Here is a 55,879-nt window from a genome sequence, read left to right on the forward strand (position 1 = left end):
ACGCCACGTCACCGGGCCATGCTGTGTTTTCGCAGGTCAAACCCTATTTCCAGCGACTATGCCGCTACCTCTGCTGCGGAACTCCGGCAGACCAACCCCATCGCTTGAACGAAAGCCCACGCCTTGCCTCGCTCCCACTCAAGGTCGTCGCTGCCCAGGTGATCGCGGAGCACCTGCCGCGGCCCAGCCTCGAGCAAATGCCACGCGCTCACGAGATCCAGCGAAGGGTCAGCCGGCCCGAAGCCGCCAACGTCGAGAATCCCCGCAAGCCGACCAGCGGACACGAGCACGTTGCCAGGAATCAGATCGCAATGGGCCATGGCGTCCTCAGCTGCACCTCGCGGCAGCTCACGCAAAGTTGCCCAGATGCGGCGAAGCCGAGGGACATCCAGGAGTTGCTCACTGTGTCTGAAACAGGTCTCCATCCACGCGTCATGGGACTGCAGGTCGCCTCCTCGCCCTGTGCCGGCGAACGTGCGGCCATGCGTGTCGATCGCGCGTAGGTCGCCGATGAGATCGGCCAAGTCGCGGGCAAACGCAGACGATTCGCCTGGGTCCTCGTTGGCCGCCACGACGCCGGGCAACCACGTCTGTACCGACCACGGAAGTGGGTAGCCTGCCCCGGGTTCACCAAGCGCGACCGGCTCGGGTGTGGGGAAACGAGTGTGACCTACCAGCTCGCGCGCCGCTTCCATTTCGGACTCCAGCCAGCGCCGCGTCGACTCGATGTCTGCGGACTCAAGAGGGAAGCGGGCTGCGAACCGATCGCCAATGCGGAAGATGGCGTTGACCGTACCCTGCGCAGCGATGCTCCTGACTGGCAGGCTCCGCCACTCAGGAAACTGGTGATCTACCAACGTGCGCACCGTCTCAGGTGACACCGTCAGCTGGTTGGCGTGCATCTTCACGGTGGAAGCATCCGCATCACGAGCTTCAACGGCAACCCGTTTTTTCGTCGCGCAACCTTGCCTGCTGGTAGTCCGGCACGTGGTGGACTGCCCCTGAGTGAGTGGGCTACAACTTCGGCTCGGGACCCGACTGGTCGGACATCATCGACTCCGGCTTCCCCGGTGACGGCTACCAGCGCACCGACATGGACGGTTACACGCAGTTCTACTGCACGGGCAACGCGGAGGACGCTACCCCGTTCTTCCCCGTGGATGACCGGCTGAAGTTTGACTGCGACATGGGCCACGGCGCCTCGGGCGGCCCGATGTCCACCCCGGAGGGTCAGATCGTCGGCGCCAACTCGCACGGCGAGGACGACGGAGCGGGCAACCTCACCGCACCGATCTTGTACAGCTCGGCACACGCAGACAACGCGATCGACGTCATCAACAGGATCGGCACGCTCAACTAGCAGCACGACATAAGGAGGCGGGCACCAGCCGAACATGGGCTGGTGCCCGCCTCCTTGGCGTCAGTTGTCTGGGTTCTTGAAACCAGGGTCGAGCGCCGGGCCCGTCGGCGGCGGACCTGCGTTGGCCAGTTCCTGGCTCACGTACTCAGTCCGAATCTGGTTCGTCGACATCTTCTCCCAACCCTCGGGAAGCTTCAGGCCGGCATCAGCAAGCGACCTCTCCCACTGCGCGACCAAAGCCTGCCGCGTGCGAGGGATCTCATCAGCCGGCGGCCTGCGGCTGACCGTCACCCCCGACGATGGTTCGACCAGCTCGAATACCGTCACCGCGGTCCCCACACCTAGCAGGAAGACTGCCGCTATGGACAACCACGTCTTACCCCCCATCCCACTTCCCTCCTGCGTACCAATCTGGCTGTGACGAAGGAGCGTACCGGCATCGGTCAGCTGGCTTCCGAGCACGTCAGCGTCGCGAGGAAGTCGGCGACCGACCCCGCGCACGCGTGCCGGTGTGGCACCCGGACGGTCCTGCGATGAGCCGCACCTCTTCGCCGCGGCCCGGCATGGGAGGTCGTCGCCGCCCTGGTGGTCGCCGCTGTCGGCCTCATAGCCGTCTTGGTCGTGGCGGCCCGTTGAAGACTCAGCTCCGCCTTCACGTCCGTCACACCACCTCCAGATACTCGGAGAGTCGTCACCTGCTCGGTCCGGCCGCCGGGCCCGGTCGAGACCGACGCCGACTTCACCATCCACGTCGAGCACGGGCCGGAGGCGCTGGACCGCGACACGGTGATCATCCCGGCGTCGTACGAATTGGGCCCGGTCTACGAGCAGGGTGTGCTGCCCGACGAACTGTCCGCCGCGCTCGCGCGTGTCCGGCCCGGCGCGCGGCTCGCCTCCATCTGCACCGGGTGTACCTCCTGGCCGTCGCCGGCCACCTCGACGGGCGGCCGGCCACCACGCACTGGGCCGACTCCGAGCGGCTCCAGCGAATGTTTCCGCAGGTCAAGGTCGGCCCGGATGTGCTGTTCGTCGATGACGGTGACGTGCTGACCTCCGCGGGTGTCGCCGCCGGGATCGACCTGTGCCCGCACATGGTGCGCCGTGATCATGGCACCGCGGTCGCCAACGACGTGGCCCGCCAGAGGGTCGTACCGCCGTACCGGGACGGCGGACAGGCACAGTACATCGAGCGGCCGGTGCCCGATCCGCAGCAGGCGTCGACGACCACCGCGCGCGCGTGGGCACTGGGGCGGTTGCACGAGCCGATTCAGCTGCGGGACATGGCGGCGCAGGAGGCGATGTCCGTGCGGACGTTCACGCGCCGGTTCCGTGAGGAGGCGGGGGTCAGTCCGGGGCAGTGGCTGACGCAGCAGCGGGTGGAGCGGGCGCGGCATCTGCTGGAGTCGACGGATCTGTCGGTGGATCAGGTGGCGCGGGATGCGGGTTTCGGTACGGCGCAGTCGATGTCGGCACTGGGGGAGGCACGACTGCCGCAGCTATGTGAGCTGCAGCCGCTGCCGGGTGGGGCACCGCCCTGCGGCATGCATGCCCGCGGCTTGCGACAACCTGCGTGTCAGAACGTGAGTACCGCGCGCGCCACCCTTCCCGCCTCCGCGTCCTGTGCCGCCTTGTCGAAGTCCTCCACCGGATAGGTCCCGGTGACCAGTTCGTCGAGGAGCAGGCGGCCCTCCCGGTACAGGTCCGCGTACAGGGCGATCTCGTGCTGAGGGCGGGAGGAGCCGTAGCGGCAACCGAGGATGGACTTGTCGAGGTACATGGACGAGACGCGGAAGGATGCTTCCGCCATGGCGGGGGGCACGCCGAGGAGGATCGCCTGGCCGTGGCGGTCGAGGAGGTCGACGGCCTGGCGGATCAGATCGACGCGGCCGACGCACTCGAAGGCGTGGTCCGCGCCCGTGGGGAGGATCTTCGGCACGCCCTCGGTGGAGGTCAGGAAGTGGGTCGCGCCGAACTGCCGTGCCACCGCCTCCTTCGCCGGGTTGGCGTCCACGGCGACGATCGTCAGGGCGCCCGCGAGCCGCGCCCCCTGGAGGACGTTGAGACCGATGCCGCCCGTGCCGATCACCAGTACGCTGTCACCCCGCTCCACGCGCGCGCGGTTCAGCACGGCGCCCACTCCGGTGAGCACCCCGCACCCGATGAGAGCCGCCGACGGCAGCGGGATGTCGTCCGGGATCCGCACCGCCTGGACGGCCTGGACGACGGTCCGCTCGGCGAACGCCGAGTTGCACGCGAACTGGTGGACCGGCTCCCGCGCGCGCGTGAAGGGCTGTCCCGGCCGTCCGATCGCCCGCCGGCACATCGTGGGCCGCCCCCGCCCGCACTCCGCGCACGTCCCGCAGTTGGCGAGCGTGGACAGGGACACGTGGTCCCCGGGCGCGACGTGGACGACGCCCGCGCCAACCGACTCGACCACGCCCGCGCCCTCGTGCCCGAGCACCACGGGCACCGGGAACGGAATCGTGCCGTCCACCACCGACAGGTCGCTGTGGCACAGCCCGGCCGCCGAGATCGCCACCCGCACCTCGCCCGGCCCCGGCTCCCGTACCTCCAGGTCGTCCACGACCCGGACCTGCTCACCGTCGTAGATCACGCCTCGCATCACACGGCCCCCTTGGGCTGCCTGGGCAGGCCGAGCACACGCTCGGCGATGATCGTGCGCTGGATCTGGTCCGAGCCGCCGTAGATCGTGTCGGCCCGGGAGAACAGGAACAGGTGCTGCGCCGCGTCGAGTCCGTACGGCGCCGCGGGCGACCAGTCCGCGGGCCCCACGGTCCCCGCCGCGCCCCGCACCAGCATCGCCAGCTCCCCGAGCCGCTGATGCCACCCGGCCCACAGCAGCTTGGCCGCACTCGCCGCGCCCGCGTCGCCGGAACCGCCCAGCGTCCGCAGCGCGTTCCAGCGCATGGTGCGCAGCTCGGCCCACTGCCGCACCAGACGCGCGCGTACGTCGGGATCGTCCGCCGCGCCGGTCCGTACGGCCGTCCGTACGACGTTGGCCAGCTCCTCGGCGAACCCGATCTGCTGGGCCAGCGTGGACACGCCGCGTTCGAAGCCGAGCAGGCTCATCGCGACGCGCCAGCCGTCGCCCTCGGCGCCGACGACGTGCTCCACGCGCGCGTGTGCCCCGTCGAAGAACACCTCGTTGAAGTCGCTCGTGCCGGTCATCTGCCGGATGGGCCGGACCTCGATGCGGCCCGGCTGGTCCATGGGGACGAGCAGGAAGGTCAGTCCGTGGTGGCGGCGGGAGCCGGGCTCGGTGCGGGCCAGTACGAAGCACCAGTCCGCCTCGTGCGCGAGCGAGGTCCAGATCTTCTGGCCCGTGACGCGGTAGTGCGGCCCGTGCGGCTCGCGTACGGCCGTGGTGCGTACGCCGGCCAGGTCCGAGCCGGCGCCGGGCTCGCTGTAGCCCTGGCACCAGAGTTCGTCGCCGGCGGCGACCGGGGGGAGGAAGCGGTGCTTCTGCTCCTCGGTGCCGTGGGCGATGAGGGTGGGGGCGAGGAGGTTCTCGCCGATGTGGCCGGAGCGCGGGGGTGCTGGTGAGCGGGCGTACTCCTCGGCCCAGGCGACCTGTTGGGTGAGGGTGGCGGTGCGGTTGCCGTAGCCGGTCGCCGGCCAGCCGAGGCCGATCCAGCCCGCCTTGCCGAGGGTGCGTTCCCAGGTGCGGCGGTCGGAAGCGCCGGGGGCGTGGGCCGCGAGCCAGGTGCGGGCCTCGGTGCGGAACGTTTCGTCTTCGTGCAGGAATCCGAACTCCACGGACGCCTCCTCAATACCGGCCAGGTGCACGCCCCTCAGGGGCGCGGGACTGTATCCCGATATGCGGCTCCGCCGCGTGGGCGCGACCAGCCACAAACAACCCGCAGCCGCCAGACCAGAAGATCCCCCGAGCTACTAGGCGTTCGGCCGCGCTCCCTCCGCCGCGGCCCTTGCCATCTCCTCCAGGCGTTCAAACATCGGCATCGGGTCCGTGCCCACCGTCCCCGGCAGGAAGTCCGCGATCCGTTCCGGCGTCCAGGAACCCTCGGTGTAGGCGGCGCGGAGTTCCCTCGGCTGGGACCAGACCGCGATCTTGGGGCCGGCGATCGTGTAGACCTGACCGGTGATGCGGTGCTCGCGGGCGCGGTCCGACAGGAGGTAGGTCACCAGGGCGGCGACGTCCTCCGGTTCGCCGATCTCGGTGAGTTCCATGGGGACGTTGGCCGACATGCGGGTGCGGGCCACCGGGGCGACGGCGTTGGCGGTCACGCCGTACTTGTGCAGGCCGAGCGCGGCGCTGCGCACCAGGGAGATGATCCCGCCCTTCGCCGCGCTGTAGTTGGCCTGCGAGACGGAGCCCTGGTGGTTGCCGCTGGTGAAGCCGATCAGCGTGCCGGAGCGTTGCCCCCGCATCACCGCCGAGGCCGCCCGGAATACCGTGAACGTGCCCTTGAGGTGGGTGGCGACCACCGGGTCCCACTCCTCCTCGGTCATGTTGAACAGCATCCGCTCCCGCAGGATCCCGGCCACGCACACCACACCGTCGATGCGCCCGTACGACGACAGCGCCGCGTCGACGACCCGTCGGCCGCCGGCCATGGTGGAGATGTCGTCGGCCACCGCGACCGCGTCCCCGCCCGCCGCCGCGATCTCCTTGACCACGGCCTCGGCGACCTCGCTGGCGGGGGCGGCGCCGTCGACGGCGACCCCGTGGTCGTTGACGACGACCTTCGCGCCCTCGGCCGCCGCCGCGAGCGCGACCGCGCGGCCGATGCCCCGCCCGGCGCCCGTCACGGCGACCACCTTGTCTGCCAAGAAACTCCCCACGCCCGGCCCCTTCCCGCGCAATCTGACGGTCCGTTAGATTTTATGACCCGCCGGACGGGCGGGCACAAGCCCCGGGGAGGACCGGATGTCATTGCCGGACGCGTTCCACGACATCGCCAAGCGCGTGAACAACTGGGGCCGTTGGGGAGCCGACGACGAGATCGGCACCCTGAACCTGATCACCGACGAGGTGGTGCACGAGGCGGCGGCGACCGTCCGCACCGGCCGGCGCATCCCGCTCGCCCTGCCGCTACGGCAGGACGGCGTGCAGACCGGGGCGATTCCGGGGCGGGTCAACCCGCTGCACGTCATGGTGCAGATCAACCAGGAGATCTTCGGTCCCGGCACGGTCGCGTGCAGCGACGACGCCGTCACCATGGGGCTCCAGGCGGGCACCCACTGGGACGCGCTGACGCACGTCTCGCACTCGGGGCGGCTCTACAACGACCGCCCGGCCGACACGATCACCGCGCACGGCGGCGCCGCGTTCTCCGGCATCGACAAGGCGCGGCACATCGTCTCGCGCGGGGTGCTGCTCGACGTGGCACGCGCGCGCGGGGCGGACCGGCTGGACGGCGCTCACTCGGTCACGCCGGAGGACCTTCAGGCCGCCGAGGAACTCGCCGGGACGCGCGTGCGGGCCGGCGACATCGTGCTCGTACGGACCGGGCAGGTGCAGGTGTATCTCGCCGGGGACCGGCACGCGTACGCGCACCCGTCGCCAGGGCTGTCGATCCGGACGCCGGAGTGGTTCCACGCGCGCGATGTGGCGGCCGTCGCGAACGACACGCTCACGTTTGAGATCTGTCCGCCCGAGGTGAATGATCTGTGGCTCCCCGTGCACGCCCTCGACCTCGTGGAGATGGGCATGCCGCAGGGCCAGAACTGGAACCTCGAAGAGTTGTCCACAGCCTGTGGAGAAACGGGCCGCTACGCGTTCCTGCTGTCAGCCATGCCCGAACCGTTCACCGGCGCCACGGGCACGCCGGTGGCACCGGTGGCCGTTCTCTGACACCGGTTCTGCCGGTTGGCGGCGCGGCGCTACCCGCCCCGAGTACGGCATCACACGCCGCCAACCGACTCGGCGTTTTCTCCCCCGCTCCCGGCTTCGCTCGAGCGGGGGCCCCATAGGTTCCCGTGACCCTGAGGAACCCGACGCCGAATCGCGACCCACACTCGACGAGGGCTCCCGTCGCCAGACCCTCGTCGTCCCCTCACGGTGAATCGCTGACCCAAGCGTGATCAACCCATCACGTGGCGTCAACACCCGATCGACGGAACACCCCTTAAAGCCTCTTTTGTCGGGACCGCGCACGGAAGCACGTCCCGGCGCACCGCCACACACCCCGGCACACGGGGCGGGGGTCATGCGCACCCGTCGCCTGGGTCCGCCCCGTACGGCCGGCCTGCCCTGTGCGGCTAGACCGCCTCGTACGCCAGCCCGTCGTACGCCGCCGTGCCTCCGCCGCACTCGGCCGAGCCGCCGCGCCCCACACGGCCGCCGCAGGCCGCCGAGGCGGACCGGGACGGGGAGCAGCGGTCCAGTTCGCACCAGATGCGCTTGCCGGCACCCTCGGCGGTCCAGCCCCATCGGTCGGCGAGTCCGTCGACGAGGGCGAGGCCGCGTCCGCCGGCCGACTCGCCGTCCACGCACCGGGGCAAGGGCGCCCGGTCACTGCGGTCGGCGACCTCGAGCCGGACGGTGGCGGACTCGGCCGCCGTACTGCCGGGCAGGGACAGCCTCAGCACGGCGGGGCAGCCGGTGTGCACGACGGCGTTGGTGACCAGTTCGGAGACGAGCAGGATCAGCGTCTCGGCGAGCGGCTCGTCGTCCTCTATGCCGGACCCGGCCAGCCGCGAGCGGGCCCATCTGCGGGCCCGCCCGACCTCCGCGGGGTCGGGCCGGATCTCCAGCTGCACTTGAAGCACCTGCACCGCTCACACCATCCGAACCGGCGGACTCTTAGGCTCGCGCCTCACGGGGGCCACGATCGTAGCCATTTCCTGCATGGCCAGATCAACGGCCGGGACAAGGGTCACGGAACGTGAATCCCTTGCCTGACAGCATGGTTGACGTACAGTCACGCGAACAAGCGCTTCGGGCATATTCCAACGCGAAGGAGTACGCGTACGGCATACTGTGCGACGCTCGCCGCGGGGAGTCGAACAGGCAGCGGCGCCAGGCCGTGCTGCACTGCGAACAGCGCAGCGCAGCGCGGGTTCCGGTCTCACCCCAGGGGCAACACCGGCACAGCGCGGGCTCACAACCACTCGCATCTCACACAAGGTACCGGAGCGGTACGCCGACTCCGGGCGGTGACGAGTCGCGCGACGGACACAACCCGGTACCAACTCTCCGTAATTCCGGTATGCCACGATCCGTGACGTCGACGCGGGCGGGCTCGGCGCCGCCGCCTCGACACCGCAGCCCAGCGGCCCGTTCAGCCGGCTCTGGCCAACAGATCGACGGCGAGCAACTCCTCACTCTCCGTCACACTTCCCGCACGCTGGGTCCGGACCCACGCCCGCTTGAGATGCAGATGAACCTCCGCCTCCCAGGTGAAGCCCATGCCGCCGTGTACCTGGAGGCAGTCGCGGGCGCCGCGTACGGCAGCCTCGTCGGCGAGCAGCCGGGCGGCGGCGATGTCGGCCGGGTCGGCGGTGACGGCGGCGGCGTACACGGCGGCGCGGGCCGTCTCCGTGCACACCAGCATCCCCGCGCACAGGTGGGCCACCGCCTGGAAGGCCCCGATCGGCCGTCCGAACTGCTCGCGGGCCCGGGCGTGTTGCGCCGCCAGGTCGCACGTGCGTCCAGCCGAGCCCAGTTGTTCGGCGGCGGTGAGGAGGACGGCGACGGGGTCGGGGGCGCTCCGCGCGCGCGTGCGGTGCAGCGGCGTCATCGGGTCGACCGATCGCAGCGGTACGGCACCGGAGGCGTCCCCGAGCACCGTGTCGGCCTCGCTCAGCCACTCCACCAGCGTGCCACCGGCGGCCGCCACGACCGCCTCTCCCGTGGCCGCGCCCGGCACGGTTCCGGCGGCCAGGTGGGTGGCGATGAGCGGGCCCGGCAGCAGGACCCGTCCGGCCTCCTCGAACGCCAACACGGCCTCGGGCAGGCCGAGCCCCACCCCGCCGTCGGCCTCCGGCAGCCGCAGCGCGAAGAACCCGGCCTCGCCGAGCGCCCGCCACAGCGCGCGGTCGAGGCCGGGAGCGTCCACGGCCGCCCGCAGCGCCTCGCCGTCGAACCGGCGCGCGAGCAGCTGTCGTACGCCGTCCTGCAAGGCCCGCTGGTCCTCGGTGAGTTGGAAGCGCATGCTCACCGCCCCTTCGGCAGGCCGAGGATGCGTTCGGCGACGATGTTGTGCTGGATCTGCGAGGTGCCGGCGGCGATGGTGTACGAGAGGGAGGAGAGGCGGTCGAGACTCCAGGGGCGGTCGAGGTCGAGGCTGTCGGGGCCCAGGACGTCGGCGGCGGCGTCGTACAGCTCCTGACGCGCGTGTGAGTACGTCAGTTTGAAAACCGAACCCCCTACGCCGGGGACTGTGCCGGTCCGTTCCGCCTCGCTGACGTTCCATTGCGTGAGCCGCCACAGGGCCCGGAACTCGGCGTTCAGCCTGCCCAGCCGGCGGCGCAGCGCCGGGTCGTCCCAGCGGCCGTTGCGGCGGGCCTCGGCGGCGAGTTCACCCAGGACGCGGCGGCAGGCCACGACCTCGCCGACGAAGGCCGTGCCGCGCTCGAAGGACAGGGTCACCATGGTGACCCGCCAGCCGTCGTTCTCCGCCCCCACCCGGCCCGCGACCGGCACCGGCACCTCGTCGAGGAACACCTCGGCGAACTCGTACGACCCGGCGAGGGTCTTCAGCGGCCGTACGGTGATGCCCGGCGCGTCCATGGGCATCGCGAGCCAGGTGATGCCCCGGTGCCTGGGCGCCTCGGGGTCGGTGCGCACCAACAGCTCGCACCAGTCGGCGACTTCGGCGTGCGAGGTCCAGATCTTGGACCCGTTCACCACATACACATCGCCCTCTCTACGCGCGCGCGTGCGCAGGGCCGCGAGGTCGGATCCGGCGTCCGGTTCGCTGAAGCCCTGGCACCAGACCTCCTCGCCGCGCAGGATCGGCGGCAGCCAGCGCTCCCGCTGCTCGTCCGTCCCCTCGGCGGCGATGGTCGGCCCGGCGTGCAGCAGTCCGACGAAGTTCGCGCCCACATAAGGGGCGCCCGCCTTCTCCGTCTCCTCCAGGAAGACCATCCGGACGGTCGGGGAGACGTCCCAGTGGACGTCGCCGTACCCGGCGTCGTACAGCATCCGCTGCCAGCCGAGGTCGTAGGCGCGGCGCGCGGGCCAGTCGGCGGGGGACGGTGTGGCCGGCAGGGTGGGCAGCACCTTGGCCAGCCATTCCCGCAGCCGCGCGCGGAACTCCTCCTCTTCGGGGGTGCACGAGAGGTCCATCAGAGGTCGAGGTCCAGCATGCGGATCGCGTTGCCCCGCATCAGCTTGTACACGGTCTCGTCGTCGAGGCCCTTCACATGGTCGAGGGCGACCTCCTTGGTGTGCGGGAAGGTCGAGTCGACGTGCGGGTAGTCGGTCTCGAAGGTGGCGTTGTCCCGGCCGACCACGTCCAGCGAGGCGACGCCGTGCTTGTCGCGGAAGAAGCAGCAGAAGATCTGCCGGTAGTAGTACGCCGACGGCGGCTCGGGGATCGTCTCCCGGACCCCGCCCCAGGCGCGGTGCTCCTCCCAGACGTCGTCGGCGCGCTCCAGGGCGTACGGGATCCAGCCCATCTGGCCCTCGGAGTAGGCGAGTTTGAGCCGCGGGAAGCGCACCAGCACGCCGCTGAAGAGGTAGTCCATCATCGACGCCATCGCGTTGTTGAAGGACAGCGAGGCCTGGACGGCGGGCGGGGCGTCCGGCGAGGCGGCGGGCATCTGGGACGACGACCCGATGTGCATGTTGACGACCGTCCCGGTGTCCTGGCAGGCCGCGAAGAAGGGGTCCCAGTAGCCGGAGTGGATGGACGGCAGCCCGAGGTGGGTGGGGATCTCGGAGAAGGTCACCGCCCTCACCCCGCGCGCGGCGTTGCGCCGGATCTCCGCGACGGCCAGCTCGATGTCCCACAGCGGGATCAGGCACAGCGGGATCAGCCGCCCGCCGCTGCCCCCGCACCACTCCTCCACCATCCAGTCGTTGTAGGCGCGCACGCACGCGAGGGCGACCTCCTTGTCGTGCGCCTCGGCGAAGGTCTGCCCGCAGAACCTCGGGAAGCTGGGGAAGCACAGGGAGGCCTCGACGTGGTTGAGGTCCATGTCCTTCAGGCGTTCCTTGGGGTCCCAGCAGCCGGGCCGCATCTGCGCGCGCGTGATGCCCTCCAGCGTCATCTCGTCGCGGTCGAAGCCGACGGCGGCGATGTTGCGCTTGTACGGGAACTTCAGGTCCTCGTAGATCCACCAGTCGGTGGGCGGGCCGTCGGGGTCCATCGTGATCTGGTACTTGCCGCCGACGTAGGCGAGTTCCCCGATGCCGGCGGTCAGGGCCTGAGGGCCGCGGTCCCGGTACTTCTTCGGCAGCCAGGTCTCGAAGAGGTGCGCGGGCTCGATCACATGGTCGTCGACGCTGATGATGCGGGGCAGTTCCGTCGTCATGGGTCCCCTCCGCCGGACAGGTACTGATCTGATGGTGTGTCAGATAGCATCGTATCTGACGAGCCGTCAGCCAAGCAGGGGGCACACATGAACGAGACCCCGCACTCCCTGAGTTCCGCCCGCACACTGTGGGACCTGCTCGACCGGCGCGCCGCGCTCACACCCGAGCGCCCGCTCTTTCTCCAGGACGACCGCACGCTGACTTTCGGGGCTCTGCGCGCGCGTGCCGAGCGGGTCGCGGCGGGGCTGTACGGCATGGGCGTACGCGCCGGCACGGTCGTCGCCTGGCAGTTGCCCACCCGTATCGAGACGGCCGTGCTGTCCTTCGCGCTGGCCCGCCTGGGCGCCGTGCAGACGCCGGTCATCCCCTTCCACCGGGACCGCGAGGTCGGCTTCGCGCTGCGCGAGTCCAAGGCCGAGTTCTTCGCCGTACCCGGGGTGTGGCGGGGCTTCGACCACACCGAGATGGCGCGGCGGCTCGGCGCGAAGGGGGTCTTCGAGGCGTACGACGAGCTGCCCGAGGGCGACCCGCGCGCGCTGCCCGCCCCGCCCGCTGACGGCACAGCCGTCCGCTGGATCTACTGGACCTCGGGCACCACCTCCGACCCCAAGGGCGTACTGCACACGGACCGCTCACTGATCGCGGGCGGCTCGTGCCTCGCGCACGCCCTGCGGCCCTCGGCGTCCGACGTCGGCTCGATCGCCTTCCCGTACGCGCACATCGGTGGGCCCGACTACACGGTGATGCTGCTGCTGTACGGCTTCCCGGCCGTGCTGTTCGAGCAGTTCGCGCTGCCGGACGCGCTGGAGGGGTACCGCGGGCACGGGGTGACGATGGCGGGCGGGTCGACCGCGTTCTACTCACTGTTCCTCGCCGAGCAGCGCAAGCAACCGGGAATCCCGGTCGTCCGGTCCTTGCGGCTGCTGGCGGGGGGCGGGGCGCCCAAGCCGCCGGAACTCTATTACACCGTCATACGGGAGATGGGGGTGCGGCTCACGCACGGGTACGGCATGACCGAGGTGCCGATGATCACCATGGGGGCGCCGGAGGACGGTGACGAGTTGCTGGCGACGACCGAGGGCCGGCCGCCGGAGGGCATGGAGATCCGGATCGTGGACGGGGAGGTGCGGCTGCGCGGGGAGGCGGTGTGCCAGGGGTACCTGGATCCGGCGCAGACCGCCGAGGCCTTCGACGAGGAGGGGTTCCTGCGCACCGGTGACCTCGGGTATCTGACCGGCAGCGGGCACCTGGTGCTCACCGGGCGGCGCAAGGACGTGATCATCCGCAAGGCCGAGAACATCTCGGCGAAGGAGATCGAGGACCTGCTGCACCGGCATCCGGCGGTCGGAGACGTGGCGGTGATCGGACTGCCGGATCCCGCGCGCGGGGAGCTGGTGTGCGCGGTGGTCGAACAGCCGCCGGGCGCCGACGCCTTGACGCTGGATGCGGTGACGGCGTATCTGCGCGCGGAAGGACTGTCGGTGCACAAGCTGCCGGAGCGGCTGGAGGTGGTGGACGCCCTTCCGCGGGGCGAGACCCTGCGGAAGGTGCTCAAGTTCAAGCTGCGGGAGCGTTATTCGGGTACGACAGCTTGAGCACTACTCGGGGACGGTGAAGTAACGGGCGAAGGCGGGCACGATCTCCGCCTCGCTCACCTTTCCGTCGCCGTCCGTGTCGAGTGCCGCGGCGGCTGCCCGGGCGATGTTCTCGGGGACGCCGAGTACCTGGAGCACGCGCGCGGCGTCCGTGACGGTGGCCGCGCCGTCACCGTCGGTGTCGGCGACGTCGAGGGCCGCGTGCAGGAAAGGGCGGGCGATCTCGGCGAACCGGTCCGGGTTGTCGCGCAGCCGCTTGACCGCGCCGGTCACGAACTCCTCGCGCGTGATGCGCTGGTCGCCGTCGCGGTCCGCGATCCCCGCCATGCCCTGCCAGAACGCCTCCGCGCCGCCGTACAGGGCCTGTCCCTTGTCGGACCGGGCCGTGGTGCCGAACTCCGCGAGCAGCGCCTTGGCTGCTCCGCTGAAGTCCTCCCGGTCGATGTAGCCGTTGCCGTCCTGGTCGAAGGTGGCGAACCGGGCGGCGATCCTGCGCTCGTACTCGCTGCTGACCATGTCTGTTCCGGGCCGCCTTACGTCGGTGGGTGCGTCTCGCACGGAGCGTACGACGACGGGGGCCGTCCGGGAGGGGGAAAACGGCGTTTGTGCCAGGACCGGGGGAATTCTGGAACAACGATGTGGCAGAAACGAGATCCGCACCGTGTCCCTGGGGCCGGACTTGGGTGACCGAAGTCACGCCGAGAGGGGGTCGGCTTCCTCGCTGACGGCGGAGCTCACGTCCGGGTGGACGTCGAAGAGCCGGCGCACGCCCAGCGCGGCCAGCACCCTGTTGACGTGCGAACCCTCGGCGGCTCCGCGGGCCGGCAGGACCAGGCGCAGCCGACCCTGGCAGGAACGGATCAGCCGACGGGCGGCGATGAGGACGCCGACCCCGCTGGAATCGCAGAACAGAACCTCGGAGAGGTCGAGGACGAGACTGTGGCGGCCGTCGGCCACCGCGTCGTGCACCCGCTGACGCAGCACCGGCGACGTCACCAGATCCAGCTCGCCCGACACCCGGAGCACGGCCCATCCGCCCTGCTCGTCGCCGGTCACATTGAACGCCACCACCATGCCCTTCGTTCGCTGAAACGGAAGCCGCTCCTTCGCTTCCTTGCAGCGCGGCTGCCCAGCGGCCGTTCCCTGAAACACCGGGCGAGAAACGGATTCCTGTCAGGAAGGGCTTGTTTTAGTCGACTTCGATCCTGTTCGATCAGGTCTGATCGTGCGGGTGTCGGGTAGACGCGGCGCAGGGCTCGCACGCGTGGGTCTGCCGGGCCTGTACGCGCGCGTGCGGGGCCCACTACCACCTGCGGCTCTTCAGGGGGCGCACATTGCGTCAAGGGGGCGTGCCCTGTCAGTGGTGCCGACTACATTCGAGGAGACGGTGAGCACAGGCTGGACGCCGGAAGCCGGGAGAGGGGGCCGCATGGCGCCGAAGGACGTTCCGCCGCGGTGGGACCGCAAGATGCAGCAGCGGCTCGCCCGTGGGGAGGCGGCGGCGCTCGGTGAGCTCTACGACCGGTTCGCCTCCCTCGTGCACGGCCTCGCCCATCGCGTCCTCGGCGACGAGCGCGCCGCCGACGGCATCACCCGCGACGTCTTCGCCCACGTCTGGGAGCATCCCGACAGCTACGACCCCAGGCAGGGCCCGCTGCGTTCGTGGGTGGCCGGGCTGACCCACCGGCTGGCCGTGCAGCGGCTGCGGGCCAACGAGACCGCGGCGCTGGCCCGCGGGGGCGGCGGCTCCGCGGAGGAGCTGGAGCGCCGGGTGCGCCGTGCCTCGGTCGCCGCCCGCGCCGACTACATCGTCACGTCCATGCCGAGGCCGCTGCGAGCCGCCCTGGAGCAGGCCTACTTCCAGCGCCGCGACTACCGCCAGACCGCCGCCGACCTCGGCGTCACGGAGGACGAGGCCCGCCGCCGCCTCCGCCTCGGCCTGCAACTCCTGTCCACCGCCCACAACACCGAGTCCCCGGGCGCCCCGCCGCCCGGATACGGGGGTGCGGCGTGAACGAGGCGGGACGGTTCGAGCCGTACGAGGGCGACGGCGAGGGGGAGCCGCCAGGGGGCGGGCGGGGTGTGCCGGGACCGGCGGGCGGTGTGCCGGGATCCGCGGGTGATCCGGGGGCGGGTGCGCATGGGCCAGGGGGTAGCGGCTCGGGCCGGGCCGGGCCGGCCGGTGAGTCGGGGTTCGGACGCGGTCAGGTGGGAGGCGGTGGCTCGGGCGGGGCGGAGAGCGGTGGCGGGCGGGAGCCGGAGCGGCCGCCCCGTATACCGATGCCGCGTGCTTCCGTCGAGGACAGTGGGCGGCCGTTGCCCTCGCTGGAGGAGTTGGGTGAGCCGGCGCAGCGGCCGGTACCGCTCGTGCTGGAGCACCGGGTGCTGACGTCGCTGCTGGGTGCCTGGGCGCTGGCCGCGTGTTCGCCGGAGGAGACGGCCGCCGTCGAGGAGCACCTCGGCGAGTGCGGCTCCTGCGCGGAGGAGGCGCTGCGGCTGCGCGATGCGGTGGGCCTGCTGCACCCGGCCGAGAGTCTCGACCTGAACCCTGCGCTGCGCGCGCGTGTCCTGGAGGCCTGCCTGGAGCGGCGCCCGCCGCGCATCCCGGTGCCGGAGTGGGCCGCCTCGTACGACGCCGAGACCGCGCGACTGGACGCGCTGCTGCAGGACTTCGGGGACTCCGAGTGGCACGCGCCGGTGCGGCTGCGGTGGTTCGAGGCCGACGAGGAGACGACCCGGCGTACGACCGTCGCCGGGGTCATCGCGCACCTGCTGACGGTCGACGGCCTGGTCGCGGTCGCCCTGGGCCTGGAGGACCCGCTCGGCGACGTGCCGACGGCGGCGCCGACGCCGGGGGCGCGGACGGAGGCGTACTGGCGGGCGTCGTGCTTTCCGCGGACGCGGTCGGTGCGGGCGCCGTGGCGGGAACAGAGCCACAACATCGTGCGGACGGTGGGTTTCACCGGCAGCGGCGCCGGGCGGATGCCGGTGTCGTACGGCGACTTCGAACTGCCGCTGCGTGACGCGATGCTGGACCGGGCCTTCGAGTGCTGGGTGCACGCGGAGGACATCGCCGAGGCGGTGGACTATCCGTACGAGGCGCCGTCGGGGCGTCATCTGCACGGCATCATCGATCTTGCGGCGCGGATGCTGCCGGGGGCGCTGGCCGCGCGGCGGCGGGCCGGGCTGGCGGCGCCGGCGGGACCGCAGCGGCACCTGGTGGCGGCGGGTGAGCCGGGCCGGACCCTGCGGCTGGAGATCGAGGGCTCCGGTTGTGGTGAGTGGCTGATCCCCCTGGACTCCCCGGCGGCGGTCGGCTCCGCGGAGCACGAGGTGGCCCATGTGGCGTTGGACTGCGTGGAGTTCTGCCGGCTGGCGGCGGGCCACGTGTCTCCTGCGGAGGCGGCAGCGGGGCAGGTGGGTGACCGGGAGGCGATCAGAGACGTGCTGTTCGCTGCGGCGGGGTTGAGCCGGATGTAGGGGCGGGTTGCAGGGTGGGACCAGTGGGCCGCCCTCAAAGGGGCGCGGGGAACTGCGCGATCAACCACGTACAACCCGCAGTCGCCCCACAACGGATGAACGCGAACGATCAGGCGAAAACGACCGTCCGCCGCCCGTTCAACAAAATCCTCCGCTCCGCATGCCACTTCACGGCACGGGCCAGAGCCTGGCATTCCACGTCGCGGCCGACGGCGACCAGGCCCTCGGGGGTCACGTCGTGGGCGACCCGCTCGACCTCCTGCTCGATGATGGGGCCCTCGTCCAGGTCGGCGGTCACATAGTGCGCGGTGGCCCCGATCAGCTTCACGCCCCGCGCGTGAGCCTGGTGGTACGGCTTGGCGCCCTTGAAGCTCGGCAGGAACGAGTGGTGGATGTTGATGATCCGCCCGGCGAGCTGCTTGCACAGGTCGTCGGAGAGCACCTGCATGTAGCGGGCCAGGACGACCAGCTCCACGCCCTCCTCACGGACGATCTCCAGCAGCCGGGCCTCGGCCTCCTGCTTTGTGTCCTTCGTCACAGGAATGTGGTGGAAAGGGATGTTGTACGACCTCACCAACTCGGCGAAGTCGCTGTGGTTGGAGACCACGCCCGCGATCTCCACCGGCAGCGCACCGATCCGGGCGCGGAAGAGCAGGTCGTTCAGGCAGTGGCCGAACTTGCTGACCATCAGCAGGATGCGCATCTTCTCGTCGGCCCCGTTGATCTGCCACTCCATCTGGAACGAGTCACCGATCGCCGCGAAGCTGGCCCGCAGCTTCTCCAGGGTCACCGGCGCCTCAGCCGAGAAGTGGACCCGCATGAAGAACAGTCCCGTGTCGTGGTCGCCGAACTGCTGGCTGTCCTCGATGTTGCAGCCGGTCATGAACAGGTAGCTCGACACGGCATGCACAATGCCCTTTTTGTCCGGACAGGACAGGGTGAGGACGTACTGGTCGGCGGGGGCGGCCGCCGCGGCTCGGGGGGACTGCTCGCTCATGCAGGAAAGGGTCGCATACCGGCAGAGCGGCCCCTGACCACCTCCGCTACGCGGTCCTGGTCATGATCTGCAGCACCTCAAGGCTGCGCGGCGGCGCGTCCGGGTCCTCGCCGTCGCTCGCCGCCAGGCGGACATGCGCGTCCCGGGCCGCCCGCACCGCCTCCGGCCACCCCTGGTGGTCGACGTAGGCGCGCACCGGCGCGTCGGGCCCGGCCTGGTGCATGATCCGCAGCACCCGCAGCACGGCGGTGTCGACGAGCGCCGCCTCCTGCGAGTCGCGGAAGATCGTCCCGACGTACTTCTCCGCGGACCAGTGGTCCAGCCAGGTGTCCTCCACCAGCCGGTACACCGCGTCGGTGACGTCGCCGTAGCCGTCCACGCCGGCCAGCCAGACGTCCCGCTGGAACACGGGATCGGAGAGCATGTGCAGCGCCGAGCGCACGTTGCTGCGCCAGCGCCACCACGGCATGTCGTTCACAGGCATGTCACTCATGGTGGATGAGCGACGGCCACCACGGGAAGAGTTCTCCGCACCTTGCACGGTCATCGATCGTACGTTCCCCTCCACGAGCCCCTCATCCGCCCCCGGATTCCTGCCCAGGCGACCCCTGTAATTCACCTCTGCGTCACCACTCGTTGAACTGAGGTCACACGCAGGTTAGCCGTGTGCAGGAATCGTGCGGGTCCATGACCGGCAGGCGAAGCACCCCGCACACCTCCCTCCCCGGCCTCCTCCGCCGCCTCAGGACCCGCCTCCTCCCCGCGGGTGCGCTGGCGGTGTGGGCCTCGCTCGTCGCCGGCTGCGGTGTCGTCCCCGGTACCACGGGGGGTTCCGGGGGCGCGCCGATCACGGTCATGACCTGGGCCCCGCAGGACACCGGCGCGACCAACAAGCCCGGCATGCCCGCCTTCGCCCAGGCGTACGCCCGCTGGATCAACGCGCGAGGCGGCCTCGACGGCCGCCAACTGCGGGTGCTGACCTGCAACGACCACAACAACAGCGTCGGCGCCGCGAAGTGCGCCCGGCGCGCGGTCAACGAGGACGTCGTCGCCGTCGTCGGCTCCTACAGCCAGTACGCCGACTCCTTCTTCCCGGTCCTCGAAGGCGCCGGCATCCCGTACATCGGCGGCTACGGCATCACCAACACCGAGTTCACCAGCCCCCTGTCGTACCCGGTCAACGGCGGCCAGCCCGCCCTGCTGGCCGGCCTCGGCAGCGCCCTCGCCGGCGGCTGCGGGCCCGTCGCCCTGATCCGGCCCGACACCATCGCCGGCGACCAGCTGCCGGCGCTGATCGACTCCGGTCTGAAGGCGGGCGGGCACCGGGACGCCGCCGACCTGCGGGCGGTCGAGGACGCCACCGAGTACGACAGCACCTCCGACCAGGCGCTGAGGCGCACGACCACCGACCCGGCCGAGACGGGATGCGTGGTCCCGGCGCTCGGGGACCGCACCGGCACTTTCATGGACTCCTTCCGGCGCGCCCGCCGGGACTACCCCGACGTGCGCATGGGCACCGTGCTGGGCAGCGTCGACCAGACCACGATCAACGCGAGCGGCGGGGCGTCGGGACCGTACGAGGGGTCGTACGTCACGGGCTGGTACCCGGTGGCGAGCGATCCGCGCTGGGACCCGATGAAGAAGGTGATCAAGAAGGAGGCCTTCAGTGACATCCGTATCGACGCGGCGGACACCGGGGTGCAGACCACCTGGCTCGCCTATACGGTGTTCCGGCAGGTCGTCGAGTCGCTGAACGGCAGCGAGGTGAGCGCCGACTCGGTCACCCGGGCCCTGGACGGCGGGCTGAAGGTCACCACGGGCGGGCTGACGCCGACGCTGCAGTGGAAGTTCCAGGACAAGCTCGCCTCGGTCGGCTTCCCGCGCCTGGTCAACACCGACGTGACCGTGCAGGTCGTCCGGGACGGCCGGCTGGTGTCGGCCCGGAGGGGCATCGTGGACGTGACGAAGACCCTCCAGGCCGCCAACCTGACCTGAGCCCGCCGCCCCGGTCAGAGCTGGACGGGCTGGCGCTGGGTGAGGCCGTACGTCTTCGCGATCGCGTTCCACAGCCGGGCGGCCTCGGCCTTCTCCGTGCTCGCGGTGCCGCTGGCCCGGTTGCCGGCCTGGGTCTGCCCGGTGACGCGGGCCTTGCCCTTCTTGCAGCCCTTCTTCCGCGCGGTCTGGTCGGCCCACGCCGCGTAGTGGTTGTCGGCCGCCGCGGACGCCTGCCACGCCTTGGTGAGGGCGGTGGTCAGGGCGGCGTGGTCGGGCAGCTTGTCCACGGAGAGGCCGGACAGGCGGGTGACCAGCTGGTTGCGCTGTTTGGCCGCCTCGCGCAGGTCCTTGGCCGCCTGCGGGAGGTCACGGCACGCCTTCACGTGGGCGACCGCGTTGATCACCGTCGTACGGCTGTTGCCGCTGTCGGCAAGCAGCTTGTCCAGCTCGACGGCCTGCTCGCGGGCCGGATCGGGGGACGGCGAGGCGGAGGCGCCGTGGGTGGGGGCCGTGGCGGAGACGGGCTTGTTCTCGCTGCCCTTGTCGCCACCGCCGCCGGCCAGCATGGCGCCCGCGCCGACGCCGAGCACGGCGATGACGACACCGACGGCCGCGAGCAGCGGCACCCGCTTGCCGGTACGGCCACCGCGGCGGCCCCGGCCGCCGTCGTGGCCGGGGCCCTGCGGGGCGTAGGCGGGCTGGGCGGCGGCGTACGGGGGCTGCGGCTGGTGGTGCGGCTGCGAGAAGAGGGGCAGCTGCTGGGTGGCGGCGGCCGGGCTCTCGCCGCCCGGCTCGCTGCGGAAGAGGTTGTCGAACTCGGACGGCGGCTGCCGGTCCTCGCCCCCGCCGGGCCGGACACCGTACGGCCCCGCGCCGGCGCCGGGCCCGCCGGCCACGGGCGGTATGTACTGCGTGGCCTGGGCGTCGGGGCCGGCGGCGGGCGGCATGGGCCCGGCACTCCCGCCGGCGGGCGGCAGCGGCCCGGCGCCCGGGGCACCGGCGTCGGGGCGGCGGACCAGGCCCAGGGACCGGGTTCGCTCGGGGTCGTGCCCCGCCGGATCGTGCCCGGCCGCCCCGGCCGGCTGCTCCGGAGGCAGCGCCCCCGGCGTCACCGGCGGTATGTACTGGGTCGCCCCCTCGTCGCCGCCCTGAGCGGGAACGGGCGGCAGATACTGCGTGGCCCCCTCGGGCGTCGTGGCACCCGCGGGGACTACGCCCGGCGGCAGGTACTGGGTGGCACCCTCGGCGGCGGGCGGCAGCGGCGCGCCGCCGGGAGCCTGAGCGCCGTACCCGTCGGCACCGTGCTGCGCCTGCGGCCCGTTCAGTGCCCCGGCGGGCGGCATCGGCGACCCGAACGCGCCGCCCCCGCCGTACGCCTCGGCCCCCGCGGGCGGCAGCGGCGCCGCACCCCCGCCCGCAAGCCCACCGTCGCCGTACGGCGCCTGCGCGCCCGGCATCGGGACGTGCCCGCCCGGCACGGAACCCGGTCCTCCGGGCATCGGGGCGTGGGCGCCCGGCCCGGGATCGTGCGCCCCCTGCGCTCCCTCGGGCGGCAGCGGTCCGGCCCCCGGCTGCGGCGTCCCCCACGCAGCGTGGGCCGGCGGCTGGGACTGCTCCTGCGCTTCCCACGTCTGCTCCGGCGAGGCCGGCCAGTTCTGGCCCGGCTGCGGGGCCGGGGACTCCTGCTGCGGCTGCTGCTGGTCCGGGCCCCACGGCTGACCCCAGGCCTGGCCCCCCGCCGGAGCCTGTCCGGTCGGCTGGGGGGCGGCATGGCGGCCACCGGAACCACCGGGACCACCAGGACCGCCGTGACCGCCGCTCTGGCCGCCGGAACCGCCCGTCCTACCCGGCAGCAGGGGCTCGCCGCCGTCGGAGGGCAGCACGATGCCTTCGCGCGCGGGGCGCGCCGAGGGCTCCTCGCCCTGTCCACTCTGCGTCACCGGGACTCCTACTAATGGGGGACCTTGTGAATCGTCGGGTCACGCTACCGGGTCCCCAGAGTCCCGTGCTACGCAGCTCAGGGCGTCACCTCCTTCCCTGTGACCGCCCTAACAAACGGCCCTGTACGGCCACCCCGAGGCGTCAACCGCCCGTTCCGCTCCGTTCACGCGGCCGGCTGCAACTCCAGCCGGGCCCCGAACTCCCGTACCACGGCCTCCTCCCGGTACGGCTCCAGCCGCTGCTGGAAGTCCTCCAGGTACTCGGCGCCCCGGTTGGAACGGAGCCCGTCGAGCAGCTCGACGGCCTTCAGCCCCGTCGCGCAGGCCTGTTCGATCTCCCGCTGCTGCACCTGCGCGGTGGCCAGCAGCACATAGCCGATGGCCCGCCTGCGCGCCCGCCTCTCGGGATGCCCGGCGAGCGACTCCCGTGCCCGCCGGGCCGCCGCCTCGGCCTGCCCGAGGTCCCGGTGGCAGTGCGCCAACTCATCGGCGAGATACGCCTCGTCGAAGTGTGCGATCCACGCCGGGTCGTCCCCGGAGTCCGGGTCGGTCGCCTCCAGGGCGTGCACCGCGCGCCCGGCCGCCGTCTGTGCGGAGCGCGCGTCGCCCATCAGGGCGTGCCCCCGCGCCTCCGCCGCGTGGAACATCGACTCCGCGCGCGGTGTCACGCGCCCCCGCGCGCCCTCCTGCGCCGCGCGCGCCAACTGCGCGATCTCACGCGGGTTTCCGAGCTGTGCGGCGAGGTGGCTCATGGAGGCCGCGAGGACATACCCGCCGTATCCGCGGTCACCCGCCGCCTGCGCCAGCCTGAGGGCCTGGATGTAGTAGCGCTGGGCCAGCCCCGGCTGGCCGGTGTCGACGGCCATGTACCCGGCGAGTTCGGTCAGCCGGGCCACCGCGGCGAACAGGTCACGCCCCACCGCCTCCCGGTACGACCCTGCCAGCAGCCCGGAGACGACGCTGTTGAGGTAGTGCACGACGACCGGGCGCACATGCCCGCTGCCGTACTGGTGGTCGAGGTCCACCAGCGCCTGCGTCATGGCCCGCACGGCCGCCACGTCGGACTGCCCGACCCGCGGCCCGGCCGAGCGCGCCACCTGTGCGTCCGCTGTGGAGATCAGCCAGTCGCGGCTGGGCTCGACCAGCGCGGACGCGGCGACGGACGAGCCGGACAGGAAGTCCCGCCGCCCCACGTCGCTGCGCCACAGCTCACACACCTGCTCGATGGCCCCCAGTACCGTCGGCGAGAACTGGAGCCCGACTCCCGACGCGAGGTTCTTGCCGTTGGCCATGCCGATCTCGTCGATCGTGACCGTGCGGCCCAGCTTGCGGCCGAGCGCCTCGGCGATGATCGCCGGGGCCCGTCCCCGCGGCTGCTGTCCGCGCAGCCAGCGGGCCACGGACGTCTTGTCGTACCGCAGGTCGAGGCCGTGCTCGGCGCCGCACATGTTGACCCGGCGGGCGAGCCCCGCGTTCGAGCAACCCGCTTCCTGGATGAGCGCCTGCAGCCGTTCGTTCGGCTGCCGCGCGACGAGAGGCCTTGCGGCCATGGCGTACCCCCTGCTTGACGGCTCGGGTGCCTGCCCACGCACCGAGTTGACGTGTCTTCCGCGACCGGGCCCCCCGCATGGAGCGAAAAGAACCGGCCGTGAAGATCAATGCCCCACGGACATGCCGAAAATGCGAGACATGCGAGGATTGCCGGAGTAGCGGCTCGTGCCGCCCCACACCTGGCTACCCACTCCAGCGGCAGATCCTCCTGCGCGCCCCCGCACATGCACCCATGCGCCCCGGCCAGGGATTCGATGCTCCTCCCCCGCGCACGCGGGCGGGCGTAACTCCTGGTGACGCCCAGAGTTGTGTTCATCGTGGAAGAGACGATCGCGGGCACCGACGCCGCTCAGATCCCGAAGCAGCGCGGGGAATCGCTGCTGGAGACCGCCGTTCGCTATGCCGAGGAACGGCACTGGGACGTGTTCCCCGGCACCTGGCTGGAAGCCGTCGACGGGGAGCACCGCTGTTCGTGCGGTGACGCCGTGTGCCCCGCGCCGGGGTCGCACCCGGCGCGTGCGGACTGGGCGACGCAGGCGACGGGCAGTGCGACGGTTGCGCGCCGGATGTGGCAGAAGCAGCCGACGGCGTCGATTCTGCTGCCCACCGGGCGTACGTTCGATGCAATTTCCGTGCCGGAGACGGCCGGGTTTCTGGCGCTCGCGCGGATGGAGCGGATGGAACTCACACTGGGGCCGGTGACGTTGACGCCGGATCGGCGGATGGAGTTCTTCGTGTTGCCCGGGGCTTCGGTGAAGGTGCCGGATCTGGTGCGCAAGTTGGGGTGGTCGGTGGCGTCGTTGGATCTTGCCGTGTTGGGGGAGGGGGCGTATGTGGCTGCGCCGCCTACGCGGTTCGGGTCTCGGGGGGCTGTGCAGTGGGCGTGTCGGCCTACGCCGGCGAATCGGTGGTTGCCGGATGCGGAGGAGTTGATCTCGCCGTTGGCTTATGCGTGCGGCAGGGATCGGTAGCGGTTCGCAAACCCGGTCCGCCCGGTTGGGGTTCGTTGGCGCGTGCGGGTTGTGTGTGGCTTGTCGCGCCCACGCGGCGGAGCCGCATATCGATACAGCCCCGCGCCCGTTTGAGGCGCGAAGCTCCCCCGTAGGGTTCATGGTGACCGGAGGGAGATGTGGTGGGTTCTAGTGCCGTACGCGTTCGGGGGCTCTGGAAGCGGTTCGGGCAGCAGGTGGCTGTTGCCGGGATTGATCTGGAGTTGCCTGCGGGCAAGTTCATCGGGCTTGTGGGGCCCAACGGGGCCGGGAAGACCACCACGTTGTCGATGGTGACCGGGCTGCTCAGGCCGGACGAGGGGTCCGTGGAGGTAGTCGGGCACGACGTGTGGCGCGATCCGGTGGAGGTGAAGGCGCGGATCGGGGTGCTGCCGGAGGGGCTGCGGCTGTTCGAGCGGCTGTCGGGGCGGGAGTTGCTGGGGTACTCGGGGCGGTTGCGGGGGCTGCCCGGTGCCGAGGTCGACAAGCGGGCCACGCAACTGCTCGACATCCTCGACCTGGCCGGCGCCCAGCACAAGCTGGTCGTCGACTACTCGACGGGTATGCGCAAGAAGATCGGGCTCGCGACCGCGCTCCTCCACAATCCCGAAGTGCTTTTCCTCGACGAGCCGTTCGAGGGCGTCGACCCGGTGTCCGCGCAGACCATCCGGGGCGTCCTGGAGCGGTACACGGCGTCGGGCGCCACGGTCGTCTTCTCCTCCCATGTGATGGAACTGGTCGAGTCGCTGTGCGACTGGGTGGCGGTGATGGCCGCCGGCCGCATCCGCGCCCACGGTCCGCTCGAGGAGGTGCGCGGGGACGCGCCCTCCCTGCAGCGGGCGTTCCTCGAACTGGTCGGCGCGGGCGCCCGCGACACCGGGTCCGACCTGGACTGGCTGGGCGGCAGGGCCCGGTGAGCGCCCCCACGATCACGCCGGTCGTCGTACGGCTGAAGCTGTCGCTGCTGCGGAACGGACTACGGCAGTCCGGGGGCCGGCGAGCCGTCTACATCGTGTCGGCCGTCGTGGCACTGCTGTTCGCGGTGTTGCAGACACTCGGGATGATCCTGCTGCGCGGTCAGCCGCACGTGGAGTCGCTGATCCTGCTGCTGGTGGCGGTGCTCGGGCTGGGCTGGGCGGTGATGCCGCTGTTCTTCCCCAGCGGCGACGAGACCCTGGACCCCACGCGGCTGGTGATGCTGCCGCTCCGGCCCCAGCCGCTGGTGCGGGCGCTGCTCGCGGCCTCCCTGGTCGGCATCGGGCCGCTGTTCACGCTGTGCCTGCTCGCCGGTTCCGTGATCACCGTCGCGGACGGCGGGGCGGCATTCGCCGTCGGCGTACTCGGTGCGGCGCTGGGGCTGCTGGTGTGCGTGGCCCTCGCGCGGACCGTGGCCGCCGCCAACGTACGGCTGCTGACCAGCCGCAAGGGGCGGGACCTCGCGGTGCTGAGCGGGCTGGTCATCGCGGTCGGGGCGCAGGTGGTCAACTTCGGTGCGCAGCGGCTCGGTGCGTCCGGGCTCGCCGAACTGGACCCGGTCGGTGCCGTCCTGCAGTGGGTGCCGCCCGCGTCGGCGATCGGCGCGGTGCACGCGGCGAGCGAGGGGTCGTACGGGATCGCCCTCGCCCAACTGGGGCTGACCGTCGCGGCGTTGGTACTGCTGCTCGCCGTGTGGTCCCGGCATCTCACCAAGCTGATGACCTCGCCCGACGGATCCACGCTGCCCGCCGCCGAGTCGGCCGCCCGCGAACGCTCCTCGACCGGACTCGCCCGGCTGCTGCCGGGCGGGCGCACCGGCACCGTCATGGAGCGCAGCCTGCGATACGTGTGGCGGGACCCGAAGACCAAGGCGGCGTGGGTGACCTCCCTGGCGATCGGGCTGATCGTGCCGGTGTTCAACGCCTGGCAGGGCACCGGTTCCGTGTACTTCGCCTGCTTCGCCGCCGGGATGCTCGGCATCCAGATGTACAACCAGTTCGGGCAGGACACCTCCGCCTTCTGGATGGTCGCGATGACCATCTCCGCCACCCGCGACGCGTACGCCGAACTGCGCGCCCGCGCCCTGGCCCTGCTGCTGATCACCCTGCCGTACGCCACCCTCGTCACCGTCCTGACCACGGCGATGCTCGGCGACTGGCCGCGGCTGCCGGAGGCGCTGGGCCTGTCCTTCGCGCTGCTCGGCGCGATGCTGGCCACCGGCGCGTGGACCTCCGCCCGCTTCCCCTACTCCATCCCGCAGGAGGGCTACAAGAACGTCGCCCCCGGCCAGACCGGGCTCGCCTGGATCTCCATCTTCGGCGGCATGGTCGCCGCCGCCCTGCTGTGCGCGCCGGTCATCGCCCTGACGATCTGGCTGAACGTGAGCGCGGACGGCGGTGGCCTCACCTGGCTGCTGCTGCCGGTGGGCACGGCGTACGGGGCGGCGGTCACGGCACTGGGCCTGCGCCTGGCCGCGCCGCGCACGGCGGGGCGACTGCCGGAGATCCTGACCGCGGTCAGCAAGGGGTGACGGTTACCCGGCCCTCAGGGTGACGTGAGCAGGCCCTACGGCAGTTCCCGCCCCGGCACCTGGCGCGGGGCGGGGCCAAAGGGGCCGTACGGGTCGTCCGCGAGCTGCGGCGGGCGCGCGGGACGCCGCGTCACTCCTCCCTGAGCGTGTCCAGGAACGGTTCGATCGCCGCACGCCAGGCGTCCGGCTGGTCGTAGTGCACGAGGTGGCCGGCGTCGGCCACCTCCGCGTACTGGCCGCGGGGCAGGACGCGGACCATCTCCTGCGCCTCGGCCCGGCCCAGCTGGCCGTCGAGGCCGCGCACGACGAGGGCGGGGCAGCGGACCTGGGCCAGCTCCTCCCAGTGCGCGTCGTACACCCAGGTCTCGCGGGACCTGAGCATCTGCTCCGGCTCGAACACGGGCCGCCAGCCGTCCGGGGACTCGGCCATCACCTCGGCGTAGAACGCGCCGCGGGCCGGATTGGGCCGCTCCACCCAGGGGTCGTCCTCGCCGAACCACTTGCGCACGTCGGCGAGCGTGGCGAACGGAACCGGCCAGGCCTTGAACCACTGGGCCCACTCGCGTTGCGAGGCGGCGCCGAGTGCGGAGGCCCGCATGTCGCAGATGATCAGTCCGCGGACCAGGTCGGGGCGTTTGGCGGCGAGCTGCCAGGCGGTCAGCGCGCCCATGGCGTGGCCGATCAGGACGACCGGCGCGAGGCCCAGCTGTTCGAGGGCGCCCTCGGCGTCGTCGACGTAGGCACCCCGGGTGAAGGACGCTTCCGGCGGCTTGTCGCTGCGGCCGTGGCCGCGCTGGTCGAGGGCGACGGCGCGGTGCCGCTCGGAGAGCCAGCGGGCGGTGGGCGCCCAGTGCGAGGCGCGGCCCATCAGCCCGTGCAGTAACAGCACGCTCGGGAAACGTTCGCCCTCCGGGACCTGCCCGTCCCCCCGACCGACCGGGTCCGTCGCCGGATCGGTCTTCGGAGGATCGCCGAACTCCCAGGCCGCTAGGCGTACGCCGCCCGCCCCGGTCACGTCGATGCGTCGCGCCATCCTCCTGGCACCCCCCAAGCTCCGCTCGGACCGCTCGCTGCCGCTGGCCGGTCCTGTGAACCGTGTCCTGCCTGCCGTGTCTGTTGCGTGTGCCGTTCCTTGTGCTGCGCCGTTCTGCTGCGTCTTGTGCTGTCTGGCCGTGTCGTGCCCGTGCCGCTGTGCATGCCGGCTGCTGTGTGTGGCTGTGGCCGTACTGTCCGTGCCGGCCTCTGTGCGTGCCGCTGGGCCTGCCGCCCCACCCGCAGACCACCGAACCTATCGAACTAGTATTCGAAATGACTGCTTCTGCGGGCAACACCCCTCATTCGAGTGACCCCCCGCGAGGAATGATCGCCGCCACCGAGGGGAGATCTTCAGCGGGAGGCGGACCGCTCGGGGAAAACGGTCCGAAGGGGATGACCCTGAGAGCTCGGGGCTCCGGGTCAGCACAGGGGAGGACAGGCCCCGGCGCCATCTGGCGCCGGGGCCAACCCTGTCTCTACGGCACATCCTCCCGCCCCCTCCCCGGCCGGGCGCGACATCGCTGTCGACCGCGGCCAAGAGCCCTCAGGTCATATGCCTCACGCCACAGCCTCGCACGCCGACCGCCCGAGCGCTGCGCTTCAACGCACTGATTCTGAATTCGACGTGATCACAACGCCGTCACAACTGACGCACAGTTCCACCAAGTTGACGCCATGCAAACGTAAACTGACCGGACGGCGACCCAACGGCGGCGATGGTCAACGCTTGGCGACGAACACGTGGGAGGCGACGTCGGCCTCCAGCTCGGCCGCCTCGCCGCCGCTGCCCACCAGCACGCCGCCCGCCGACTCCGTCACACTCACCACCGAACCGGGCTGCACGCCGGCCCGGCGCAGCGTGTACATCAGCTGCGCGTCGGTCTGGATGGGCTCCCCGATCCGCCGTACGACGACGGTCTTGCCCTCGGGGCCCGGGGCGAGGTCGGCGAGCGACAGCATCCCCTCGTCCAGGAACGGGTCGGCGCCGTCCTTCTCGCCGAGCTCCTCCAGGCCGGGGATGGGGTTGCCGTACGGCGACTCGGTGGGGTGACGCAGCAGCTCGAGCACACGCCGCTCCACGGCCTCGCTCATCACGTGCTCCCAGCGGCACGCCTCGGCGTGCACCTGCTCCCACTCCAGGCCGATCACGTCGACGAGCAGGCACTCCGCGAGCCGGTGCTTGCGCATCACGCGGGTGGCGAGCCGACGGCCCTCGTCCGTGAACTCCAGGTGCCGGTCGCTGGCGACGGACACCAGGCCGTCGCGCTCCATCCGCGCCACGGTCTGGCTGACCGTGGGCCCGCTCTGGTCCAGCCGCTCGGCGATCCGGGCGCGCATGGGGACCACACCTTCCTCCTCCAGCTCAAGGATGGTGCGGAGATACATCTCCGTGGTGTCGATCAGTCCGGACATACGTGCCCCTCGATTAGCTCTGCCGGCGGCTGGCCACCTCACCGACGCGTGCGCTGGCCCTGACCTCAATTCTGACGCATCCCACCGACAACCGTGCCGCCCCGCCGAAACCACACACGATCAGACCCTGATCACACCCCCTGCACGTCCACCCGTACACAGGACGCGCTCCCCTCAGCGGGCGGCACGCCGTGGCACCGGAGGTGCACGTTCAGGGGTGGGCAGGCGAGGACGAGACCGGCATCCGCACCACTGACCACTCCCTGCCACCCACCAGCGCAGACACCCGCCACGCCCGCACCCCGGTCACCGCTCCCCCTCCTCCCCCGGTCCTCGCCACACCTCACCCACACGCCCGTCTCCCACCACCCCGGCCAAATCCAGCGCCGCAGCGATCCGCGCCGCCACATCCTCCGCATACGCGATGTCGGCCCGCTCGAACGCACTCCGCCCGGCCCCCCGCAGGAACGTCACGGCGCCCAACGTCCGCCCCCGGCTCCGCAACACCGCACACAGCGCATACGCCGTATCCTCCGGCCACTGCCGCCCCAGCGCCCACGCCCGCGCCTCCTCGGCCGACACGGTCCCCGCACTCGCCCGCACCGACCCGGCCCGCTCCACGCACTGCAACACCGGATGCCCCTCGCCGTACCGCACGGGCAGCCCGGCCCGCCCGGACAGTTCGCTCGGCCCCGGCGCCCCGGACGGCGTCGCGGCGATCCGCACCAGCCGTACCGCCCCGACGGTCTCCGCATCCGCCCGCGCACCCCCGGCCACCCGGTCGATCAGCGCGTGGTCGGCGAAGCCGGCGAGCGCGAAGTCCAGATGGACGGTCGCCGCCTCCGCGGGGTCCTCGCACTCCGCGGCGGCCCGCGCCGCCCGGTGCAACTGCTGCGTACGGAACCGCAGCAGCGACGCCTCCTGCTCACCCTGCTTGGCCTCGGTCACGTCCTGGAACAGCCAGCCCACCCCGAGCGGCACCGGCTCCTCCGCGAGCGGCGACGCCAGCCGCAGGAACCCGCTCCGCCAGCACCGCCGCTTCTCGCCCTCCGGCGTCCGCACGCTCACCCAGATCTCGGCGGGCGCCGGCGGCGCACCCTCCGCCAGCACGTGCGTCAGCGCGCTCTCCAGCTCCTCGACGCCCTGCGCCAGCAACTCCCCGAGCGGCCGCCCCAGCACAGCCGTACGCCCCTTGCCCAGCGCCCGCGCCGCGTGCGCGTTCACCACCGCGGGCCGCAGATCGGCGTCGACCAGCACCACACCCCAGCTCGCGTCGTCGAACAGCGACTCACTCAGCGCGATCGACCGCTCCAGATCGATCTGCGCGTGGACCTCGCTGAACGCGCAGTACACACCCGCCGGCTTCCCGTCCGGCCCGCGCACGGCCGCCGACTGCGTCCGCACCAGCACCCGCCCGCCGTCCTTCGTCAGCAGCGCGAACTCGTGCACCTGCCGCCCCGGCGCCTGCATGGCGGACATCAGCCGCCCCTCGACCTCCGCGGCGTCCGCACTGCGCACCGCCCACCCGGCGAACCCCTGCCGCCCCACCGCCTCGGCCGCGGTCCACCCCAGGATCCGCTCCGCCTCCCGGTTCCAGTGCGTCACGACCCCGTCGGCATCGAAAGCGCACAGGGCGGCGTCCATCCCGTCCAGCAGCGCGGCCAGCAGATCCCCACCGTCCCGCTCGGGCTCGGGCTGCTCCGGCTCGTCCGGCCCCAGCTCGTCGGTGGTCCCACTACGCCGGGAAGCACTCACCTGGACCCCCTGCAGGCTGCGTCCGCACGTACGACGCGTCGGTTCGCTCACTTGCAATCATTCAACTGGAACGTGACCCAGCGCACATCGGGTTCCCACAAGATTGAAGGAATCGTTGCACGCCGGAAACTCACGCGGCCTGCCTACCCGCGCTCCCCCGCCGCGCATACACCTCGATCTCGATCTTCTCGGAAAATCGGTTGATCGTCGGCTGACCAATTTCTTAGGGTACGAGGTACACGAGAAGGGAGGTGGTTCGGCAGATGTATGGAAACCGGACGCGTGAGGTGGCTGCGGGCTAGCGGCCCGACACCACACTCAGTGCGGTGCCGGACCAGCACGGGATAGATCCGTGCAGCCGGCCCAATCCCGCGCAGTCACCCGACCCGCGAGTCGCCGGTACGTCCGGCCGGCTCCTCCTCTGGAGGACCAGGCTCGCGGGTCGTCTGCGTTTCCGACCCCTTCAGCGCCCCGTAGGGCTCAGTGCGCGATGTCCGCGCTCGATCTCCTCGATCATGTGGAGGACGCGGGAGGGAGCGCCGCCGTGGAGGGGGCCGGACATGGCTCCTACGGCGCCGGAGAGTGCGGCTGCCACATCCACGCCGGTGGAGGCGATGACGCGGGCGGTGAAGGTGGAGGCGTTCATGCCGTGCTCGGCGGCCGATGTCCAGTAGGCGTCCACCGCGGCGACGTGTCGAGGGTCCGGTTCGCCACGCCAGCGGATCATGAAGCGTTCGGTGATGGAGTTGGCCTTGTCGATCTCGCGCTGCGGGACCATGGGCAGGCCCTGGGGGAGTGTTCGCGGCACTCAGTGCCATGCAGTGAGGAAAGGCCACCGTGCCGTACGGAGGCCCGGGATACGGCAGGATGACCGCGTGAACGACCGACACCCCGTGCCCTTCGACCTCGCCTCGATGCGTAAGCAGTACCGTGCGGAAGGGCTGTCCGAGAGAGAGCTGGCCGCCACTCCTGTGGAGCAGTTCGCGCGCTGGTTCAAGCAGGCGGCGACGGAGGGGGCGTTGTTCGAGCCGAACGCGATGGTGGTGTCCACGGCGGACGCCGAGGGCCGGCCGAGTTCGCGCACGGTGCTTTTGAAGCACTTCGACGAGCAGGGGTTCGTGTTCTACACGAACTACGACTCCCGCAAGGCGCGCGACCTCGCCGGGAATCCGTTCGTGTCGCTGCTGTTCCCGTGGCATCCGATGGCCCGCCAGGTGATCGTCACCGGGGTCGCGCGGCGTACGGGGCGGGATGAGACGGCGGCGTACTTCCGTACCCGGCCGCACGGCTCGCAGCTGGGTGCGTGGGCCAGCGCGCAGTCGTCGGTGATCGCCACGCGCGCCGATCTGGAGGCCGCGTACGCCGAGCTGGCCGCGCGCTATCCGGAGGGCGAGCAGGTGCCGGTGCCGGCGCACTGGGGTGGTTTCCGGGTGGCGCCGCAGTCGATGGAGTTCTGGCAGGGCCGGGAGAACCGGCTGCACGACCGGTTGCGGTACGTGGCGGAGGCGGACGGCAGCTGGCGGGTGGAGCGGCTCAGTCCCTGATCATCCCTGGGCGGCGGCGCAGTCCAGCGCCTGCGCCAGCAGGTCCGCCCACTGGCTCACCACCCGTTCGCGGCGGGCGTGGTCGTCGGTGAGGAGGTCCTCGCGGGTGGGGAAGTGGTGCTGGGCGGCGCCGCGGGAGATGCCGGCGCGTTCGGAGACGACGGAGACCGTGGAGCCCGCCCAGCCGTGCTCGGCGAGGCAGGCCACGGCGGCTTCCAGGAGCCGTTGCCGGGTGGCGCGGCTGCGGTCCTGTTTGGGGACGCGGTGTGGGTGATGAGGACCGCGCGTACGTCGGTGTCCTTGCCGCAGTCGGTGAGCGCGGCGACGAGTCCGGCGGACAGGGCGTTGCGGTTGTGCGGCGCGTCCAGGCACAGGGTCTCGACGCCACGCGCGCGCGTGTGCGGCCGATCGGTGTCATGTGCGCTCCCTGAGCCGGCGGCGCAGGATCTTGCCGGTGGCGGCGCGCGGGACGCCGTCGATGAAGGTGACGTGCCGGATGCGCTGGTAGGGGGCGACGCGTTCGGCGACGTACATCATGACCTCTCCTTCGGGGAGGTCGCTGGCGTTCGGCTGGCGGACGACGTAGGCGTGCGGGACTTCGGTGCCGTCGTCGTTGCGGACGCCGATGACGGCGGCGTCGGCGATGCCGGGGTGGGTGAGCAGGAGCGCCTCCAGTTCGGCGGGGGCGACCTTGAAGCCCTTGTACTCGATGAGTTCCTTGACGCGGTCGACGACGAACAGCCAGCCGCCCTCGTCGACGTGTCCGACGTCGCCGGTGTGCAGCCAGCCGCCCGCGTCGATCATGGCGGCGGTGTCGTCGGGTCGTCCGAGGTAGCCCTTCATGATCTGGGGGCCGCGGATGAGGATCTCGCCGGACTCGCCGGTGCCGAGGTCCTTGCCGGGATCGTCGAGGGAGACGATGCGCATCTCGGTGCCGGCGATGAGCCGGCCGACCGTGCCGGGCGGCGCCTGGCGCATGGCGTCCAGGGGGACGACGTGGGTGCCGGGCGAGACTTCCGTCATGCCGTAGGCCTGGCCGACGGGCGGCAGGCCGAGGCGCCGGGAGCAGGCGGCGGCCAGACTGGCGTCCAGGGGCGCCGCGGCGCTGATGACGTACTTCAGGCACGACAGGTCGTACTGGTCGACCAGCGGGTGCTTGGCGAGGGCCAGGACGATGGGCGGGGCAACGTACAGGCCGGTGATGCGGTGGCTCTGGATGGCGGCGAGCAACGTCTCCAGGTCGAAGCGGGGCAGGACGACGACGGTGGCGCCGTGCCGGAGCGGCATGTTCATGAGGGTCGTCAGGCCGTAGATGTGGGCGAACGGCAGGACGGCCAGGATGCGGTCGCCGGGGCCGGCGGCGATGGCGGGCTGGAGCTGGGCGAGGTTGGTGGCGATCTGCCGGTGGGTGAGCATCACGCCCTTGGGCCGGCCGGTGGTGCCGGAGGAGTACGGCAGGACCGCCACGTCCTCGACGGGGTCGATGTCGACCGCGGGCTCGGGGGCGGCCGAGGCGAGCATGTCGATCAGTGAGCGATGGCCGGGCGCGCTGTCGCACACGAAGATCTCCGTCACGCCGCCCGTGTGTTCGGCGGCCTCGCGGGCCGCGTCGAGCAGCGGGGAGACCGTGATGATCCAGCGGGCGGCGGAGTCCCGCAGCTGTTTGGCGAACTCCTCGACCGTGGCGAGCGGGTGCACGGTGGTGACGGAGGCACCCGCGCGCGTGGCGGCGTGGAAGGCGATCGGGAAGGAGATCGTGTTGGGGCTGTGCAGGGCGACGACATCGCCCTTGCGCACTCCGGCCTCGGCGAGGGCGGCGGCGACCCGCCGGTGGACCCGGTCCACCTGCTGGTAGGTGAGGGTGGTGCCGTCGGTGCCGTCGATGAGCGCCGGTGTGCTGCCGTACTCGGCGGCCCGGGCGAGGACGGCTTCGTGGATGGGGAGTTCGACGGGCGGGATGTCTGCGTACTCGCTGCGGAACATGGTTCCTCCTCGCGCAACGCCGTGCTGGTTCACTACGACTTGGGCAGGCCCGGAGTCTGCCGGGAGACGTAGTTGAGAATCATCTCCCGGCTCACCGGTGCTGTACGAGCCACGCACGCCGCGGTTATCAACGACGCGATCCCGAACTCGCGCGGGAGGCCGTCGCCGCCGAGGGTGTGCACGGCCTGGTCCACGGCCTTCACGCAGGCCTCACCGGCCGCGTATTGGCCATGTTCGCGTCCTCGCCCGCGCCCGTGTCGTCCCCGGGCGTCGTACAGGTGCGCCGCCTTCTGGGTCATCAGGCGGGCGAGTTCGAGGTCGGTGTGGGCCTGGGCGAGGGGTGGGCGATGGCCTGGTGGGCGCCGATGGGGGCATTCCAGACGGTGCGGTCGCGTGCAACTGTCCAGTCTGCTGCCCCAGGAAAATCGCGCGCGTGCGCCCGCCCTCCGCAGTACGGTCGCCGGGTGCTGAATGAGGACGGTTACTTCGGAGAAGCCATTGCGGCGGGGTACGACGACCCGTCGTCGGAGATGTTCGCGCCCGAGGTCGTGGCACGGACCGCCGGTGTGCTGGCGGAACTGGCCGGCGGCGGCCGGGCGTTGGAGCTGGGCATCGGCACCGGGCGGATCGCGGTGCCGCTGGCGCGGCGGGGCGTCGAGGTGCACGGCATCGACATGTCCCGGGCGATGGTGGAGCGGCTGCGGGCCAAGCCGGGGGGCGACGCGATCGGCGTGACGATCGGGGACTTCGCGACGGCGAAGGCGCCCGGCAGGTTCACGCTGGCGTACCTGGTGTTCAACACGATCATGAACCTGACGACGCAGGACGCCCAGGTGGACTGCTTCCGCAACGTCGCGGAGCACCTCGAACCCGGCGGGTGCTTCGTCATCGAGGTCGGGGTGCCGGACCTGCGCCGGCTGCCGCCCGGGCAGAACGCGGTGCCGTTCCACGTGGACGGCTCGCGGCTGGGGTTCGATCTGTACGACGTGGCGACCCAGGCGATGAGCTCGCACCACGTCACGGTGCAGGACGGCCGCAGCTCGTACTGGTCCATCCCGTTCCGTTACGTGTGGCCCGCCGAGCTGGACCTGATGGCCCGGCTGGCCGGGCTGCGGCTGCGCGAGCGGTGGGACGGGTGGTCGCGGGAGCCGTTCACGAGCGAGAGCCGGCAGCACGTGTCGGTGTGGGAGAAGCCGGCCGGCTGAGGCAGGCCCGGTGATCCACGATCGTCACTGTCAGTGGTGGCGTGCATCCTGGATGCATGACGGATCTGACCGCTCTTGAGGCGGAGCTGCGCGGCGGCGTCCGGGGTGAGGTGGACTTCGGGGTCACCGCCCGGGCGCTGGTCACCATGGACGCGTCCAACTACCGGCGGGTGCCGGTGGGCGTCGTCGCGCCGCGGGACGCGGACGACGTCGCGGCCGTGCTGGAGGTGTGCCGGGCGCGTGGGGTGCCGGTCGTGGCGCGCGGCGGCGGGACCTCCATCGCGGGGCAGGCCACGGGCGTGGGCGTCGTGCTGGACTTCACGCGGCACATGAACCGGGTCCTGGCTGTGGACCCGGAGGCGCGGACGGCCGTCGTCCAGCCGGGACTTGTCCTCGACCGGCTCCAGGACGCCGCCGCGCCGCACGGGCTGCGGTTCGGGCCCGATCCGTCCACGCACAGCCGGTGCACGCTCGGCGGGATGATCGGCAACAACTCGTGCGGCTCGCACTCGGTGGCGTGGGGGACGACCGCCGACAGTGTGCGGGAGCTGTCCGTGGTCACCGCGCGCGGGGCGCGGCTGCGGCTCAAGCAGGGGTGGGCCGGTGCGCCTGAGGGGCTGCGCGAGCTGGTGGACGGCGAGCTGGCGCGGCTGCGCACCGGGTTCCCGGAGCTGCCCCGCCGCATCTCGGGGTACGCGGTGGACGCGCTGCTGCCCGAGAAGGGCGCCGACGTCGCCCGCTCGTTCTGCGGGTCGGAGGGCACGCTGGGGGTGCTGACGGAGGCAGTCGTACGGCTGGTTCGGGCGCCGCGCGCGCGTGCGCTGGCCGTGCTGGCGTACACCGACGAGAGCGCCGCCGCGGAGGCTGCTGCGGAGTTGCTGTGGTACGGACCGCTGACCGTGGAGGGCATGGCGGCCGACCTGGTGCCGGCCACGGCCGGGCTGCCCAGGGGCGGGGCGTGGCTGTTCGTGGAGACCGGCGGGGAGTCGGCCGGGGAGGCACGCGCGCGTGCGGAGGCGATCGTGCGGGCGGCCGATGTCGTCGACTCGCTCGTCGTGACCGACCCCGCGGGCCAGCGCGCGCTGTGGCGGATCCGGGAGGACGCCAGCGGTACGGCGACGCGGATGCCGGACGGCAGCGAGGCCTGGCCGGGCTGGGAGGACTGCGCGGTGCCGCCCGCCCGGCTGGGCGCCTACCTGCGGGACTTCCGGGGGCTGCTGGCCGATCACCGGCTGCGCGGGACGCCGTACGGGCACTTCGGGGACGGCTGCATCCACGTCCGCATCGACTTCGACCTGCTCACGGAGCAGGGCATCGGACGCTTCCGGCGCTTCTCCGAGGAGCTCGCCGAGCTGGTCGTGGCGCACGGCGGGTCGCTGTCCGGGGAGCACGGGGACGGGCAGGCGCGGGCCGAGCTGCTGCCGAAGATGTACGGCGCGGAAATCGTCGCCCTCTTCGAGCGTGTGAAGGGCGTCTGGGACCCGGACGACCTCCTCAACCCGGGCATGCTCGTACGGCCCGCGCCCCTGGACGCCGACCTCCGCTTCTCCGTGCTGCCCCGCGAGCCCGTCGACGTGGCCTTCGGCTACCCGTCCGACGGCGGCGACTTCTCGGCGGCCGTACGGCGCTGCGTGGGGGTCGCCAAGTGCCGTACGACGCCGGTGTCCGGGTCCGCCGTGATGTGCCCGTCCTTCCGGGCGACCGGGGAGGAGGAGCACTCCACGCGCGGCCGTGCCCGGCTGCTGCACGAGATGCTGGCCGGTGAGCTGGTGACCGACGGCTGGCGGTCGGCTCAGGTGCGGGACGCGCTCGATCTGTGCCTGTCCTGCAAGGGGTGCCGATCGGACTGCCCGGTCGAGGTCGACATGGCCACGTACAAGGCGGAGTTCCTGCACCACCACTACGCCGGGCGCCGCCGCCCCGCCGCGCACTATGCGATGGGCCGGCTGCCGGTCTGGCTGCGGTGGGCGGCCCGCACGCGCACCGCGCGCGTGGTCAACGCGCTGGCGGGCGTACGGCCGTTGGCGGCGCTGGCCAAGCGGGCGGGCGGGATCGCACCGGAGCGAGACCTTCCGCGGCTGGCGGGGCAGACGTTCAGCGGGTGGTGGGAGCGGCGGCGCGGGGAGGGGGCGGTCGGGGGCGGAGCCGGGACAGCTGCCGCGGGCGGCAGAAGCGGAACAACACCAGTCGGCGGCGGCGAAGGCGGCACTGGAGCCCTGGGCGCTGGCGAGGGTGCGGTGGTCGGCGCCGGTGAGAAGGGGATGGCCGTCGGCCGTGGCGACCTCGTCATCCTGTGGCCGGACACCTTCACCGAGCACCTCTCGCCGTCCGTCGGGCAGGCCGCCGTGCGCGTGCTGGAGGCGGCCGGGCTGCGCGTGGCGCTTCCGCCGACCGTGCATCTGCGCAGGGCGCCGGTGGGCGACGGGCGGACGGTCGCCCTGGACCCGCGGTCCCTGCTGCGCGGACGGGGCCGGGTCTGCTGCGGCCTGACGTATGTGTCGACGGGCCAGCTGGACCGCGCCCGTACGGTCATGCGCCGCACGCTCGACCTGATGGAACCGGTGCTGGAGACCGACGCCCCGGTCGTCGTCCTGGAGCCCAGCTGCGCCGCCGCCCTGCGCACGGACGTACCGGAGCTGCTGCACGACGACCCGCGCGCCGCCCGGCTCGCCGCCCGTGTCCTGACCTTCGCCGAGGCCCTGCAGCGCCACGCCCCCGACTGGGCCCCGCCCGCCCTGAACCGCCCCGTCGCCGGTCAGACCCACTGCCACCAGCACGCGGTCCTCGGCGACACGGCCGACCGCCACCTGCGCACCGCCGCCGGCCTCACCGGCGAACTGAGCGGCGGCTGCTGCGGCCTCGCCGGCAACTTCGGCTTCGAGAAGGGCCACTACGAGGTGTCGGCGGCGTGCGCGGAGGAACAGCTCCTGCCGGCGGTACGGGACGCACCGGACAGCACGGTGATCCTTGCCGACGGCTTCTCCTGCCGCACACAGCTGGAGCAGCTGGCCGGGAGACGGGGACAGCACCTGGCGGAGGTGCTGGCGACGGCGCTGGACGAGGAGGGCCGGAACTAGCCGGAAGAAGAGCCCTCCGGGTCCTGGTACGCGGAACCGTGGAACTGCCTTAGCCCAGTGCTCCAGCCGTAGTTGTGGATCTTGGTCGGCTGCCACGACAGACAAGTAGCCGAGCACGGGAAAAGCGAGCGGAGTGAGGACTCACTCATTGACGGAGTGAGTCCTCACTCCGTACTCTCGTGGTCATGACAGCACCTAAGGAGAACCAGACCACCCGCCGCCGCGCCCCCGGCATGTCGCCGGAGCAGCGCCGCGAAATGATCATCCAGACCGCGATCCCGCTGATCGCCGAGTACGGCGCCGCGGTGACGACCGCGAAGATCGCCCGCGCCGCGGGCATCGGCGAGGGCACGATCTTCCGGGTCTTCGCCGACAAGGACGAGCTGCTGCAGGCATGCATGGCCGAGGCGCTCTCCCCCGAGCACGCGGTCCGCGAGCTCGACGCGATCGACGTATCCCAGCCGCTGCCCGACCGGCTCGCGGAGGCGGCCGAGGCGCTGCAGGCGCACATGTCCAGGATGGGCGCGATCGCCGGCTCGCTGGGGCATCGCGGCGGCAAGCACCCCGGCACGGTGCGCGGCGCGGGCCGCGACGAGTCGACGACCCGTATCCGCGCGGCCCTCGCGGAGCTGCTGGAGCCCGACAAGGCCACCCTGCGCCGGCCGCCGGAGCAGATCGCGGCCCTCTTCTTCGGACTGCTCTTCACCCAACCGCGTACTGAGGACGAGCCCGACCTGACCCCGCAGGAGCTGGTGGAGGTCTTCCTGCACGGGGCGCTCTCGGGGGGCGCCAAGTGAGCGCGCGGAGAAGGCGCCTGGGGGCTACGGCCCTCGCCGTCCTGGCCCCCGCCCTGGTGTGGCTGGTCGCGGACCCACTGCTGGGGCACCGGCTGCGGATCGCCGACGGCGAGCAGACGCTCGACATCGGCGCCGTGCCCGTGGCGGTCGTCGCACTGCTCGCGTCGCTCTCCGGCTGGGGACTGCTGGCCGCCCTGGAGCGGTTCGGGGCGCGGCGCGCCCGCGCCATCTGGACCGGGGTGGCCGGCGCCGTACTGGCCCTGTCCTTCCTGCCGTTCATCGGCAACGGCATGGACGGCGGCACCCGGGTCTCCCTCGCTCTGATGCACCTGGCGGTGGCGGCGGTGCTGATCCCGGGGCTGGGCGGCAGGTCCCCCGGGGCGGGAGCCGGTGCCGCCAGGGGGTGACCGCCAGCACCAAGTACGCCGCAACCAGCACCAGATGGAGGCAGCCCTGCCAGAGCGTCGCGCGGCCGGGGAGGACCGTCAGAGTGCGTGTTCGAGCCGGTCTCCGACACCGTCCGCACCGTGGTCTGCGGCCACACGCACATGCCGTACGTCCGCCTCGCCCACGGCCGTCTGGTGGTCAACCCGGGCAGCATCGGCATGCCGTACGGCCGCGTCGGCGCCCACTCGTGCCTGCTCGGCCCCGGCACCGACCTGCGGGGCACGCCGTACGACATCCCGGCCGCGATCGCCCGCCTCACCGCCGAGTGCACCTATCCCGGCATCGCCGCCTGGGCCGACTACTACCTCAACGCGCGTGCGACGGACAGCGTCGTAGGTGCTGGAGGTGTTCGGGCCGCGCGACGGGCGGAGCTGACAAAGTCCAGCCCGCTGACGGACACCGGCGAACTACGGCTCACCCGGCGTCGGGTCGCAGGAAGCGCTGGATGATCAGGCGCAGGGTGGGGAGTTGGGCCGCCGGGTCGAAGGACGGCTCGGTGGCAGCGCTGGCGTAGAGGGCGCCGATGAGAGCCATGACCCAGGCCGCGGTGTCGTCCGCGTCGAGGGCCGGGTCGATCCGGCCCTCGGCGGCGGCCCTGCGCAGCAGGGTGCGGACGGTGGACCGCTCCTCGTCCTCGTCGCGGTTCAGCAGCGCCTCGAGTTCCGGGTCGCGGTAGGCCTGGATCAGCGCCTCCATGACCAGGGCGGGGACCAGCGTCTGCGTGGCGGGGGCCTCGGTGTCGTGGTGAAGGACGAGAAGCGGCGCCAGTACTGGAGGGTCGTTCGGGGGTGACCCCGCCGATCCTCACCGGGGCCGGACAGGCCGTCGACCGGGTCAGTGGCAAAATGACTTCACGCGCCTGACGAAGTCCATTACCCTGAACTGAGCAGTACATCATGATGCACGAAACCCGAGCCGAGCCCCCTGGACCGCCCCGTGAGCAGCACGCCCCGCGCCGCCGCCTCCCCCTCCGCACCGTCCGCATCGACCCCGGCCACCGCCCCCGACGCGGGCCACGCGCCCGCCCCAGCCGGCACTCCGCGCCGCTGGGGATCCCTCGGACCCGTCGGGATGGTCCTCGCCGGAATCGTCTCCGTACAGTTCGGCGGCGCCCTGGCCGTGACGCTGATGCCACGGGCCGGGGCGCTCGGTGTCGTGACGCTGCGGTTGCTGGTGGCCGCGATCGTGCTGCTCGTGGTGTGCCGGCCGCGGCTGCGCGGGCACTCCCGCGCCGACTGGGGCACGGTGATCGTCTTCGGCATCACCATGGCCGCGATGAACGGCCTCTTCTACCAGGCCCTCGCCCGCATCCCGCTGGGCCCGGCGGTCACCCTGGAGGTCCTCGGCCCGCTCGCCCTGTCGGTGCTGGCGTCCCGGCGCGCGATCAACGCCCTGTGGGCGGCCCTCGCCCTGGCCGGCGTCTTCCTCCTCGGCGGCGGAGGCTTCGGCAGCCTCGACCCGGCGGGCGTGGCCTTCGCGCTCGGCGCGGGCGCGATGTGGGCGGCGTACATCGTCTTCAGCGCCCGTACGGGGCGGCGCTTCCCGCAGGCCGACGGGCTCGCCCTCGCCATGGCGGTCGCGGCGCTGCTGTTCCTGCCGCTGGGGGTCGTGGAGTCGGGCGCGAAGCTGCTCGACCCGACGACCGTCGCCCTCGGCGCGGCCGTGGCCGTCCTGTCCTCCGTCCTGCCGTACACCCTCGAACTGCTCGCCCTGCGCCACCTGCCCGCCGCCGCCTTCGCGATCCTGATGAGCCTGGAACCGGCCGTCGCCGCGACCGCGGGCTTCCTCGTCCTGAACCAGACCCTCTCCGCCGCCGAGGCCGCCGCGATCGCCCTGGTCGTCGCGGCGAGCATGGGGGCGGTACGGACACAGGTGGGGCGGGGGAAGGAGAAAACGAAAGGCGTGCAGACCTGACGCCGGCCGTCCGGGCTGACGCGAACTGAGAGGCCACCCCCATCGGCCGTCTGCCACCATGCACCCCATGCCTGACCTGACTCCGGGCGAACTCGTGATCGACCGAGCGCACGCGTCGGACCCGGACGCGCTGACCGAGATCGACCCGATCGCGGCGAGCGGCGATCCCGCCCGACGGGCGAGCATCCGGCGCTGGTGCGAACAGGGTTCGGGAGGCGCTGGAGCGACGGGGGCTCGGCCTGCGGGAGTGACCTCCTCTCGCTTGCACCGCGCGTCTCACCCGACGGACGACGTTTCGCCCAGGTTTCCCGGAACGGATACGCTCCCCTGCGTGGCTGAGATCCAGATTCCTTCTGACATCAAGCCCGCGGACGGACGTTTCGGCGCGGGTCCCTCCAAGGTGCGGACGGAGGCGCTGGACGCCCTCGCCGCCACCGGCACGTCCCTCATGGGCACCTCCCACCGCCAGGCCCCGGTGAAGAACCTGGTCGGCCAGGTGCGCGAGGGCATCCGTGAGCTGTTCCAGCTCCCCGACGGCTACGAGGTCATCCTCGGCAACGGCGGCTCCACCGCGTTCTGGGACATCGCGACCCACGGCCTGATCGAGAACAAGTCGCAGCACCTCAGCTTCGGCGAGTTCAGCTCGAAGTTCGCCAAGGCCGCCAAGCTCGCCCCGTGGCTCGCCGAGCCCACCGTCATCTCCTCCGACCCGGGCACCCACCCCGACCCCGAGGCCGAGGCGGGCGTCGACGTCTACGCCTTCACCCACAACGAGACCTCCACCGGCGTCGCCATGCCCATCAAGCGCGTGGCCGGTGCCGACGAAGGCGCCCTCGTCCTGGTCGACGCCACCTCCGGCGCCGGCGGCCTGCCCGTCGACGTCGCCGAGACCGACGTCTACTACTTCGCCCCGCAGAAGTCCTTCGCCTCCGACGGCGGCCTGTGGATCGGCGTGTTCTCCCCGGCCGCGATCGAGCGCGCCGAGCGGATCCACGCCTCCGGCCGCCACGTCCCGGAGTTCTTCAGCCTGCCGACGGCGATCGACAACTCCCGCAAGAACCAGACGTACAACACCCCGGCCCTCGCCACCCTGTTCCTGCTGGGCCGGCAGCTGGAGTGGATCAACGGCCAGGGCGGTCTGGACTGGGCGGTCCGCCGTACGGCCACCTCCGCGCGGACCCTGTACGGCTGGGCCGAGGACGTCAAGTTCGCCACCCCGTTCGTCACCGACCCGGCCAAGCGCTCCCAGGTCATCGGCACGATCGACTTCACCGACGAGGTCGACGCCGCCGCCGTCGCCAAGGTCCTGCGTGCCAACGGCATCGTCGACACCGAGCCGTACCGCAAGCTCGGCCGCAACCAGCTGCGCGTCGCGATGTTCCCGGCCGTCGACCCGGCGGACATCGAGGCGCTGACCAAGTGCGTCGACTACGTCATCGAGCAGCTCTGACGCATACGTCAGCAGGGGGCGCCCGGCGAACACCGGGCGCCCCCTCTCACGTCGCCGTACAACTCACCCCCGGCACGCCCCCGCCCCCGGGCGCACCCCCGAACCCGAAGCTCGCCGAACCCCCCACCGGGACCGCCCCGTTGTGCGCGGCGTTCGTGGCCGTCACGGCGGAACCGCTCTGCGTGTGCGACGCGTTCCACATGGAGGTGACCTTCTGCGCCCCACTCCACGTCCACGTCACCTTCCAGGACTTGAGCGGCGTGCTGCCCGTGTTGGTCACCTTCACCTCGGCGTTGAAGCCGCCGCCCCAGTCGCTGCTGACGGTGTAGGCGGCGGTGCAGGCGGCCGTTCCGCCACCGGGACCGCCCGGCTCGCCCATGCCGCCGCCCGGTGGGAAGCCCGGCGCCTTGATGCTCGCCAGGTAGCCGTCCTTCACGGTGTCGACCGTCTGCCAGTCGTCCTTCAGGATGCCCCCGGTGTCACCGGAGTTGGGGTTCCAGGACCAGAAGGTCCAGTGGAAGCTGTCGGCACCGTGCGCCGACGTCGAGCGCAGGTACGTCACCAGCGCGGCCAGCCACCTCTGGTCCACCGTCGACTCGAGCGTCGTACCGAACTCGCCCAGCCACACGGGCGCGATGTTCTGCTTGAAGATGTAGCCCCAGTACCGGTCCCAGACCCCAGGCATGTTGTCGGGGAACGAGGGATCGCTGAACCAGGGCTGCTGGGCCACGCTGGTCGCGTAGTCGTGGGCGGAGTACACCAGCTGGTTCGGCACGTCCAGTTGCACCGGGTACTGCGCGACGCCCATCAGGTTGCCGCCCCACCAGCCGTTCGCGCCGTTGTGCGACTGCACGCCCTCGACCATGATCAGCAGCTCGGGGTTGACGGACAGGACGGCGTTGCCGGCCCGCTGGGCGGCCAGGCGCCAGTCCCGGGCCGTGTCGCCACAGCCCCAGCAGGCGGGGTCGCGGGGTTCGTTGTGCAGGTCGATGCCTACGACGGTGGGGTTGCCCTGGTAACGGGTGGCCAGGGACTTGAGGTTGGTGATCCAGGTCGACTCGGGGACCGACGCCGTGTACCAGAGCGCCGACTGCCCGGCCGCGTCCGGCCGGTGCCGGTCGAGGACGATCCTCAGGCCCTGCCGGCCGGCGTACGCCACGATCCGGTCCAGGACCTCAAGGGACGTCAGCCCCTGCAGATCGGCGTTCTTGCCGTCGGCGAAGTTGATGCTGTCGGGGCGCGTACCGGGCTTGAGGATGTCGTCGCTGTAGGGCATGCGGATGGTGTTGTAGCCGAGCGACCTCATCTGGTCGATCATGCTCTTGTAGTCGCGGGCCCACAGGCCGTGGACGACGTGGTTGCCGGTCTCGAAGCCGAACCAGTTGACCCCGGCGATGCGCACCGGTTGCCCGGCCGCGTCCAGGATCTGCCGGCCACTGGTGTGCCAGTAGCCGGCGCCGGGCTCAGCCGCGTCCGCCGCGTCCGCCGTCTGCACACCGGCCAGCGGCAATAACAGGGCGGCGGCCACCGCGCACAGCGCTCTTCGCAAGCTGCGGAACATGTCGCTGCTTCCTCTCGGGAGGCGCGGGCCCGGAACAGGTGGGAGCGCTCTCACCCCCGCACCTCCATGGAAGACACGTCACATGAACACGTCAAGAACTAGGGCGTCACCGGCTCAGCTTCTGGAACCTCCGCACAGTGGCGGTGTTCATGAAGCCGAACGCCATCGCCATCACGAACATCCCCGGCATCAGGAAGTCCTGGTAGTTCCGGCCGCCGGGCACCTTCATCGCGCTGCCGAAGACATAGCCGTACAGCAGCACGGACACGCATGGAGATCGAGGCCGACGAGGCCGCCAAGGAGACCGGCCTGAGCCATGCGGAGTTCTGCAACCAGCAGCGGCCCTACCTCGAACAGGCCATGGAGAGCGGGCAGTTCCCGACGATGGCCCAGCTGTCCGAGGAGGCGTTCGGCGAGGACTTCGACCACTTCGAGTTCGGCCTCGAACGGCTCCTGGACGGCCTGGAGGTGCTGGTCGCGCGACGCGCCGAAACGTGACAAGCGAGGCATTCGGTGCCTCTATGGAGGCATGACCAGTCCGAGTACGAGCCCCCGGCTCGCTCCCTTCGCCAAACAGTGGGCCGTCCTCCTCACCAGTCACAGGAAGGACGGCACGGGCGTCGGCACGCCCGTGAACATCGCCGTCGAGGGTGACCACGCGTACTTCCGCTCGCCGGGCAAGGCGTGGAAGGTCAGGCGCATCCGCAACAACCCCGAGGTGGAGCTCGCCCCCTCCACCCCGTCCGGCAGGCCCGTCGGACCGGAGATGCACGCGCGGGCGCGGCTGCTGGCCGGCGGCAGCGAGGAGGACCGGCACGCCGCGCGGCTGCTCCGCCGCAAGTACCCCTTCATGCAGGGCGTGTTCGTGCCCCTCACGCACAAGCTGATGCGCACGGCGACGTTGCACTACGAGGTACGGCCGGTGGAGCGGCCGGACGCGTGACGCGCGTCGGTTACGACGACCGCCGCCGGAACACCCGCGTCAGCAGCCACAGGGCGGCGACCCCGCCGACGGCGATCGCGCCCACCTTGAGGCGGCCGTCGTTCCCGCTGTCCGGACTTCCTTCGGCGGACGGTGACTTGGCGGCGCCGCCGTCCTGCCGTCCGGGCGCGTCCCGCGCCTCCACGGGGCTCTCGGTGCCCTCGCTGCCGTACATGAGCTTCGTGCCGTCGGCGGAGTAGCTGACCGACTCCCCCTGCCCCTGGAGCGGCACGCTGAGCCGCTCGCTCCGCTTGATGCGGCCGTCGTTCCAGTCGTAGAGGAGGCCGCCGAAGTAGCCGCGTACGGCGAGCTGCCGGCCGTCCGGGGAGAAGGCGGCGTCGGTGGCCCACAGGTCGACGGGGGCGACGGGCCGGAAGACGTTCGTGCCGGAGGGGGACAGCTCGGCCGGCCCCGCGTACAGGTGTCCGCCGTCCTCCTGCTTGTCGATGATGTAGACGCGCCCGGTCTTCGGGTGCACGACGAGCGACTCGGCGTCACGGGAGCCGTCGGTGTACTTCACCACGTACTGCGTGGCGCGGATCGTCTGGTCCTTGAGCGTCTTGGGCTCGGGCAGCCGGTAGATCCACACGTAGGGCCACTGCACACCGTCGTTGTCCCCGATGTCGCCGACGTAGATCTGGTTGTCCGGGCCGATGGAGATGGCCTCGACGTCGCGCGGGGTGCCCACGCCGGTCATGGTGATCCTGGCGACGGTCTCGCCGGTCCTGCTGTCGACGGCGTAGAGGTAGGCGCCCTTGTCCTGGTCGTTGTGGGTCCAGTAGATGCCCGGGTGGAGGCGGGAGGCGGCGAGGCCGCTGGACTCGGTGATGCGCGGATCCCTGATCGTGAAGTTCTCGTCACCGTCGGCGGCGAAGGCGGGCACGGCGAACGCGCCCACCAGGAGGGCCGCGGCGAGGAAGGCGAAGGGTCTGCGCATGCCCCAAGCGTCGCAGATGAGCTCAGGTTTTCCTGGGTGATGCTGCGTTTTCGGCCCAGCTCCGGTCTTGGGAAAAGGATCTCGGCTGCCCGGATGGCTGTGCCCGTGATGTGACGGGGATGGCGTGGGTGTGCAGGCGAAACGGAGAGGTTGGTGACGCGGCTGGCTGGGGCTGCCGCCCCGCCTGCAGTCACCCCTCTGCCATCCGCCCGGGGTTTCACGGGCCGTCGAGGCCCGCGACCGGGGTGGCCGGACTCACACCCCGCCCGAACCGTTGATCGTCCATGATGAGCGGATGCTCAGGCTGATGCCCGTCGGTGACTCCATGACGATCGGGAGCGCAGGCGAACACACATGGCGCTACCGGCTGTGGCAGCACCTGCGCCACTCCTACGGCGGCCCGTTCACGCTCGTAGGCCCGCGAGAGACCCTGTACGACAAGGCGACGGACGCGCCAACCTCCTACGAGTACGCCGACCCGGACTTCCCCCGCGCCCACCTGGCCGGCTGGGGCGAGGGCTGGCTGCACATGGCCCCCCTGATCGGCGAGGCGACCCGGGCCGCACGCGCCGACGTGCTGCTGGTCTCCCTGGGCCTGATCGACCTGGGCTTCTACACCAACGCAGAACAGACGGCCGACAACGTCCACGCCTTCATCACCGCCGCGCGAACCGCCCGCCGCCACATCCGCATGGTCCTCCTCCCGGTACTCCCGAACATCCGCGCGCAACAGGACTCGGACTTCGCCGCCCAGGTGGACCACTTCAACGAACTCCTGGCAAAGACGACGGCAAACCTGGACACCCCGACGTCCCCCCTCCTCCTGGCCTCCCCACCCCCGTCCTACGTCCTCCACACCGACACCTACGACGGCACACACCCCAATGCGAGCGGCGAACACAAGATCGCGGCGAACTTCGCAAACGCCATGCACGAGGCCTGGAACATGGCCGAGCCCTACACCGCCGGATAGCCGCCCCCGATCCCCTCGATCTCCTGAACGAGGAAGCCGGCACACCCGCGCACACCACCCCCGCGCCCCTCCCAGCGTTCCTCTTGCCTCCCCCAGGTAGACGGCACGGGCGTGGGCGAGCACGGGCCGGTACTCGGCGGGCAGCCGGCCGAGCGCCCAGTCGGCGGCCGCGTCCTTCGACCGGATGTCCCCGGTGACGAGAGTGCTCCACACCCAGGCGAGCGTGAGCAGCACGTTGCGCGTATCCGTCGCCAACTCCCCCATGAGCTCCGGCACTCCGGAAACGACAGCCCGCCGGAGATCCTCGTGCGGGACGGGGGCGAGAAGCTCGGCGGGCGGCGGCCCATGGAGCGGCGCGTCGGCGCGCAGCACCATGTACGGGGAGGTCGCGGACGAACTCGTCGGCCACGGCGTCGCCGCCGCGCTGCGCGTCGTCAACGACCCGGAGGTCAACGAGCAGGTGCTGTACGGACGTATGGAGAACGTGGAGGAGAGCACACTTGCCTAGAGTCCGCTCCACGGCGTTGGCTGTCGGCCATGAAGTACACGCAACTCGGACGCACCGGACTTGAGGTCAGCCGACTCGTCCTCGGCACCATGAACTTCGGCCCGCAGACGGACGAAGCCGACAGTCACGCCATCATGGACGCGGCGCTGGACGCGGGCATCAACTTCTTCGACACCGCGAATGTCTATGGCTGGGGTGAGAACAAGGGCCGTACCGAGAGCATCATCGGCAACTGGTTCGCAACGGGCGGCGAACGGCGGGACAAGGTCGTGCTCGCCACCAAGGTGTACGGGAACATGTCCCCGGACGGCGCCGGCGCCTGGCCCAACCACCACAAGCTGTCCGCCCTCAACATCCGGCGCGCCGTCGACGCCAGCCTGAAGCGACTGCAGACCGACTACATCGACGTCTACCAGTTCCACCACATCGACCGGAACACGCCGTTCGAGGAGATCTGGCAGGCGATCGACACCCTCGTCCAGCAGGGGAAGATCCTTTACGTGGGGTCCTCGAACTTCCCCGGGTACAAGATCGCCCAGGCCAACGAGGCCGCCGCCCGGCGCGGCGGCACCATCGGGCTCGTCAGCGAGCAGTGCCTGTACAACCTCTGCGAGCGCCGCGCCGAGATGGAGGTCATCCCGGCCGCGCAGGACTACGGCCTCGGAGTCATCCCCTGGTCCCCGCTGCACGGCGGCCTGCTCGGCGGCGTCATCAAGAAGGAGGTCCAGGGCGGGCGCCGTGCCTCCGGACGGGCCGCCGACACCCTCGCCGACCCCACCCGCCGTGCGCAGATCCAGTCGTACGAGGATCTGCTCGACAAGCACGGGCTGGAGCCCGGCGAGGCCGCGCTGGCCTGGCTGCTCACCCGGCCCGGCGTGACCGGGCCGATCGTCGGTCCGCGCACCGCCGACCAGCTGGAGTCCGCGCTGCGGGCCGTCGAGCTGGAGCTGTCGGACGAGGTCCTGTCCGGTCTGGACGAGATCTTCCCGACGGCCGGTCCCTCTCCGGAGGCCTTCGCCTGGTAGGCAGACGAGCGACCGGCCAGGCCGGCGATCGACAGGTGGGGCGGCGGCTACCTTCCCAGCGCCGCCGCCACCGCCACCACCACGAACATCAGCACCAGCGCACCGGCCATGATCCGGTTCCGGGTCTTCGGGTCCACGCCACCGAGCCTAACCGGCCCCGCCCAGCCGCCAGCGGGCGACCACCTCGTACCGCGGCTGCTCGCCCGGCACCCCGGACTTCGGCAGATCGCTGCGCACCAGGGCCAGGTCCTCGACCGTCCAGGCGGGACTGGTGAAGGCCTCCAGGGCGGCCAGGTACTGGCGTACGTCGACGGCGCTGCGGCTGCGCGCCACCGTCAGGTGGGCCTTGTACCGGCGGTGCTCCCCCATCCGCACGCCCGCCTTCCGAGCCGCCGCCTCGCAGCGGTCCGCCAGCAGGCTCAGGGTGCGCAGATCGCCCTCCGCCCCGGCCCACAGCGCCCGGCCGTGCCCGAACTGCCCGCCACCCCGCAGCGCGACCGAGAAGGGCTCGGTACGGCGGGCGACGCGCTCCAGGCGGACCGACAGCTCCGGTACGACCTCCTCGTCGACCTCGCCGTAGAACGCGAGCGTGAAGTGCCACCCGGGAGGGCCGGTCCACCGCAGCCCGTCCGCACCGGGCAGCTTCTTCAACGCGGCCACCTCGGCGGCCAGCTCCAGGATCACTTCGTCGGGGGGCAGGACGGCGGCGAACAGTCTCATACGTCCAGTCTCGCTGTCGGACGCGTGTACGCCCGGGCGTGTCCTGGTCGCCGTGCGTATCGTTGTACTGCGCGGCTGCACTCGTCCAAGGAGTAGCCGGCGAGGAGCGCCACGATGACCGTCCTGGAAGACAGGATCGAGATGGCCGACAGCGTCGACGAACCCACACTCGACATGCTGTTCGAGTGGCTGGAGAAGATGCCCGTCCCCGAGGGTTACAAGACCGAGATCGTCGGGGGGAACATCTGCATGACGCCGCAGCGCGACACGCACTGGGAGATCATCTTCGACATCCTGGACCAGCTGCGTGCCAAGTACCCTCGTCGGCGCCTGAAGTCCGACGTCCGTATCGACTACCCCGGACACCTCAACGGATTCGCAACCGACGTCACGCTGATCTCCGACGGCGCACGACCGGACGACAGACGCCGCTGGCACTGCGAGGACGTCGAGTTCGTCGCCGAAGTCATCTCCAAGAACACCGCTCACAATGACTACGGGCCCAAGAAGGATGCGTATGCCGCCGCCGAAGTACCGGTGTACCTCATCGTCGACCCGTACACCGGCGAGTGGCACCTGTACACCCTGCCGAAGGACGGCAAGTACCACGGCAACGTCAGCCTCTACTTCGGCGACGACATCGACCTGACCGGCACCGCAGTCGACCTCGTCCTCAAAACCGACGAGTTCCCCCGCGACTGACCTACGCCGCCGAAGCCAGCTCCTCCCCCCCGCTGCTCCTCCCGCGGCACGAACCGCACCTGCGGATGCCCCCGGTGCCACCCCACCGACAGCCGCAGCCCGCCCACCCGGGCCAGGATCACGCCGATCACCGCTGCCGCGGCTGCCGCGACCGCGCCGCCGGCCGCGAGGCCGACGCGGGCGCCGTACGTGTCGGTGACCCAGCCGACGATCGGGGCGCCGACCGGGGAGCCGCCGAGGAAGACCATCATGTAGAGGGCCATGACGCGGCCCCGCATGCCCGGGTCGGTGGACATCTGGATGTGGGTGTTGGTGGTGACGTTGACCGTCATGCCGAACAGGCCCAGCGGGACCATGAACAGGGCGAACATCCACAGCTCCGGGGTCGCCGCGGCCACGGTCTCCAGCGCGCCGAAGAGCAGGGCCGCCGCGATCAGCACCCGCAGCCGGGCCGTGCCGCGCCGGGCGGCGAGCAGGGCGCCGGCGACCGAGCCGACCGCCATGAGGGTGTTGAAGAGGCTGTAGGAGCCCGCCCCGGCGTCGAAGACGTGGTCGGCGAAGGCCGAGAGGTAGACGGGGAAGTTGAAGGCGAACGTGCCGACGAAGCCGACCAGGACGATCGGCCAGATCAGCTCGGGGCGCCCGGCGACATAGCGCAGGCCCTCGCGCAGCTGTCCCTTGCCGCGCGGGGCGCGCTCGACGGCGTGCAGCTCGCGCGCGCGCATCAGCAGCAGGCCGGTGAGCGGGGCGATGAAGGACAGGCCGTTGAAGAGGAACGCCCAGCCGGTGCCGACGCCGGTGATCAGCAGGCCCGCGACGGCGGGGCCGACCAGGCGGGCCGACTGGAAGTTGGCGGAGTTCAGGCTGACCGCGTTCTGCAGCTGGCCGGGGCCGACCAGCTCGGACACGAAGGACTGGCGGGCCGGGTTGTCGACGACCGTGGCGAGGCCGACCGTGAAGGCGGCGACGTAGACGTGCCAGATCTGGACGTGGCCGGTGAGGGTGAGGGTGGCCAGGGCGAGCGCGGTGAGCGCCATCGAGGACTGGGTGACGAGCAGCGTGGGGCGCTTGCGCAGCCGGTCGACGAGGACGCCGCCGTAGAGGCCGAACAGGAGCATCGGCAGGAACTGCAGGGCGGTCGTGATGCCGACGGCGGCGGAGGAGCCGGTGAGGGTGAGGACCAGCCAGTCCTGGGCGATGCGCTGCATCCAGGTGCCGGTGTTGGACACGACCTGGCCGAGGAAGAACAGGCGGTAGTTCCTGACCTTCAGCGAGCTGAACATCGAGGACGTGCGAGAAGGGGGAGCGGACGCGTCGGAGGTGGTCGGGGAATCGTAGGGGTCAGGTGCGGGGGCGGAAGCTGCTCCGGATCCCGTACTCAACAGGGTTCGCCTCCTCTGGCAATTCTTCGTTCGCCTCCGGGCGACTGCTTGCTCACAGATGTGCGAGTTTCTCCAGCACGGGGGCGGCGGCGCGGAGTTTCGCCCACTCGTCCTCGTCGAGGCCCTCGGCCAGGGAAGCCAGGAACGCGTTCCGCTTGCGGCGGCTCTCCTCGAGCATCGCCTCGGCCTGCTCGGTCTGCGTCACGACCTTCTGGCGCCGGTCCTCTGGGTGTGGCTCCAGGCGGACCAGTCCCTTGGCCTCCAGCAGGGCCACGATGCGGGTCATCGAGGGCGGCTGGACATGTTCCCTGCGGGCGAGTTCGCCCGGGGTGGCGGTGCCGCAACGGGCCAGGGTGCCCAGCACCGACATCTCTGTGGGGCTGAGCGATTCGTCGACCCGCTGGTGCTTGAGCCGACGGGACAGCCGCATCACGGCGGAGCGGAGGGAGTTCACGGCGGCAGCGTCGTCGCCATGGCTGAGGTCCGACATGTTCTTTAGAGTAACTCATTACTCTAACTAAGGACCACTGGGTGCCGGAATGACTGCCCGTGACCCCGGCCACTGAAGCCGCGCATCACTCATCCGGGTGATCCCGTGGCGGAACGTGACACGCCGCACCGAAGAGTGCAGGGACCCTCGTGTCCATGGGGACCCGTGTGCTCAGCCTGCGAATAGACCACGAGCTGCTCGAACGCCTGCGGCACCATGCCGCGAAACGCGGAATGAGCGTCCAGGACTATGTCGTCCAGACGCTCATTCGCGACGACTTCGACCAGCGCTTCCAGTCCGCGGTCGAGGAGACGGAGAGGTTCTACGGGGTCAGGTGACCCGGAACCTCCCGGGACACTGGTTGCCCCGGCACTAGGTCAGGCCCAGCGCCGGCATCAGGTAGTAGAAGGCGAACACGGCCGAGACGACGTACATCGCCGCCGGAACCTCCCGGCCCCGCCCCGCCGCCAGGCGCAGCACCACGAAGGTGATGAAGCCCATGCCGATGCCGTTGGTGATCGAGTAGGTGAACGGCATCATCACCATCGTCACGAACGCCGGGATGGCGATCGTGTGGTCGGCCCAGTCGATCTCCGTGACCGAGCCGGCGAGGATCAGGAAACCGACCGCGAGCAGCGCCGGGGTGGCCGCCTGGGACGGGACCATCGTCGCGACCGGCGTGAGGAACAGGGCCACGGCGAACAGCGCGCCGGTGACGACGTTCGCGAACCCGGTGCGGGCGCCCTCGCCGACGCCGGCCGTGGACTCCACGAAGCAGGTCGTGGCCGAGGAGGAGCTGGCACCGCCCGCGGCGACCGCGATGCCGTCGACGAACAGCACCTTGTTGATGCCGGGCATCTGACCCTGCGCGTCGGTGAGCTTGGCCTCGTCGCTCACGCCCATGATCGTGCCCATCGCGTCGAAGAAGCACGACAGCAGCACGGTGAAGACGAACAGGACGCCGGTCAGCAGCCCCACCTTGCCGAAGCCGCCGAAGAGGCTGACCTTGCCGAGCAGCCCGAAGTCGGGGCTGGCGACCGGGTTGCCGGGCCACTTCGGGGTCGTGAGCCCCCAGGTCGGCACCTTCGCCACCGCGTTGATGATCATCGCCAGGACCGTCATCGTGACGATCGAGATCAGGATCGCGCCGGACACCTTGCGCACGATCAGCGCCAGCGTGAGCAGCGCGCCGAGCACGAAGACCAGCACGGGCCAGCCCGTGAGGTGACCCGTGCCGCCCAGTTGGAGCGGGACGGTGGTCTGGGCGGCGTCCGGGATGCGGGAGACGAAACCGGCGTCGACCAGACCGATCAGCATGATGAACAGGCCGATGCCGATGGAGATCGCCTTGCGCAGGCCGTAGGGGACGGCGTTCATCACGCGCTCGCGCAGGCCGGTGGCGACCAGCAGCATCACGATGAACCCGGCGAGCACCACCATGCCCATCGCGTCCGGCCACGACATACGGGGCGCGAGCTGCAGCGCGACGACCGAGTTCACGCCGAGGCCCGCAGCCAGCGCGATCGGTACGTTGCCGATGACACCCATCAGCAGCGTGGTCAACGCCGCCGTCACGGCCGTCGCGGTGACGAGCTGGCCGCCCGCGAGCTGGTGACCGTACACGTCATGGGCGCTGCCGAGGATGATCGGGTTCAGCACGATGATGTAGGCCATCGCGAAGAAGGTGGCGAAACCGCCGCGCACCTCGCGGGACAGGGTGCTGCCCCGCTCGGAGATCTTGAAGTGGCGGTCGAGGGCGCCGTAGGGGTGCCTGGCTCCCGGCTGATCAGGGGCGGGGACCTTGGCGGGGGCCGAGGTGGGCATGCTGTTGGAGTTTCCTACGAAGAGAAGTGGACAGGCATAAACGGTTTCAGTATGAACATATGAGACCGAAAACAGCTATCTCCGCGTGTAGACCCGATCGCCTCGTAAGCTGTGCGCATGGCCGGGTTTTTTGCGGGATCTCCCAAGCACGAGGCGCCTGAGCCCCTGGAGGGGCCCGTGGTCGCCACCGTCACCGGCGGCACCGTCATCTGGTTCGTCCTCTTCCTCGTCCAGCTCCCCTTCTACGGCTGGTTCGCCGACCACGGGCACACCTGGTGGCTGTGGACCTGCCTGGCCGGGGGCGGGCTCGGCCTGTTCGGCATCTGGTACGTCCGCAGGCGCGAAGCGGCGATCAAGCGGGCCGCCGACCCGGCCTCCGGCACGGACTCCGACTCCGCTTCCAACTCCCCGTCCAGCGCGGCGTAGTACCAGGGAATTATTCGCCCCCGCCCCGTCCTTCCCAGGCCGGATCTTCCGCACATTCGGCGGGTGAAGCCGTAAATCCACACGTACCGTCGAAAGCATGACGCACATCGACGCGGGCGCCGGACTCCACCCTGCGCACCCGGCCGCGGTCCCGGTCGGCCCCGTGACGGGGCTGACCGCCGCCGAGGTCGCCGAGCGGGTGGCGCGCGGGCAGGACAACGACGTGCCGGTGCGCAGCAGTCGGTCCATGGCCGACATCGTCCGCGCCAACGTCTTCACCCGGTTCAACGCGATCATCGGTGTGCTCTGGGTGATCATGCTGTTGGTCGCGCCGATCCAGGACAGCCTGTTCGGGTTCGTGATCCTCGCCAACACCGGGATCGGCATCGTCCAGGAGTGGCGGGCGAAGAAGACCCTCGACTCGCTGGCGTTGATCGGTGAGGTCAGACCGACCGTGCGGCGGGACGGGGAGGCCACCGAGGTCAGTACGTCCGAGATCGTGCTGGACGATCTGATCGAGATCGGGCCCGGTGACAAGGTCGTCGTGGACGGGGTGTGCGTCGAGGCCGACGGTCTGGAGATCGACGAGTCGCTGCTCACCGGCGAGGCCGATCCGGTCGTCAAGCGACCGGGGGGCCAGGTCATGTCCGGGAGTTTCGTGGTCGCCGGCGGCGGGGCCTTCAAGGCGACCAGGGTGGGGCGCGAGGCGTACGCCGCGCAGCTCGCCGAGGAGGCCTCCCGGTTCACGCTGGTCAACTCCGAGCTGCGCTCCGGCATCTCCACGATCCTCAAGTACGTGACGTGGATGATGGTCCCGACCGCGATCGGCCTGATCATCAGCCAGCTGGTCG

52 protein-coding genes and 7 pseudogenes (1 of these 59 cut by a window edge) are annotated in these 55,879 nt (G+C 71.3%); 27 read left to right on the forward strand and 32 right to left on the reverse strand.

Annotated features, from left to right (window positions below):
* Window positions 1-56 precede the first annotated feature (56 nt).
* Window positions 57-908: an aminoglycoside phosphotransferase family protein gene (locus H8R17_RS20345; RefSeq protein WP_316959466.1), complete on the reverse strand. Its 852-nt coding sequence runs from the start codon at window positions 906-908 to the stop codon at window positions 57-59.
* A 101-nt stretch (window positions 909-1,009) separates the two neighbouring features.
* On the opposite strand from H8R17_RS20345, the gene H8R17_RS20350 reads away from it, so the two are divergent.
* Complete coding sequence (locus H8R17_RS20350; protein WP_187824640.1) at window positions 1,010-1,360, forward strand: hypothetical protein; 351 nt, start codon at window positions 1,010-1,012, stop codon at window positions 1,358-1,360.
* Window positions 1,361-1,420: 60 nt separating this feature from the next.
* Here the strand turns inward: H8R17_RS20350 and H8R17_RS20355 are convergent, their stop codons facing one another.
* Window positions 1,421-1,687 (reverse strand): hypothetical protein, encoded by a 267-nt coding sequence (locus H8R17_RS20355; RefSeq protein ID WP_187824641.1) that lies wholly within the window; start codon window positions 1,685-1,687, stop codon window positions 1,421-1,423.
* A 360-nt stretch (window positions 1,688-2,047) separates the two neighbouring features.
* Here H8R17_RS20355 and H8R17_RS20360 point away from each other — a divergent pair.
* Window positions 2,048-3,012 (forward strand): annotated as a pseudogene (locus tag H8R17_RS20360) (GlxA family transcriptional regulator); the annotation flags it as partial.
* Here the strand turns inward: H8R17_RS20360 and H8R17_RS20365 are convergent.
* From H8R17_RS20365 to H8R17_RS20375, 3 genes are all read right to left on the reverse strand, one after another.
* Window positions 2,934-3,983, reverse strand: coding sequence for a Zn-dependent alcohol dehydrogenase (locus H8R17_RS20365; protein ID WP_187824642.1), 1,050 nt, complete (start codon window positions 3,981-3,983; stop codon window positions 2,934-2,936). The pseudogene H8R17_RS20360 and the gene H8R17_RS20365 sit on opposite strands and share 79 nt — an antisense overlap.
* Window positions 3,983-5,137 carry an acyl-CoA dehydrogenase family protein gene (locus H8R17_RS20370; protein ID WP_187824643.1) on the reverse strand — a complete coding sequence of 385 codons (1,155 nt, stop codon included), beginning with the start codon at window positions 5,135-5,137 and terminating at the stop codon, window positions 3,983-3,985. Before H8R17_RS20370 ends, H8R17_RS20365 begins: the two co-directional genes overlap by 1 nt.
* Before the next feature lie 135 nt (window positions 5,138-5,272).
* Window positions 5,273-6,184 carry an SDR family NAD(P)-dependent oxidoreductase gene (locus tag H8R17_RS20375; protein ID WP_187824644.1) on the reverse strand — a complete coding sequence of 304 codons (912 nt, stop codon included), beginning with the start codon at window positions 6,182-6,184 and terminating at the stop codon, window positions 5,273-5,275.
* An 85-nt stretch (window positions 6,185-6,269) separates the two neighbouring features.
* Between H8R17_RS20375 and H8R17_RS20380 the strand changes: the two genes are divergently transcribed.
* Window positions 6,270-7,196, forward strand: coding sequence for a cyclase family protein (locus tag H8R17_RS20380; protein ID WP_187824645.1), 927 nt, complete (start codon window positions 6,270-6,272; stop codon window positions 7,194-7,196).
* Window positions 7,197-7,603: 407 nt separating this feature from the next.
* Here H8R17_RS20380 and H8R17_RS20385 read toward each other — a convergent pair whose 3' ends face one another.
* From H8R17_RS20385 to H8R17_RS20400, 4 genes are all read right to left on the reverse strand, one after another.
* Window positions 7,604-8,104, reverse strand: coding sequence for an anti-sigma regulatory factor (locus H8R17_RS20385; RefSeq protein WP_187824707.1), 501 nt, complete (start codon window positions 8,102-8,104; stop codon window positions 7,604-7,606).
* A 521-nt stretch (window positions 8,105-8,625) separates the two neighbouring features.
* Entirely contained in the window at window positions 8,626-9,498 is an 873-nt protein-coding gene (locus tag H8R17_RS20390; protein ID WP_187824646.1) for an acyl-CoA dehydrogenase family protein, read from the reverse strand.
* Window positions 9,499-9,500: 2 nt separating this feature from the next.
* On the reverse strand, window positions 9,501-10,634 hold the full coding sequence (locus tag H8R17_RS20395; RefSeq protein ID WP_187824647.1) for an acyl-CoA dehydrogenase family protein: 1,134 nt from the start codon (window positions 10,632-10,634) through the stop codon (window positions 9,501-9,503).
* A complete protein-coding gene (locus tag H8R17_RS20400) occupies window positions 10,634-11,824 on the reverse strand; it encodes an amidohydrolase family protein (RefSeq protein WP_187824648.1) in 1,191 nt (396 codons plus the stop codon). The genes H8R17_RS20395 and H8R17_RS20400 overlap by 1 nt, the downstream gene beginning before the upstream one ends.
* An 87-nt stretch (window positions 11,825-11,911) precedes the next feature.
* Between H8R17_RS20400 and H8R17_RS20405 the strand changes: the two genes are divergently transcribed.
* Window positions 11,912-13,420: a class I adenylate-forming enzyme family protein gene (locus tag H8R17_RS20405; protein ID WP_187824649.1), complete on the forward strand. Its 1,509-nt coding sequence runs from the start codon at window positions 11,912-11,914 to the stop codon at window positions 13,418-13,420.
* Window positions 13,421-13,423: 3 nt separating this feature from the next.
* Here H8R17_RS20405 and H8R17_RS20410 read toward each other — a convergent pair whose 3' ends face one another.
* Both H8R17_RS20410 and H8R17_RS20415 read right to left on the reverse strand, forming a co-directional pair.
* Window positions 13,424-13,936, reverse strand: coding sequence for an EF-hand domain-containing protein (locus H8R17_RS20410; RefSeq protein ID WP_187824650.1), 513 nt, complete (start codon window positions 13,934-13,936; stop codon window positions 13,424-13,426).
* Between the two features lie 177 nt (window positions 13,937-14,113).
* Entirely contained in the window at window positions 14,114-14,494 is a 381-nt protein-coding gene (locus H8R17_RS20415) for an STAS domain-containing protein (RefSeq protein ID WP_187824651.1), read from the reverse strand.
* A 355-nt stretch (window positions 14,495-14,849) separates the two neighbouring features.
* On the opposite strand from H8R17_RS20415, the gene H8R17_RS20420 reads away from it, so the two are divergent.
* Entirely contained in the window at window positions 14,850-15,434 is a 585-nt protein-coding gene (locus tag H8R17_RS20420) for a sigma-70 family RNA polymerase sigma factor (RefSeq protein WP_187824652.1), read from the forward strand.
* Window positions 15,435-15,628: 194 nt separating this feature from the next.
* Window positions 15,629-16,900: a zf-HC2 domain-containing protein gene (locus tag H8R17_RS20425; protein WP_316959467.1), complete on the forward strand. Its 1,272-nt coding sequence runs from the start codon at window positions 15,629-15,631 to the stop codon at window positions 16,898-16,900.
* Window positions 16,901-17,009: 109 nt separating this feature from the next.
* Here H8R17_RS20425 and purU read toward each other — a convergent pair whose 3' ends face one another.
* The gene (gene purU, locus H8R17_RS20430) at window positions 17,010-17,897 is read right to left on the reverse strand and encodes a formyltetrahydrofolate deformylase (protein ID WP_187824654.1); all 888 of its coding nucleotides are present in this window, start codon (window positions 17,895-17,897) and stop codon (window positions 17,010-17,012) included.
* A gap of 46 nt (window positions 17,898-17,943) precedes the next feature.
* Entirely contained in the window at window positions 17,944-18,444 is a 501-nt protein-coding gene (locus H8R17_RS20435) for an SCO4402 family protein (RefSeq protein ID WP_187824655.1), read from the reverse strand.
* A 140-nt stretch (window positions 18,445-18,584) separates the two neighbouring features.
* On the opposite strand from H8R17_RS20435, the gene H8R17_RS20440 reads away from it, so the two are divergent.
* On the forward strand, window positions 18,585-19,892 hold the full coding sequence (locus tag H8R17_RS20440) for an ABC transporter substrate-binding protein (protein WP_187824656.1): 1,308 nt from the start codon (window positions 18,585-18,587) through the stop codon (window positions 19,890-19,892).
* Between the two features lie 14 nt (window positions 19,893-19,906).
* On the opposite strand, the gene H8R17_RS20445 is transcribed toward H8R17_RS20440, so the two are convergent.
* Together H8R17_RS20445 and H8R17_RS20450 are read right to left on the reverse strand one after the other, a co-directional pair.
* A complete protein-coding gene (locus tag H8R17_RS20445) occupies window positions 19,907-21,832 on the reverse strand; it encodes a hypothetical protein (RefSeq protein ID WP_187824657.1) in 1,926 nt (641 codons plus the stop codon).
* A gap of 164 nt (window positions 21,833-21,996) precedes the next feature.
* Entirely contained in the window at window positions 21,997-23,382 is a 1,386-nt protein-coding gene (locus H8R17_RS20450; RefSeq protein ID WP_187824658.1) for a transcriptional regulator, read from the reverse strand.
* A 309-nt stretch (window positions 23,383-23,691) separates the two neighbouring features.
* Between H8R17_RS20450 and H8R17_RS20455 the strand changes: the two genes are divergently transcribed.
* The 3 genes from H8R17_RS20455 to H8R17_RS20465 all read left to right on the forward strand — a co-directional run bounded on the left by H8R17_RS20455 (window position 23,692) and on the right by H8R17_RS20465 (window position 26,878).
* Window positions 23,692-24,354 (forward strand): bifunctional DNA primase/polymerase, encoded by a 663-nt coding sequence (locus H8R17_RS20455; RefSeq protein WP_187824659.1) that lies wholly within the window; start codon window positions 23,692-23,694, stop codon window positions 24,352-24,354.
* A gap of 158 nt (window positions 24,355-24,512) precedes the next feature.
* The gene (locus H8R17_RS20460; RefSeq protein WP_187824660.1) at window positions 24,513-25,289 is read left to right on the forward strand and encodes an ABC transporter ATP-binding protein; all 777 of its coding nucleotides are present in this window, start codon (window positions 24,513-24,515) and stop codon (window positions 25,287-25,289) included.
* Window positions 25,286-26,878: a transporter gene (locus tag H8R17_RS20465; protein ID WP_187824661.1), complete on the forward strand. Its 1,593-nt coding sequence runs from the start codon at window positions 25,286-25,288 to the stop codon at window positions 26,876-26,878. Before H8R17_RS20460 ends, H8R17_RS20465 begins: the two co-directional genes overlap by 4 nt.
* A 130-nt stretch (window positions 26,879-27,008) precedes the next feature.
* Here the strand turns inward: H8R17_RS20465 and H8R17_RS20470 are convergent, their stop codons facing one another.
* The 4 genes and pseudogenes from H8R17_RS20470 to H8R17_RS20485 form a co-directional block, all read right to left on the reverse strand.
* On the reverse strand, window positions 27,009-27,911 hold the full coding sequence (locus H8R17_RS20470; protein WP_187824662.1) for an alpha/beta fold hydrolase: 903 nt from the start codon (window positions 27,909-27,911) through the stop codon (window positions 27,009-27,011).
* Window positions 27,912-28,633: 722 nt separating this feature from the next.
* Window positions 28,634-29,326, reverse strand: coding sequence for a metal-dependent transcriptional regulator (locus tag H8R17_RS20475; RefSeq protein WP_187824663.1), 693 nt, complete (start codon window positions 29,324-29,326; stop codon window positions 28,634-28,636).
* Between the two features lie 306 nt (window positions 29,327-29,632).
* On the reverse strand, window positions 29,633-31,081 hold the full coding sequence (locus tag H8R17_RS20480) for a PAS domain-containing protein (protein WP_316959468.1): 1,449 nt from the start codon (window positions 31,079-31,081) through the stop codon (window positions 29,633-29,635).
* A 496-nt stretch (window positions 31,082-31,577) separates the two neighbouring features.
* Window positions 31,578-31,871 (reverse strand): annotated as a pseudogene (locus H8R17_RS20485) (citrate/2-methylcitrate synthase); the annotation flags it as partial.
* An 85-nt stretch (window positions 31,872-31,956) separates the two neighbouring features.
* Here H8R17_RS20485 and pdxH point away from each other — a divergent pair.
* A complete protein-coding gene (gene pdxH / locus H8R17_RS20490; protein WP_187824665.1) occupies window positions 31,957-32,625 on the forward strand; it encodes a pyridoxamine 5'-phosphate oxidase in 669 nt (222 codons plus the stop codon).
* Window positions 32,626-32,712: 87 nt separating this feature from the next.
* Here the strand turns inward: pdxH and H8R17_RS20495 are convergent.
* From H8R17_RS20495 to H8R17_RS20505, 4 genes and pseudogenes are all read right to left on the reverse strand, one after another.
* A pseudogene (locus H8R17_RS20495) lies at window positions 32,713-32,934 on the reverse strand (TetR/AcrR family transcriptional regulator); the annotation flags it as partial.
* A pseudogene (locus H8R17_RS47045) lies at window positions 32,883-32,999 on the reverse strand (enoyl-CoA hydratase); the annotation flags it as partial. The pseudogenes H8R17_RS20495 and H8R17_RS47045, both read right to left, overlap by 52 nt.
* A gap of 40 nt (window positions 33,000-33,039) precedes the next feature.
* Window positions 33,040-34,608, reverse strand: coding sequence for a 4-coumarate--CoA ligase family protein (locus tag H8R17_RS20500; protein ID WP_187824666.1), 1,569 nt, complete (start codon window positions 34,606-34,608; stop codon window positions 33,040-33,042).
* 32 nt (window positions 34,609-34,640) lie between these two features.
* On the reverse strand, window positions 34,641-34,907 hold the full coding sequence (locus tag H8R17_RS20505; protein WP_399477010.1) for a hypothetical protein: 267 nt from the start codon (window positions 34,905-34,907) through the stop codon (window positions 34,641-34,643).
* Between the two features lie 165 nt (window positions 34,908-35,072).
* Between H8R17_RS20505 and H8R17_RS20510 the strand changes: the two genes are divergently transcribed.
* The 5 genes and pseudogenes from H8R17_RS20510 to H8R17_RS20530 all read left to right on the forward strand — a co-directional run.
* Window positions 35,073-35,813, forward strand: coding sequence for a class I SAM-dependent methyltransferase (locus H8R17_RS20510; protein ID WP_187824667.1), 741 nt, complete (start codon window positions 35,073-35,075; stop codon window positions 35,811-35,813).
* A gap of 65 nt (window positions 35,814-35,878) precedes the next feature.
* Window positions 35,879-38,890 carry an FAD-binding and (Fe-S)-binding domain-containing protein gene (locus H8R17_RS20515; RefSeq protein WP_187824708.1) on the forward strand — a complete coding sequence of 1,004 codons (3,012 nt, stop codon included), beginning with the start codon at window positions 35,879-35,881 and terminating at the stop codon, window positions 38,888-38,890.
* 185 nt (window positions 38,891-39,075) lie between these two features.
* Entirely contained in the window at window positions 39,076-39,687 is a 612-nt protein-coding gene (locus tag H8R17_RS20520; protein ID WP_187824668.1) for a TetR/AcrR family transcriptional regulator, read from the forward strand.
* Entirely contained in the window at window positions 39,684-40,094 is a 411-nt protein-coding gene (locus tag H8R17_RS20525; RefSeq protein WP_187824669.1) for a DUF6069 family protein, read from the forward strand. Before H8R17_RS20520 ends, H8R17_RS20525 begins: the two co-directional genes overlap by 4 nt.
* A gap of 105 nt (window positions 40,095-40,199) precedes the next feature.
* Window positions 40,200-40,509: pseudogene (locus tag H8R17_RS20530) on the forward strand (metallophosphoesterase family protein); the annotation flags it as partial.
* 39 nt (window positions 40,510-40,548) lie between these two features.
* Here the strand turns inward: H8R17_RS20530 and H8R17_RS20535 are convergent.
* Window positions 40,549-40,830 carry a TetR family transcriptional regulator C-terminal domain-containing protein gene (locus H8R17_RS20535; RefSeq protein WP_187824670.1) on the reverse strand — a complete coding sequence of 94 codons (282 nt, stop codon included), beginning with the start codon at window positions 40,828-40,830 and terminating at the stop codon, window positions 40,549-40,551.
* A 240-nt stretch (window positions 40,831-41,070) separates the two neighbouring features.
* Here H8R17_RS20535 and H8R17_RS20540 point away from each other — a divergent pair, with 240 nt between their 5' ends.
* Together H8R17_RS20540 and serC are read left to right on the forward strand one after the other, a co-directional pair.
* On the forward strand, window positions 41,071-42,048 hold the full coding sequence (locus tag H8R17_RS20540) for a DMT family transporter (RefSeq protein WP_187824671.1): 978 nt from the start codon (window positions 41,071-41,073) through the stop codon (window positions 42,046-42,048).
* A gap of 331 nt (window positions 42,049-42,379) precedes the next feature.
* Window positions 42,380-43,498 carry a phosphoserine transaminase gene (serC, locus tag H8R17_RS20545; protein ID WP_187824672.1) on the forward strand — a complete coding sequence of 373 codons (1,119 nt, stop codon included), beginning with the start codon at window positions 42,380-42,382 and terminating at the stop codon, window positions 43,496-43,498.
* A 46-nt stretch (window positions 43,499-43,544) separates the two neighbouring features.
* Here the strand turns inward: serC and H8R17_RS20550 are convergent, their stop codons facing one another.
* Together H8R17_RS20550 and H8R17_RS20555 are read right to left on the reverse strand one after the other, a co-directional pair.
* Entirely contained in the window at window positions 43,545-45,059 is a 1,515-nt protein-coding gene (locus tag H8R17_RS20550; protein WP_187824673.1) for a cellulase family glycosylhydrolase, read from the reverse strand.
* 133 nt (window positions 45,060-45,192) lie between these two features.
* Window positions 45,193-45,333 (reverse strand): annotated as a pseudogene (locus H8R17_RS20555) (ABC transporter permease); the annotation flags it as partial.
* A 2-nt stretch (window positions 45,334-45,335) separates the two neighbouring features.
* Here H8R17_RS20555 and H8R17_RS20560 point away from each other — a divergent pair.
* Window positions 45,336-45,557 (forward strand): TetR/AcrR family transcriptional regulator C-terminal domain-containing protein, encoded by a 222-nt coding sequence (locus H8R17_RS20560; protein WP_316959470.1) that lies wholly within the window; start codon window positions 45,336-45,338, stop codon window positions 45,555-45,557.
* 31 nt (window positions 45,558-45,588) lie between these two features.
* Complete coding sequence (locus H8R17_RS20565; protein WP_187824675.1) at window positions 45,589-46,002, forward strand: PPOX class F420-dependent oxidoreductase; 414 nt, start codon at window positions 45,589-45,591, stop codon at window positions 46,000-46,002.
* Between the two features lie 10 nt (window positions 46,003-46,012).
* On the opposite strand, the gene H8R17_RS20570 is transcribed toward H8R17_RS20565, so the two are convergent.
* The gene (locus tag H8R17_RS20570) at window positions 46,013-46,978 is read right to left on the reverse strand and encodes a WD40 repeat domain-containing protein (RefSeq protein ID WP_187824676.1); all 966 of its coding nucleotides are present in this window, start codon (window positions 46,976-46,978) and stop codon (window positions 46,013-46,015) included.
* A gap of 295 nt (window positions 46,979-47,273) precedes the next feature.
* Here H8R17_RS20570 and H8R17_RS20575 point away from each other — a divergent pair, with 295 nt between their 5' ends.
* Complete coding sequence (locus H8R17_RS20575) at window positions 47,274-47,951, forward strand: GDSL-type esterase/lipase family protein (protein WP_187824677.1); 678 nt, start codon at window positions 47,274-47,276, stop codon at window positions 47,949-47,951.
* Here H8R17_RS20575 and H8R17_RS20580 read toward each other — a convergent pair.
* Window positions 47,936-48,326 (reverse strand): annotated as a pseudogene (locus H8R17_RS20580) (DUF4111 domain-containing protein); the annotation flags it as partial. The gene H8R17_RS20575 and the pseudogene H8R17_RS20580 overlap by 16 nt on opposite strands.
* Between H8R17_RS20580 and H8R17_RS47055 the strand changes: the two are divergent.
* Window positions 48,325-48,459 (forward strand): hypothetical protein, encoded by a 135-nt coding sequence (locus H8R17_RS47055; protein ID WP_262505379.1) that lies wholly within the window; start codon window positions 48,325-48,327, stop codon window positions 48,457-48,459. The pseudogene H8R17_RS20580 and the gene H8R17_RS47055 sit on opposite strands and share 2 nt — an antisense overlap.
* 29 nt (window positions 48,460-48,488) lie before the next feature.
* Window positions 48,489-49,484, forward strand: a complete 996-nt coding sequence (locus H8R17_RS20585) for an aldo/keto reductase (protein WP_187824678.1) — start codon at window positions 48,489-48,491, stop codon at window positions 49,482-49,484.
* Between the two features lie 147 nt (window positions 49,485-49,631).
* Here H8R17_RS20585 and thpR read toward each other — a convergent pair whose 3' ends face one another.
* Window positions 49,632-50,204 (reverse strand): RNA 2',3'-cyclic phosphodiesterase, encoded by a 573-nt coding sequence (gene thpR, locus H8R17_RS20590; RefSeq protein WP_187824679.1) that lies wholly within the window; start codon window positions 50,202-50,204, stop codon window positions 49,632-49,634.
* A 114-nt stretch (window positions 50,205-50,318) separates the two neighbouring features.
* On the opposite strand from thpR, the gene H8R17_RS20595 reads away from it, so the two are divergent.
* A complete protein-coding gene (locus tag H8R17_RS20595; protein ID WP_187824680.1) occupies window positions 50,319-50,906 on the forward strand; it encodes a Uma2 family endonuclease in 588 nt (195 codons plus the stop codon).
* Here H8R17_RS20595 and H8R17_RS20600 read toward each other — a convergent pair.
* Both H8R17_RS20600 and H8R17_RS20605 read right to left on the reverse strand, forming a co-directional pair.
* A complete protein-coding gene (locus H8R17_RS20600; RefSeq protein WP_262505380.1) occupies window positions 50,828-52,288 on the reverse strand; it encodes an MFS transporter in 1,461 nt (486 codons plus the stop codon). The two genes, H8R17_RS20595 and H8R17_RS20600, sit on opposite strands and share 79 nt — an antisense overlap.
* Window positions 52,289-52,340: 52 nt before the next feature.
* Window positions 52,341-52,778, reverse strand: a complete 438-nt coding sequence (locus H8R17_RS20605; protein ID WP_187824681.1) for a MarR family winged helix-turn-helix transcriptional regulator — start codon at window positions 52,776-52,778, stop codon at window positions 52,341-52,343.
* A gap of 155 nt (window positions 52,779-52,933) precedes the next feature.
* Between H8R17_RS20605 and H8R17_RS20610 the strand changes: the two genes are divergently transcribed.
* Window positions 52,934-53,116, forward strand: coding sequence for a ribbon-helix-helix protein, CopG family (locus H8R17_RS20610; RefSeq protein WP_187824682.1), 183 nt, complete (start codon window positions 52,934-52,936; stop codon window positions 53,114-53,116).
* Between the two features lie 34 nt (window positions 53,117-53,150).
* Here the strand turns inward: H8R17_RS20610 and H8R17_RS20615 are convergent, their stop codons facing one another.
* Window positions 53,151-54,602 (reverse strand): NCS2 family permease, encoded by a 1,452-nt coding sequence (locus tag H8R17_RS20615; RefSeq protein ID WP_187824683.1) that lies wholly within the window; start codon window positions 54,600-54,602, stop codon window positions 53,151-53,153.
* Between the two features lie 117 nt (window positions 54,603-54,719).
* Between H8R17_RS20615 and H8R17_RS20620 the strand changes: the two genes are divergently transcribed.
* Window positions 54,720-55,028: a DUF2530 domain-containing protein gene (locus tag H8R17_RS20620; RefSeq protein ID WP_187824684.1), complete on the forward strand. Its 309-nt coding sequence runs from the start codon at window positions 54,720-54,722 to the stop codon at window positions 55,026-55,028.
* A 97-nt stretch (window positions 55,029-55,125) separates the two neighbouring features.
* Window positions 55,126-55,879, forward strand: the 5' portion of a protein-coding gene (locus tag H8R17_RS20625) for a cation-translocating P-type ATPase (RefSeq protein WP_187824685.1). It continues 1,643 nt past the right edge of the window; only the first 754 of its 2,397 coding nucleotides appear in the window; its start codon is at window positions 55,126-55,128; the stop codon falls past the right edge of the window.

The organism is Streptomyces sp. TRM68367 (assembly GCF_014495685.1).
Classification (GTDB): domain Bacteria; phylum Actinomycetota; class Actinomycetes; order Streptomycetales; family Streptomycetaceae; genus Streptomyces.

Bases quoted from the DNA above. Each gene is read 5' to 3' on its own strand.
- H8R17_RS20380 (WP_187824645.1), top strand. From the start codon at position 6,270: ATGTCATTGCCGGACGCGTTCCACGACATCGCCAAGCGCGTGAACAAC.
- H8R17_RS20365 (WP_187824642.1), bottom strand. From the start codon at position 3,983: ATGCGAGGCGTGATCTACGACGGTGAGCAGGTCCGGGTCGTGGACGAC.
- H8R17_RS20395 (WP_187824647.1), bottom strand. From the start codon at position 10,634: ATGGACCTCTCGTGCACCCCCGAAGAGGAGGAGTTCCGCGCGCGGCTG.
- H8R17_RS20405 (WP_187824649.1), top strand. From the start codon at position 11,912: ATGAACGAGACCCCGCACTCCCTGAGTTCCGCCCGCACACTGTGGGAC.
- H8R17_RS20615 (WP_187824683.1), bottom strand. From the start codon at position 54,602: ATGCCCACCTCGGCCCCCGCCAAGGTCCCCGCCCCTGATCAGCCGGGA.
- thpR (WP_187824679.1), bottom strand. From the start codon at position 50,204: ATGAGACTGTTCGCCGCCGTCCTGCCCCCCGACGAAGTGATCCTGGAG.
- H8R17_RS20550 (WP_187824673.1), bottom strand. From the start codon at position 45,059: ATGTTCCGCAGCTTGCGAAGAGCGCTGTGCGCGGTGGCCGCCGCCCTG.
- H8R17_RS20390 (WP_187824646.1), bottom strand. From the start codon at position 9,498: ATGCGCTTCCAACTCACCGAGGACCAGCGGGCCTTGCAGGACGGCGTA.
- H8R17_RS20435 (WP_187824655.1), bottom strand. From the start codon at position 18,444: ATGACCGTGCAAGGTGCGGAGAACTCTTCCCGTGGTGGCCGTCGCTCA.
- H8R17_RS20420 (WP_187824652.1), top strand. From the start codon at position 14,850: ATGGCGCCGAAGGACGTTCCGCCGCGGTGGGACCGCAAGATGCAGCAG.
- H8R17_RS20520 (WP_187824668.1), top strand. From the start codon at position 39,076: ATGACAGCACCTAAGGAGAACCAGACCACCCGCCGCCGCGCCCCCGGC.
- H8R17_RS20605 (WP_187824681.1), bottom strand. From the start codon at position 52,778: ATGTCGGACCTCAGCCATGGCGACGACGCTGCCGCCGTGAACTCCCTC.
- H8R17_RS20500 (WP_187824666.1), bottom strand. From the start codon at position 34,608: ATGTTCCGCAGCGAGTACGCAGACATCCCGCCCGTCGAACTCCCCATC.
- H8R17_RS20595 (WP_187824680.1), top strand. From the start codon at position 50,319: ATGACCGTCCTGGAAGACAGGATCGAGATGGCCGACAGCGTCGACGAA.
- H8R17_RS20535 (WP_187824670.1), bottom strand. From the start codon at position 40,830: ATGGAGGCGCTGATCCAGGCCTACCGCGACCCGGAACTCGAGGCGCTG.
- H8R17_RS20450 (WP_187824658.1), bottom strand. From the start codon at position 23,382: ATGGCCGCAAGGCCTCTCGTCGCGCGGCAGCCGAACGAACGGCTGCAG.
- H8R17_RS20585 (WP_187824678.1), top strand. From the start codon at position 48,489: ATGAAGTACACGCAACTCGGACGCACCGGACTTGAGGTCAGCCGACTC.
- H8R17_RS20620 (WP_187824684.1), top strand. From the start codon at position 54,720: ATGGCCGGGTTTTTTGCGGGATCTCCCAAGCACGAGGCGCCTGAGCCC.
- H8R17_RS20475 (WP_187824663.1), bottom strand. From the start codon at position 29,326: ATGTCCGGACTGATCGACACCACGGAGATGTATCTCCGCACCATCCTT.
- H8R17_RS20610 (WP_187824682.1), top strand. From the start codon at position 52,934: ATGGGGACCCGTGTGCTCAGCCTGCGAATAGACCACGAGCTGCTCGAA.
- H8R17_RS47055 (WP_262505379.1), top strand. From the start codon at position 48,325: ATGTACGGGGAGGTCGCGGACGAACTCGTCGGCCACGGCGTCGCCGCC.
- H8R17_RS20440 (WP_187824656.1), top strand. From the start codon at position 18,585: ATGACCGGCAGGCGAAGCACCCCGCACACCTCCCTCCCCGGCCTCCTC.
- H8R17_RS20415 (WP_187824651.1), bottom strand. From the start codon at position 14,494: ATGGTGGTGGCGTTCAATGTGACCGGCGACGAGCAGGGCGGATGGGCC.
- H8R17_RS20565 (WP_187824675.1), top strand. From the start codon at position 45,589: ATGACCAGTCCGAGTACGAGCCCCCGGCTCGCTCCCTTCGCCAAACAG.
- H8R17_RS20470 (WP_187824662.1), bottom strand. From the start codon at position 27,911: ATGGCGCGACGCATCGACGTGACCGGGGCGGGCGGCGTACGCCTAGCG.
- H8R17_RS20410 (WP_187824650.1), bottom strand. From the start codon at position 13,936: ATGGTCAGCAGCGAGTACGAGCGCAGGATCGCCGCCCGGTTCGCCACC.
- H8R17_RS20505 (WP_399477010.1), bottom strand. From the start codon at position 34,907: ATGACCCAGAAGGCGGCGCACCTGTACGACGCCCGGGGACGACACGGG.
- H8R17_RS20400 (WP_187824648.1), bottom strand. From the start codon at position 11,824: ATGACGACGGAACTGCCCCGCATCATCAGCGTCGACGACCATGTGATC.
- H8R17_RS20570 (WP_187824676.1), bottom strand. From the start codon at position 46,978: ATGCGCAGACCCTTCGCCTTCCTCGCCGCGGCCCTCCTGGTGGGCGCG.
- H8R17_RS20575 (WP_187824677.1), top strand. From the start codon at position 47,274: ATGCTCAGGCTGATGCCCGTCGGTGACTCCATGACGATCGGGAGCGCA.
- purU (WP_187824654.1), bottom strand. From the start codon at position 17,897: ATGAGCGAGCAGTCCCCCCGAGCCGCGGCGGCCGCCCCCGCCGACCAG.